This is a genomic window from Streptomyces spirodelae, from assembly GCF_017676385.1.
GTDB lineage: Bacteria > Actinomycetota > Actinomycetes > Streptomycetales > Streptomycetaceae > Streptomyces > Streptomyces spirodelae.
In genome coordinates this window covers 1-57,671 of record NZ_JAFFZN010000034.1, presented here as the reverse complement: position 1 = coordinate 57,671, position 57,671 = coordinate 1, and the positions used below count along the sequence as shown (strand labels likewise).

General features: G+C 71.3%; 50 protein-coding genes and 1 pseudogene (1 of these 51 running past the window's edge). 23 read left to right on the top strand and 28 right to left on the bottom strand.

Annotated features, from left to right (window positions below; translation table 11 throughout):
- The 3 genes from JW592_RS28670 to JW592_RS28660 form a co-directional block, all read right to left on the bottom strand.
- Positions 1-368: the beginning of a DNA-3-methyladenine glycosylase family protein gene (locus JW592_RS28670; protein WP_372446591.1), read on the bottom strand. It extends 550 nt beyond the left edge of the window; the window shows 368 of its 918 coding nt (coding positions 1-368); it begins with the start codon at positions 366-368; its stop codon lies beyond the left edge, outside the window.
- 78 nt (positions 369-446) lie between these two features.
- Positions 447-1,529, bottom strand: a complete 1,083-nt coding sequence (gene manB / locus JW592_RS28665) for a mannose-1-phosphate guanylyltransferase (protein ID WP_209268153.1) — start codon at positions 1,527-1,529, stop codon at positions 447-449.
- Between the two features lie 152 nt (positions 1,530-1,681).
- On the bottom strand, positions 1,682-3,202 hold the full coding sequence (locus JW592_RS28660) for an N-acetylmuramoyl-L-alanine amidase (protein ID WP_209268152.1): 1,521 nt from the start codon (positions 3,200-3,202) through the stop codon (positions 1,682-1,684).
- 78 nt (positions 3,203-3,280) lie between these two features.
- Here JW592_RS28660 and JW592_RS28655 point away from each other — a divergent pair, with 78 nt between their 5' ends.
- From JW592_RS28655 to JW592_RS28640, 4 genes are all read left to right on the top strand, one after another.
- The gene (locus JW592_RS28655) at positions 3,281-4,036 is read left to right on the top strand and encodes a TIGR03089 family protein (RefSeq protein ID WP_209268151.1); all 756 of its coding nucleotides are present in this window, start codon (positions 3,281-3,283) and stop codon (positions 4,034-4,036) included.
- Between the two features lie 178 nt (positions 4,037-4,214).
- A complete protein-coding gene (locus tag JW592_RS28650; protein WP_209268150.1) occupies positions 4,215-5,378 on the top strand; it encodes an LCP family protein in 1,164 nt (387 codons plus the stop codon).
- A 147-nt stretch (positions 5,379-5,525) separates the two neighbouring features.
- A complete protein-coding gene (locus tag JW592_RS28645) occupies positions 5,526-7,346 on the top strand; it encodes an LCP family protein (RefSeq protein WP_209268149.1) in 1,821 nt (606 codons plus the stop codon).
- Between the two features lie 70 nt (positions 7,347-7,416).
- A complete protein-coding gene (locus JW592_RS28640; RefSeq protein WP_209268148.1) occupies positions 7,417-9,249 on the top strand; it encodes an LCP family protein in 1,833 nt (610 codons plus the stop codon).
- A 90-nt stretch (positions 9,250-9,339) separates the two neighbouring features.
- On the opposite strand, the gene JW592_RS28635 is transcribed toward JW592_RS28640, so the two are convergent.
- Positions 9,340-10,395 (bottom strand): glycosyltransferase family 2 protein, encoded by a 1,056-nt coding sequence (locus JW592_RS28635; protein WP_307805582.1) that lies wholly within the window; start codon positions 10,393-10,395, stop codon positions 9,340-9,342.
- Between the two features lie 221 nt (positions 10,396-10,616).
- On the opposite strand from JW592_RS28635, the gene JW592_RS28630 reads away from it, so the two are divergent.
- Positions 10,617-12,083 (top strand): LCP family protein, encoded by a 1,467-nt coding sequence (locus JW592_RS28630; protein WP_229377012.1) that lies wholly within the window; start codon positions 10,617-10,619, stop codon positions 12,081-12,083.
- A gap of 45 nt (positions 12,084-12,128) precedes the next feature.
- Here JW592_RS28630 and JW592_RS28625 read toward each other — a convergent pair whose 3' ends face one another.
- Positions 12,129-12,668: an acyl-CoA thioesterase gene (locus tag JW592_RS28625; RefSeq protein ID WP_209268147.1), complete on the bottom strand. Its 540-nt coding sequence runs from the start codon at positions 12,666-12,668 to the stop codon at positions 12,129-12,131.
- Between the two features lie 150 nt (positions 12,669-12,818).
- Here JW592_RS28625 and JW592_RS28620 point away from each other — a divergent pair, with 150 nt between their 5' ends.
- Positions 12,819-14,090: an LCP family protein gene (locus tag JW592_RS28620; RefSeq protein WP_209268146.1), complete on the top strand. Its 1,272-nt coding sequence runs from the start codon at positions 12,819-12,821 to the stop codon at positions 14,088-14,090.
- A 95-nt stretch (positions 14,091-14,185) separates the two neighbouring features.
- Here JW592_RS28620 and JW592_RS28615 read toward each other — a convergent pair whose 3' ends face one another.
- Positions 14,186-14,569, bottom strand: a complete 384-nt coding sequence (locus tag JW592_RS28615) for a VOC family protein (protein WP_209268145.1) — start codon at positions 14,567-14,569, stop codon at positions 14,186-14,188.
- A gap of 120 nt (positions 14,570-14,689) precedes the next feature.
- Between JW592_RS28615 and JW592_RS28610 the strand changes: the two genes are divergently transcribed.
- Positions 14,690-15,289, top strand: a complete 600-nt coding sequence (locus tag JW592_RS28610; protein WP_209268144.1) for a CGNR zinc finger domain-containing protein — start codon at positions 14,690-14,692, stop codon at positions 15,287-15,289.
- An 87-nt stretch (positions 15,290-15,376) separates the two neighbouring features.
- On the opposite strand, the gene JW592_RS28605 is transcribed toward JW592_RS28610, so the two are convergent.
- Positions 15,377-16,720 carry a UDP-glucose dehydrogenase family protein gene (locus JW592_RS28605; RefSeq protein WP_209268143.1) on the bottom strand — a complete coding sequence of 448 codons (1,344 nt, stop codon included), beginning with the start codon at positions 16,718-16,720 and terminating at the stop codon, positions 15,377-15,379.
- 195 nt (positions 16,721-16,915) lie between these two features.
- Here JW592_RS28605 and JW592_RS28600 point away from each other — a divergent pair, with 195 nt between their 5' ends.
- Positions 16,916-18,082, top strand: a complete 1,167-nt coding sequence (locus JW592_RS28600) for an acyl-CoA dehydrogenase (protein WP_267878099.1) — start codon at positions 16,916-16,918, stop codon at positions 18,080-18,082.
- 70 nt (positions 18,083-18,152) lie between these two features.
- On the opposite strand, the gene JW592_RS28595 is transcribed toward JW592_RS28600, so the two are convergent.
- The 4 genes from JW592_RS28595 to JW592_RS28580 form a co-directional block, all read right to left on the bottom strand.
- Positions 18,153-21,440, bottom strand: a complete 3,288-nt coding sequence (locus tag JW592_RS28595; RefSeq protein WP_209268142.1) for an amidohydrolase family protein — start codon at positions 21,438-21,440, stop codon at positions 18,153-18,155.
- Positions 21,441-21,566: 126 nt separating this feature from the next.
- Complete coding sequence (locus JW592_RS28590) at positions 21,567-22,787, bottom strand: dipeptidase (protein WP_209268141.1); 1,221 nt, start codon at positions 22,785-22,787, stop codon at positions 21,567-21,569.
- On the bottom strand, positions 22,784-23,332 hold the full coding sequence (gene purE, locus JW592_RS28585; protein WP_209268140.1) for a 5-(carboxyamino)imidazole ribonucleotide mutase: 549 nt from the start codon (positions 23,330-23,332) through the stop codon (positions 22,784-22,786). Before purE ends, JW592_RS28590 begins: the two co-directional genes overlap by 4 nt.
- An 80-nt stretch (positions 23,333-23,412) precedes the next feature.
- Complete coding sequence (locus JW592_RS28580) at positions 23,413-24,600, bottom strand: 5-(carboxyamino)imidazole ribonucleotide synthase (protein WP_209268174.1); 1,188 nt, start codon at positions 24,598-24,600, stop codon at positions 23,413-23,415.
- A 237-nt stretch (positions 24,601-24,837) separates the two neighbouring features.
- Here JW592_RS28580 and JW592_RS28575 point away from each other — a divergent pair, with 237 nt between their 5' ends.
- Positions 24,838-25,479 (top strand): GtrA family protein, encoded by a 642-nt coding sequence (locus JW592_RS28575; RefSeq protein WP_229377010.1) that lies wholly within the window; start codon positions 24,838-24,840, stop codon positions 25,477-25,479.
- Here JW592_RS28575 and JW592_RS28570 read toward each other — a convergent pair.
- Together JW592_RS28570 and JW592_RS28565 are read right to left on the bottom strand one after the other, a co-directional pair.
- Entirely contained in the window at positions 25,399-26,685 is a 1,287-nt protein-coding gene (locus tag JW592_RS28570; RefSeq protein ID WP_209268139.1) for a sensor histidine kinase, read from the bottom strand. The two genes, JW592_RS28575 and JW592_RS28570, sit on opposite strands and share 81 nt — an antisense overlap.
- Before the next feature lie 148 nt (positions 26,686-26,833).
- The gene (locus tag JW592_RS28565) at positions 26,834-27,514 is read right to left on the bottom strand and encodes a response regulator transcription factor (RefSeq protein WP_209268138.1); all 681 of its coding nucleotides are present in this window, start codon (positions 27,512-27,514) and stop codon (positions 26,834-26,836) included.
- 321 nt (positions 27,515-27,835) lie between these two features.
- Here JW592_RS28565 and JW592_RS28560 point away from each other — a divergent pair, with 321 nt between their 5' ends.
- Positions 27,836-29,359, top strand: a complete 1,524-nt coding sequence (locus JW592_RS28560; protein ID WP_209268137.1) for a peptide MFS transporter — start codon at positions 27,836-27,838, stop codon at positions 29,357-29,359.
- Between the two features lie 8 nt (positions 29,360-29,367).
- On the opposite strand, the gene JW592_RS28555 is transcribed toward JW592_RS28560, so the two are convergent.
- The 5 genes from JW592_RS28555 to JW592_RS28535 all read right to left on the bottom strand — a co-directional run bounded on the left by JW592_RS28555 (position 29,368) and on the right by JW592_RS28535 (position 33,758).
- Entirely contained in the window at positions 29,368-30,390 is a 1,023-nt protein-coding gene (locus JW592_RS28555; protein WP_209268136.1) for a neocarzinostatin apoprotein domain-containing protein, read from the bottom strand.
- Positions 30,387-31,412, bottom strand: coding sequence for a COG1470 family protein (locus JW592_RS28550; protein WP_209268135.1), 1,026 nt, complete (start codon positions 31,410-31,412; stop codon positions 30,387-30,389). The genes JW592_RS28555 and JW592_RS28550 overlap by 4 nt, the downstream gene beginning before the upstream one ends.
- Positions 31,413-31,415: 3 nt before the next feature.
- On the bottom strand, positions 31,416-32,192 hold the full coding sequence (locus tag JW592_RS28545; RefSeq protein WP_209268134.1) for an LPXTG cell wall anchor domain-containing protein: 777 nt from the start codon (positions 32,190-32,192) through the stop codon (positions 31,416-31,418).
- 272 nt (positions 32,193-32,464) lie between these two features.
- A complete protein-coding gene (locus JW592_RS28540; RefSeq protein WP_372446589.1) occupies positions 32,465-33,181 on the bottom strand; it encodes an ATP-binding protein in 717 nt (238 codons plus the stop codon).
- Positions 33,182-33,359: 178 nt separating this feature from the next.
- The gene (locus JW592_RS28535; RefSeq protein ID WP_209268132.1) at positions 33,360-33,758 is read right to left on the bottom strand and encodes an STAS domain-containing protein; all 399 of its coding nucleotides are present in this window, start codon (positions 33,756-33,758) and stop codon (positions 33,360-33,362) included.
- A gap of 262 nt (positions 33,759-34,020) precedes the next feature.
- Between JW592_RS28535 and JW592_RS28530 the strand changes: the two genes are divergently transcribed.
- The 3 genes and pseudogenes from JW592_RS28530 (at position 34,021) to JW592_RS28520 (ending at position 37,099) form a co-directional block, all read left to right on the top strand.
- The gene (locus tag JW592_RS28530) at positions 34,021-35,010 is read left to right on the top strand and encodes an RNA polymerase sigma factor SigF (protein WP_209268131.1); all 990 of its coding nucleotides are present in this window, start codon (positions 34,021-34,023) and stop codon (positions 35,008-35,010) included.
- A 394-nt stretch (positions 35,011-35,404) separates the two neighbouring features.
- Positions 35,405-35,767, top strand: a pseudogene (locus JW592_RS28525) (helix-turn-helix domain-containing protein); the annotation flags it as partial.
- Between the two features lie 129 nt (positions 35,768-35,896).
- On the top strand, positions 35,897-37,099 hold the full coding sequence (locus tag JW592_RS28520; protein WP_209268130.1) for a serine hydrolase domain-containing protein: 1,203 nt from the start codon (positions 35,897-35,899) through the stop codon (positions 37,097-37,099).
- Between the two features lie 4 nt (positions 37,100-37,103).
- On the opposite strand, the gene hutI is transcribed toward JW592_RS28520, so the two are convergent.
- Genes hutI through hutU form a run of 4 tightly spaced genes read right to left on the bottom strand, consistent with a single transcriptional unit; the run spans position 37,104 to position 42,631 of the window.
- Positions 37,104-38,282 carry an imidazolonepropionase gene (hutI, locus tag JW592_RS28515; protein WP_209268129.1) on the bottom strand — a complete coding sequence of 393 codons (1,179 nt, stop codon included), beginning with the start codon at positions 38,280-38,282 and terminating at the stop codon, positions 37,104-37,106.
- Positions 38,283-38,314: 32 nt separating this feature from the next.
- Positions 38,315-39,730, bottom strand: a complete 1,416-nt coding sequence (locus JW592_RS28510) for a formimidoylglutamate deiminase (protein WP_209268128.1) — start codon at positions 39,728-39,730, stop codon at positions 38,315-38,317.
- Positions 39,727-40,908 carry an allantoate amidohydrolase gene (locus JW592_RS28505; protein WP_209268171.1) on the bottom strand — a complete coding sequence of 394 codons (1,182 nt, stop codon included), beginning with the start codon at positions 40,906-40,908 and terminating at the stop codon, positions 39,727-39,729. Before JW592_RS28505 ends, JW592_RS28510 begins: the two co-directional genes overlap by 4 nt.
- 28 nt (positions 40,909-40,936) lie before the next feature.
- On the bottom strand, positions 40,937-42,631 hold the full coding sequence (gene hutU, locus JW592_RS28500) for a urocanate hydratase (RefSeq protein ID WP_209268127.1): 1,695 nt from the start codon (positions 42,629-42,631) through the stop codon (positions 40,937-40,939).
- 291 nt (positions 42,632-42,922) lie between these two features.
- On the opposite strand from hutU, the gene JW592_RS28495 reads away from it, so the two are divergent.
- Positions 42,923-43,636: a type 1 glutamine amidotransferase domain-containing protein gene (locus JW592_RS28495; protein ID WP_209268126.1), complete on the top strand. Its 714-nt coding sequence runs from the start codon at positions 42,923-42,925 to the stop codon at positions 43,634-43,636.
- 70 nt (positions 43,637-43,706) lie between these two features.
- Entirely contained in the window at positions 43,707-44,615 is a 909-nt protein-coding gene (locus JW592_RS28490; protein ID WP_209268125.1) for an aldo/keto reductase, read from the top strand.
- Between the two features lie 31 nt (positions 44,616-44,646).
- Here JW592_RS28490 and JW592_RS28485 read toward each other — a convergent pair whose 3' ends face one another.
- Complete coding sequence (locus JW592_RS28485) at positions 44,647-45,825, bottom strand: PP2C family protein-serine/threonine phosphatase (protein WP_209268124.1); 1,179 nt, start codon at positions 45,823-45,825, stop codon at positions 44,647-44,649.
- A gap of 260 nt (positions 45,826-46,085) precedes the next feature.
- Here JW592_RS28485 and JW592_RS28480 point away from each other — a divergent pair, with 260 nt between their 5' ends.
- A complete protein-coding gene (locus JW592_RS28480; protein ID WP_209268123.1) occupies positions 46,086-46,517 on the top strand; it encodes a VOC family protein in 432 nt (143 codons plus the stop codon).
- Positions 46,518-46,521: 4 nt separating this feature from the next.
- Positions 46,522-47,313, top strand: a complete 792-nt coding sequence (locus JW592_RS28475) for a TIGR03086 family metal-binding protein (protein ID WP_307805580.1) — start codon at positions 46,522-46,524, stop codon at positions 47,311-47,313.
- A gap of 13 nt (positions 47,314-47,326) precedes the next feature.
- On the opposite strand, the gene JW592_RS28470 is transcribed toward JW592_RS28475, so the two are convergent.
- Positions 47,327-48,553 (bottom strand): RNA-guided endonuclease InsQ/TnpB family protein, encoded by a 1,227-nt coding sequence (locus tag JW592_RS28470; protein WP_209268169.1) that lies wholly within the window; start codon positions 48,551-48,553, stop codon positions 47,327-47,329.
- 49 nt (positions 48,554-48,602) lie between these two features.
- On the opposite strand from JW592_RS28470, the gene JW592_RS28465 reads away from it, so the two are divergent.
- Complete coding sequence (locus JW592_RS28465) at positions 48,603-48,830, top strand: transposase (RefSeq protein ID WP_209268122.1); 228 nt, start codon at positions 48,603-48,605, stop codon at positions 48,828-48,830.
- Positions 48,831-48,863: 33 nt separating this feature from the next.
- Here the strand turns inward: JW592_RS28465 and JW592_RS28460 are convergent, their stop codons facing one another.
- The gene (locus JW592_RS28460; protein WP_307805579.1) at positions 48,864-49,646 is read right to left on the bottom strand and encodes a GNAT family N-acetyltransferase; all 783 of its coding nucleotides are present in this window, start codon (positions 49,644-49,646) and stop codon (positions 48,864-48,866) included.
- A 175-nt stretch (positions 49,647-49,821) separates the two neighbouring features.
- On the bottom strand, positions 49,822-50,673 hold the full coding sequence (locus JW592_RS28455; protein ID WP_209268121.1) for a MurR/RpiR family transcriptional regulator: 852 nt from the start codon (positions 50,671-50,673) through the stop codon (positions 49,822-49,824).
- Between the two features lie 136 nt (positions 50,674-50,809).
- Here JW592_RS28455 and JW592_RS28450 point away from each other — a divergent pair, with 136 nt between their 5' ends.
- Positions 50,810-51,232 carry a hypothetical protein gene (locus JW592_RS28450; protein WP_209268120.1) on the top strand — a complete coding sequence of 141 codons (423 nt, stop codon included), beginning with the start codon at positions 50,810-50,812 and terminating at the stop codon, positions 51,230-51,232.
- Between the two features lie 59 nt (positions 51,233-51,291).
- Here JW592_RS28450 and JW592_RS28445 read toward each other — a convergent pair whose 3' ends face one another.
- Positions 51,292-52,680: a cystathionine beta-synthase gene (locus tag JW592_RS28445; RefSeq protein WP_209268119.1), complete on the bottom strand. Its 1,389-nt coding sequence runs from the start codon at positions 52,678-52,680 to the stop codon at positions 51,292-51,294.
- Between the two features lie 384 nt (positions 52,681-53,064).
- Here JW592_RS28445 and JW592_RS28440 point away from each other — a divergent pair, with 384 nt between their 5' ends.
- The 3 genes from JW592_RS28440 to JW592_RS28430 all read left to right on the top strand — a co-directional run bounded on the left by JW592_RS28440 (position 53,065) and on the right by JW592_RS28430 (position 56,936).
- Positions 53,065-54,105 carry an SGNH/GDSL hydrolase family protein gene (locus JW592_RS28440; protein WP_209268118.1) on the top strand — a complete coding sequence of 347 codons (1,041 nt, stop codon included), beginning with the start codon at positions 53,065-53,067 and terminating at the stop codon, positions 54,103-54,105.
- A gap of 272 nt (positions 54,106-54,377) precedes the next feature.
- A complete protein-coding gene (locus tag JW592_RS28435) occupies positions 54,378-55,619 on the top strand; it encodes an acetyl-CoA C-acetyltransferase (RefSeq protein WP_209268117.1) in 1,242 nt (413 codons plus the stop codon).
- 282 nt (positions 55,620-55,901) lie between these two features.
- The gene (locus JW592_RS28430; protein WP_209268116.1) at positions 55,902-56,936 is read left to right on the top strand and encodes a hypothetical protein; all 1,035 of its coding nucleotides are present in this window, start codon (positions 55,902-55,904) and stop codon (positions 56,934-56,936) included.
- On the opposite strand, the gene JW592_RS28425 is transcribed toward JW592_RS28430, so the two are convergent.
- Positions 56,923-57,288 carry a hypothetical protein gene (locus JW592_RS28425; RefSeq protein ID WP_209268115.1) on the bottom strand — a complete coding sequence of 122 codons (366 nt, stop codon included), beginning with the start codon at positions 57,286-57,288 and terminating at the stop codon, positions 56,923-56,925. The genes JW592_RS28430 and JW592_RS28425 overlap by 14 nt on opposite strands.
- Before the next feature lie 114 nt (positions 57,289-57,402).
- Between JW592_RS28425 and JW592_RS28420 the strand changes: the two genes are divergently transcribed.
- The gene (locus JW592_RS28420) at positions 57,403-57,630 is read left to right on the top strand and encodes a DUF4287 domain-containing protein (RefSeq protein WP_209268114.1); all 228 of its coding nucleotides are present in this window, start codon (positions 57,403-57,405) and stop codon (positions 57,628-57,630) included.
- Positions 57,631-57,671: the final 41 nt, after the last annotated feature.

Sequence of the window (57,671 nt, the reverse complement as noted above, 5' to 3'; positions counted from 1 at the left end):
AGCGCCTCCACCACCCGGCCCGTGCGGATCAGCCGCAGCCCGGGATGGCGGCGGTGCGCCTCGCGGGTGAGGTCGTGGTGCGGGACGAAGGCGTGCGGGTCGTCCTCCGCGCCGAGCAGCGCCGGCAGCCCCTCCAGCAGCCACTGCGCGCCCGGCCCCCACGCCTGCGCGCACACGACGCCGTCGGTGCCGCCGCGGCGCGTCCACACCTTGAGCGTCGCCGGGCCGTCCGGGGTGCGGGTACCGCGCCAGACCGCGCCGCCCTCGGTGCGGTACGTCGGGTCGTACGGCCCCCGGCGCAGCACGCCGAGGCTGCCGTGCAGGTCGTACGGGCCCGGCGGGGTCCAGGTGCGGGTGAGTGGCGACACGGGCAGCAAGCGTACGGTCCCCCACTGACAGCCAGGCCGTCGCCGGGGGGCGACCGACAGCCAAGCCGTCGCCGGGGGCTACTGGTCCGAGGAGAAGCGCACCGCGCCGGCTGGTATGCGGGCGTCGCACCACACCCGGATGCCGCCGCGCAGTTCGTTGCCCTCCCCGATGACCGCGCCGTCGCCGATGACCGCGCCGTCCAGCACGGTGTCGGCTCCGATCCGTGCCCCGGCGCCGATCAGCGAGTCCCTGATGCGCGCTCCCGGTGCCACCACCGCGCCGTCCAGCAGTGCGCTGCCGTCGATCCGGGCACCGGCTCCGACCTGGGCCCCCGCTCCGGCGACGGTGCCGCCTGTGAGCTTGGCGTCCCCGGCCACCGCCGCGCTGTCCAGGATCAGCCGCTCCCCGCATCTGCCCGGCACGGCGGGCGAGGGCGCGCGGCCCAGTACGAGGTCGGCGGAGCCGCGTACGAACGATTCGGGGGTGCCCAGGTCGAGCCAGTAGGTGGAGTCGACCATGCCGTGCAGCTTCGCGCCCGCGGCCAGCAGTCCGGGGAAGGTCTCCCGTTCGACGGAGACCGGCCGTCCGGCGGGGATGGAGTCGATGACGGAACGGGTGAAGACGTAGGCCCCGGCGTTGATCTGGTCGGTGACGATCTCCTCGGGCGTCTGCGGTTTCTCCAGGAACGCGGTCACCCGGCCCGTGCCGTCCGTGGGGACGAGCCCGAAGGCGCGCGGGTCCGTCACCCGCGTCAGGTGCAGCGAGACGTCCGCAGCCGCCCGGGTGTGCTGGTCGACCAGTGCGCGGATGTCGAGCCCGGAGAGGATGTCGCCGTTGAAGACGAGCACCGGTTCGTCGGGGCGCGAGTAGAGGCGGGAGGCGACATTGCGGATGGCGCCGCCGGTGCCGAGCGGCTCCTCCTCCGTGACGTACTCCAGGTGGAGTCCCAGCTGGGACCCGTCCCCGAAGTACGGCTCGAAGACCTCGGCGAGATAAGAGGTGGCCATCACCACGTGGTCGACGCCCGCGGCGCGGGCCCGGGCCAGTTGGTGGCTGAGGAAGGGCACGCCTGCGGCGGGGACCATGGGCTTGGGGGTGTTCACCGTGAGCGGACGCAGCCGGGTGCCCTTGCCCCCGACCAGAAGGATCGCTTCTGTCACCTGTTGTCTCTGCTTCCTGCCGGGGTCCGCCGACCGCCCTTCAGGCGACCGGCGGACAGTGTATGCAGACACGCACGCACGCTTGGACGGCCCTGTGCGCCCGTCCCCGGCAGACGCTTCCGGCGGCTCGGTGGTTCACCCGCGAGCTGTGCTCAGCGGCCCTGCAGGTGAGCCGCGGCGGTGCGGATCTCGCCGAGCTTGCCGTAGAGGCGGGCACCGGGGCACTCGGTGACATACCCGTCCTTGTGCCCGGAGACCGTGTGGAACCGAATCTTGCGGCCCTTCTTGAACTTGCCGCCACCGGACTTCAGCCAGGTCTTGCCCGCCGGGTCGACGCCGGACAGGCCCAGCTTCCAGGCGGTGAGCCGGGCGATGGCGTCGACCGCACGCTGCGGGGGCTTCGTCTTGTTGAAGGAGCCCAGAACGGCGATGCCCGTGGTGTTGGTGTTGAAGCCGTAGGTGTGGGCTCCCCGCACCGCCTTGGCCACCCCGCCGGACCGGCCTTCGTAGATGGTGCCGCACTTGTCGATGAGGAAGTTGTAGCCGATGTCCCGCCACTTGCTGCTCTTGACGTGGTAGCGGTACATCGCGCGGATGATGGAGGGCGCCTTCGAGCACTTGTAGGTGTTCGACATCGCGGTGTGGTGCACGAAGGCGGCCTTCACCGTCTTGGTGTAGGCGTGCCCGGGCTCGCGGAGCTTCTCGTTCGCGCCCCAGCCCCTGCGGGTGACGATGCGGGGACGCGGGCCGACGGACGAGCCGCCCGTCTGGTACTCGGCCTCGGTCGCCTCCTTTGTGAGCTCGGGCAGTACGGCGCCGGTCCCGGCCTGGCCGCTCATCGCGCCGTCGCCGGTGCCGGTTTCGCTTCCGGTCTGGGGGGTGCTTCCGCTCTGGGGGTCGCTTCCGGCCTGGGAGTCGCCTCCGGTCTGCGGATCGCCTCCGGCCTGGGGCTCGCCTCCGGTCGCCGGTTCGGTCCCGGTGTCGGGTGCCGAGCCTGCTGCGGCTCCGGTGTCGGTTCCGGGGGCCTTGTCCGGGTCGGGTGCCTTGTCCGGGCCCGGGCCACGGTCCGGCTCCGCCGTCTTCGGCTCTCCGGGCGTCTGCACCGGACCGGACTGCTCGTCCGGTCCCGGATCGACCAGTTCCAGACGGAGCCCGTCGGGGAGCGACACGCTGGAGGCCGCCGACTCGGGCAGGACACGGGCCTCGACTCCGTCTGACGGGCCGACCCACAGCGGGGCCGTGGCACCCCGGGCCCGGCCGCCCTCGCCGGCGGGCCCGGCGCCACTGGGGTGGGCTTCCAGTTGCTGCCACTCCGACCAGCGGCCGGTGTCCGCATCGCGGGCGCGCACCTCGACGCGCCCCCTCAGCGGTTGGTCCGCACGGTCCCAGACGACGCCGAGGAGGGAGTACGGGCGCACAGTACGGGCGGAGACCACCCGCACGGCGGAGTCGGCCTCACCCGGCGCACGGGGCCCGGCCGAAGACTTGGGCGACTCGTCGAAGGAGAGCGATTGGGTGTGCCCCGCGACCGCGGAGGGAGAGGACGGCGCGGACCGGGAGGACGGGGCAGCCGGGGAGGGGGACAGTGCGGCTGCCGGGACAAGGGGGGCCAGCGGCAACAGCAGGGCCGCCGCACTGGCGACACCGATCGATTGAGCGAGATTCGCACGCATACCCATGATCATGGACATATGTGATTATTCCTGTCTATTGACGCACCGCCAGCTGGGCGCCCGCGTACGCTTGCGCGAATGAACGACTCCGATCGCACCCCCGCCGGCCTGCTGCGCACCGCCCTGTCCGACGACCCGTCACGTCCCCTGGTGACGTACTACGACGACGCGACGGGCGAGCGTGTCGAGCTGTCCGTCGCGACGTTCGCCAACTGGGTGGCCAAGACCGCGAACCTGCTCCAGGACGAGTTGTCGGCCGAGCCCGGCGACCGGCTCGCGCTGCTGCTGCCGGCGCACTGGCAGACGGCCGTATGGCTGCTGGCCTGCTCCTCGGTGGGTGTCGTCGCCGATCTGGGTGGCGACGCCTCCGGTGCCGACCTGGTGGTCAGCGGCCCCGACACCCTGGAGGCGGCTCGCACCTGCTCCGGCGAGCGGGTGGCGCTCAGCCTGCGGCCGATGGGCGGGCGCTTCCCGCAGCCGCCAGAGGGCTTCGTCGACTACGCGGTCGAGGTGCCTGGACAGGGCGACCAGTTCGCCCCGTATGTTCCGGTCGATCCGGAAGCACCCGCTCTGACGCTGCCCGACGGCAGCGAACTGACGGGGGCCCGGACGGTGGAGCGGGCCCGCGCGGATGCCGCGGAGCGCGGACTGCAGCCCGGCGCGCGAATGCTGTCCGCACTGCCGTACGACGGCTGGGAGGGCATCAGCGCGGGACTGCTGGCCCCGCTGGCGAGCGGCGGTTCGGTGGTGCTCGCCCCGCGGCTGGAGCGGCTGGACGCCGCCTCGCTCGACCAGCGGAAGGCGAGCGAGCGGGTCACGCACACCGCGCCGTGACGGCGGGGCACCCGGACGGCAGGAGCACACCCGAGGAGTGGGGCGGGCCGGATGAGTCAGGTGGTCCGTACAACCTTGCGAGTGGTTCGAGCGTCTGTCTTCGTAACCGGTGCACCCGTACGCCTGTACGCCCTGTACTCCGTGTGCGCCGGCGCCGCCACACGAGGGATGAACAGCCGTGACCGATCCGGGTACCACCGAAGCCGACCCCGGCGCTCCAGGCTCGACTTCCGTCCGCCCTCGCGCGCGCCGCTGGCTGCGCTGGGGGGCGCTGGGCGCCTCGGTCCTGGTGCTGGCCGTCGCCGCGACGGGCTGGTCCCTCTACCGGAAGCTGGACGGGAACATCCGTACCGACTCCGACACGGCCCAGGCGCTCGCACCGTACGAGAAGGAGCGCCCCACACCGGTGCGCGTTGCGGGCGAAGCCCGCAACATCCTCGTCCTGGGCTCGGACAACCGCGGCGACGGCAACGGTGCCTACGGCCGGGACGAGGGCAGCCAGCGCTCGGACACGGCGATCCTGTTGCACATAGCCGCCGATGGACGCAGCGCGACGGGGATGTCGATACCGCGCGACCTGATGGTGGACATCCCCGACTGCAGACGGCCGGACGGTTCGCACAGCCGAGCGCAGTTCGCCCAGTTCAACTGGGCGTTCCAGGCGGGCGGCGCGGCCTGCGCGATCCGCACCGTGGAGAAGATGACCGACATCCGTGTCGACCACCATCTGGTCGTCGACTTCCGGGGCTTCAAGAAGCTGGTGGACGCGGTGGGCGGGGTGGAGGTCTGCCTCGCCGAGCCGGTGCACGACCGGGAGGCGAAGCTCGATCTGCCCGCCGGGCGGCAGACGCTGGACGGCGAGGACGCGCTCGGATACGTCCGCGCCCGGCACGGTCTGGGCAACGGCAGCGACACACAGCGCATAGAGCGACAGCAACGGTTTCTGGGATCTCTGGTGAAGAAGGTGCGCAGCAACGGCGTGCTACTGAATCCCACCCGTGCGTATCCGGTGCTGGATGCGGCGACCTCGTCATTGACCGCGGATTCCGGTCTTGATTCTCTCTCGGAACTGTACGAACTAGTGCGCAGCGTGCGGGATATCCCCGAAGACCACATCCGTTTTCTTACGGTGCCCCGCCGCTCCTACAGACTGGACATCAATCGGGACGAGCTGGTGCAGCCGGACGCCGACGAGCTCTTCACCAAGCTGCGCGAGGACCGCCCGGTACGCGTCGGGGATTCCGAAGCCCCGAAGGAGGCCCGGAAGGCGGGCGGAAAGGAGGAGGCGGACGAGGCGTACCGCGGAACGACGGCAGACCTGGACATCTGCGCGAACGAATGACGCTGGGAATGGGCCGAATTGACCGTTTCCGGATGCACGGAATTTGTCACCGGCGTCGCTGGCCGCAGAACCTGCCGGATAGTGTGAGCGCTCCGGTCAGCCCCGGGGCGGCATCAGCAGCCGGTTCTATGGAGGACTTACGCAATCGTGGACGCGCAAGGCCGTGGGCACGCGGGAGATGTCGATCCCGCGGATCAGTGGGTGTTCAACCCGAACACCGGCAGCTATGAGCTGCGACTGAACCCCGTCGCCGACGACTCCGGTAGTCGGTACGGATCCCGCCGCACCTCGGCGCCGCGCCAGAGAAGTGCCTCCCCCGACGAGAGCGCCGGTACACCTGCCGGCCCCGGCGCCGGTGAGCGTTCCGGGGGGCGCGGCGGCGACCGTGCGCACCCCGGGGCCGGGGAGCGCCCCGGGGAGCAGGACGAGGGCCGATCCGGCTCGCGGTCGGCGCGGCGCGCCGAGGCCAGACTTCCGGCCCAGCGGCGGGCCCGCGCCTCCGAGCGCGCCGCCTCGGCCGAGGGTGCGGGCAGGGGCGGCCGGGGGCGCCGAAAGGCCAAGCGACCGCTGTCCGGCAAGCAGAAGGCACTGCGCATCGGCGGCGGCGTCGTGGGATTCGTGCTGGTGGCCGGCTGTGTGGCCGGCACCGTCTGGTACCAGAAACTCAACGGCAACATCAGCAAGGTCGATGTCGGCGAGAACAACCCCGCCGTCACCGACGGTCCGGTCAACATCCTGGTCATCGGCACCGACGCCCGTGAGGGCAAGGGCAACACCGGCTACGGCGACGCGGGCAGCGTCGGGCACGCGGACACCACGTTCCTCTTCCACGTCTCCAAGGACCGGTCCAACGCGACAGCGCTGTCCATCCCGCGGGACATGATCACCAACATCCCCCAGTGCGAGGTCCGGGAGAACGGCCGCGTCAAGAAGACCATCCCCGGGCAACAGGGCGTGCGTTTCAACACCAGCCTGGGTCAGGAGGGCCGGGACCCGGGCTGCACCTGGCGCACCGTCGAGAAGCTCACCGGGGTGCAGATCCACCACTTCATGATGGCGGACTTCAACGCCGTCAAGGAGCTGTCCACGGCCGTGGGTGGCGTCGAGGTCTGCACCCGGAAGCCGATAAACGACCCGAAGTCGCATCTGAAGCTCAAGGCGGGCAAGCACGTCGTCAAGGGCGAGCAGGCCCTGGCGTTCGTCCGGACCCGGCACGCGGTGGGCTTCGGCAGCGACCTGGACCGGATCAAGCTGCAGCAGCAGTTCCTCAGCTCCATGATCCGCAAGATGAAGTCGGGTGACACGCTCTCCAGCCCGTCCAAGCTGTTCAAGCTGAGCAACGTGGCGACGAAGGCGCTGACGGTGGACGAGGGCATCGGCAGCGTCAAGAAGCTGATGGACTTGGCGAACGACCTCAAGCGGGTGAACATCAAGAACATCACCTTCGCCACGGTCCCGGTGGTGGACAATCCGAACGACCCGGCCACCGTCCTACTCAACCGGCAGAAGGCCGACCCGCTGTTCAAGATGGTCCGCCAGGACAAGTCGCTGACCGGGAAGGACAAGAAGCGGAAAACGGCCGCGCCGAAGGCGAAGAAGGCCCCGGCCTCCCAGGTGAACGTCTCCATCCTCAACGGCGGCGGCCCCCCGCGCGCGGCTGCCGCCACGGTGGACTGGCTGCTCAACGAAGGCGTGGGCAGCGCGGCTTCCGGCGGCAACGCCCCGCAGCAGCTCTCCAAGACCCGGCTGGAGTTCGCACCGTCGGAGCAGGAAGAGGCGGCCCGGCTGGCCGACATGCTCAAGCTGCCGGCCTCGGCGCTGAAGAAGTCCGAGGGCGCGGGCCCCGGTATGAAGCTGACACTCGGCAAGGACTTCTCTGCCCCGGGCAAGCCGCTCGGCGCGCCGGACAAGACGCCCTCCGGCGTCGAGAAGGTCAAGGCCGACGACAAGAACGTGTGTGCGAAGTGACACCTACCCCTCCGGAACGTCCCGCCAGGCGTCCGGGGGCAGCACAACCTGAACATCTCGGGGAGGTCCCGTGCGGCAGAACAACACCGACGGCGGCAGGGAGGCGCAGCACAGCGCCCCCACCGCCGCCGACCGCGGCTGGGACGAAAGCCTGTACGGGAACCCGGCAGGAGAGCACCCCGCAGGAGCCGACCCGGCCGGGGAGCCCCCCGCCGGGGAGTCCCCCGCCGGAGAACGCCCCACCGCACAGCGCCCGCACTCGCAGGACCCGCACCCCGAGAGCGCCTCGGCGGCACAGCCCGGAGCCGGCGGCGGCCGAGGCCAACGCCGCGGAAGACGCGGGGGCACGGAAGGCGACGCGGCGAGGGGCTCGGCGAGCCGGAGCGCGGCGGCGGTGAGCCGGACCAAACGACCCAGCCGGGCCAGGCGGGTGCTGCGCTGGTCCGCCGCCGTCCTCTCGGTGCTGATACTCGCCGTCGCGGCCTCGGGCTACCTCTACTACCGGCACCTCAACAGCAACCTCAGCAAGGACGAGCTCAACCTCGGGGACAACAAGCTCCACCACTCCGATCCCAACGCCGCGGGCCAGACCCCGCTGAACATCCTGCTGCTGGGCTCCGACTCGCGCGCCTCCAAGGAGAACGTACGACTGGGCGGCTCCCGCGCCGACCGCGACCGGCCACCGCTGGCGGACGTGCAGATGCTGCTGCATGTCTCGGCCGACCGCAGCAACATGTCGGTCATCTCCGTACCGCGTGACACCAGGACGACGATTCCCAAGTGCACCGACCCGGACGACAAGAAGGTCTATCCGGCGACCACGGACAAGATCAACACCAGCCTGCAGCACGGCGGACCCGGGTGCACCGTCGCCACCTGGGAAGAGATGACGGGCATCCCGATCGACCACTTCATGATGATCGATTTCTCGGGTGTGGTCTCCATGGCCGACGCGGTCGGCGGCGTCCCGGTCTGCGTCAAGGAGAACGTGCACGACCCCAAGTCGAAGCTGAAGCTGAAGAAGGGCACCTCCGTCATCAAGGGCGAGCAGGCGCTCAGCTGGCTGCGGACCCGGCACGGCTTCGGTGACGGTACGGACATAGGCCGCGCCAAGGCGCAGCACATGTATATGAACGCGATGGTGCGCCAGCTCAAGTCGGGCACCAAGCTGACCGACCCGGGCAAGCTGCGGCACCTGGCGGAGGCCGCCACCAAGGCACTCACCGTCGACAAGGGCATCGGCTCCGTCAAGAAGCTCTACGACCTGGGCAACGACCTCAAGCGGGTGCCCACCAAGCGCATCACCATGGCCACCATGCCGTGGGAGTACGGGGGCGGCGGCAGCTATGTGATGCCGAAGGAGGGCGACTCCGACAAGATCTTCTCCCTCGTACGCAACGACGTGGCGCTCGACGGCAAGGACAAGAAGAAGGCCGAGGCCAGCAAGTCCGCACAGCCCACCGAGCCGTCGCAGCCGAAGGCCCGGATTCCGGTCAGCGTGATGAACGGCACCGGTACCGCGCTCCAGCGGCCGGTCACCGGCAGAGCGAGCGTCGTCGCGAGCACGCTGGTGAACAAGGGGTTCGGCCGGGCGGTGGCCAGCCAGACGCCCCAGTCACGTGCGGACACCACCATCCTCTACCCGCGCGAGGAGCAGCGCGGTGACGCGCTGGCCGTCGCCAAGGCGCTGGGCATTCCCGAGCGGCTGGTCAAGCACTCCGCCGGCGCGCAGCAGGTCACCCTCATCGTCGGCGCCGACTGGCGGGAGGGTCCTGCCTACCCCAAGAGCGAGGGCGGCGAGAGCGGCAGGAAGGACGAGCAGAAGGCGCCGGACAGTGCGGACGCGCTGCGCGGCGACGACAAGAAGGCGTGCATGGACGTCAATCCGAACTACACCTGGTGAGGCGAGCGGCACTTGGTGAGGCACTGACGCACAGCCATGGGTAAGGGGCGCCCTCCCTTGGAGAGCGCCCCTTACCCATGGCGGACGCGGCTACCGGGTCGCGAGTACCGGCTCGCGGCGGCTGGCGATGACCTTGCGTGCCAGCTTCTTCGGGCTGGTCAGAAAGCCCCAGCCCCAGGACATGTGCATGGTGGCGAGCGCGACGGGAATCTGCGCGCGTGCCTTCAGCGGCAGCCCCCGGCCCGCCGGGAGCGATCCGGCGACGATGGCCGCCAGATAGCCGCCGGGCACCGCCAGCGCCCACGGCGTGACGGCGGCGCCCACCACCAGACCAGCCGCGATGGCGCACACGGCGACCGGCGGGGCGAGGTAGCGCAGATTGATGGAGCCGGCGTGGTAGCGGGCCACGACGTGCCGCCAGCGGCCGTAGTTGCGGTACTGCTTGGCCAGGGCGCGCACGCTGGGCCGGGGCCGGTAGGAGACCCGCAGCTCGGGTGAGAACCAGATCAGGCCGCCCGCCTCGCGGATACGGAAGTTCAGCTCCCAGTCCTGGGCGCGGATGAACTCCTCGTTGTAGCCGCCCTGCTGCTCAAGCACCTCCCGGCGGAAGACACCCAGGTAGACCGTCTCGGCCTCCCCCGCGGTGCCACCGGTGTGGAAGGCGGCGTTGCCCACGCCGATCTTCGAGGTCATCGCCGCTGCGACGGCCTGCTCCCAGGCGTTCTCGCCCTCCGCGTGCATGATGCCGCCGACATTGGCGGCGCCGGTCTCCTCGAGCAGCCGTACGGCTGTGGCGATGTAGTCGGCGGAGAGCATGCCGTGTCCGTCGACCCGCACCACCACCGGGTGCCGGGACGCCTTGATCGCGGCGTTCAGTCCGGCCGGGGTGCGGCCCGTGGGATTGGGCACCGTGTGCACGCGGGGGTCCTCGGCGGCCAGCTCGGCGGCGATCTCGTCCGTGCGGTCCGTCGAGGGCCCCAGCGCGATGACCACTTCCAGCTCGCCCTCGTAGCGCTGCTCGAGGATGTGCCGCACAGAGCTGCGCAGGTGCCGTTCCTCGTTGAGGACCGGCATGATCACGGAGACGGGGGGCTGGGCTGCGTCCGGGGTGGAGTCCGGGGAAGGACGTCGGTTCTCGCGAGTCACGGCGCTCACGTTACCGCGATCGGGGGAACGGTCCGTACGCCCGCGCGCCTTCCGTACCCTCCTGTGCCGGGCCCGGGCCGGGCCGACGGGTACGCGCGAGCACGGGACGGCGTGTACGCACGATCCGGAGATCGTACCGGCATACAGTGTGGGAACTCTTAGTCACTTTATTGTCACCCTCGGTTCGGACTCTGTTCGTCCTCTGCGGAAGGCGGCCACTCTTGCCTCGACGCGCCTCCTCCCTCCACGAAGGCCCGCGCAAAGGGCCGCGCAACGGCCCCCGCCGGGCCCGCCAGGGCCCGCGCTGGGGTCTGCGGATCGCCACCGGCTCCTCCGTGCTGCTGCTGGTCGCCGGCGGCGTCGGGCACGCGATGGTGACGGGGCTGAGCTCGGACGTACGCAGGGTCGACCCGTTCGACGGCCTGGACACCGACAGCCGCCCCAAGGTCGACAACGGCGTCAACTTCCTGGTCGTCGGCACCGACCGCAGAGACGGCCTCTCGGCGACCCAGAAAGAGCGGTACAACCTGGGCGGCTCGGCCTGCGACTGCACGGACACCATCCTGCTGGTGCACCTCTCCGGCGACCGGCACCGCGCCACCGTCGTCAGCCTCCCGCGGGACACCTACACCCGGCTGCCGCCGCACAAGAACCGCGCGACCGGCAAGCAGGTGCCCTCCCGGCCCGCCAAGCTCAACGCCGCCTACACCGCGGGCGGCGCTCCGCTGACCGTACGGGCCGTGGAGAAGCTGACGGACGTGCACGTCGACCACTATCTGGAGGTCGACTTCACCAGCTTCATGAGCACCGTCGACGTGCTGGGCGGTGTCCCGGTCTGTACGACCAAGCGGCTCAAGGACAGCTACTCCGGACTCGACCTGCCCAAGGGCACCACCAAACTGAACGGCGGACAGGCGCTGCAGTACGTACGGGCGCGGCACCTGGACGGCGGCTCGGACCTGAGCCGGATGAAGCGCCAGCAGCGCTTCCTCGCCTCGGTCATCTCCCGGGCCACCGACAGCGGGGTGCTGATGAACCCGGTCCGGTTCAACAAGGTGGCCACCACCCTGCTGGAGTCCGTACGCGCCGACGAGGACTTCGGCACCGAGCAGATGATGGCTCTGGGGCAGGCGATGCGGGGCTTCAAACCCGAGTCCTCGGAGTTCGCCTCCGTGCCCCTGGCCGACGCCGACCACCGGGTGCCGGAGCTGGGCTCGACCGTCCTGTGGGACGAGCGCAAGGCGGCCAAGCTGTTCACGGCACTGCGCGAGGACCGGCCGCTCTCCGGGCCGAGCACCGCTCAGCGGGGCGGCCCTCCGAGGGTCGAGGTCGCCCCGCGCACCATCCAGGTCGAGGTCACCAACGCCACCGGCCGCCGAGGGCTCGGCGCCAAGATCGACCGCGGGCTGCGCGGTACGGGCTTCGCCACCACGGGCACCGCCACCAACGCCCGGCCGGTCCGGCCCGGCCGTACGACCATCACCTACGACCCGCGCTGGAACCGCTCCGCCAGGTCGCTGGCCGCGGCGCTGCCCGGCGCCGAACTGGTCGAGGCCGAGCGCAGGGGAGCCCGCATGCGGGTCACCGTCGACGACCCGCACCAGCGCGTGCGCCGCGTACGCCCCCCGGAGGTGGACAGCGCCCCGGGCGAGGCCCCGATGCGAGGGGACGAGGTCGAGTGCGACTGAGGCCGACGTAATGGGCGTACCCGGCGTGGTCCGGCCTGGGGCGGCTCAGCCCGCGGGGCGGCTCGCGCGGAGTTCCTTGATGGCGCGGCGCCGGGCCAGGCGGTGGGTCCGGCGGATCTGGGCCTCCTGGTAGCGCCGCCGGTCCTGGTCCGTCTCGGGTATCACCGGGGGTACGGAACGGGGCTTGCCGTTCTCGTCGACCGCCGCGAACACCAGGTAGGCCGAGCCGACCTGGGTGGCGGGCGTGGACTCGTTCCAGCGCTCTGCCATGACGCGTACGCCGACCTCCAGGGAGGTCCGGCCCGTCCAGTTGCACTGTGCGTGTACGTGGACGAGGTCACCGACGCGGACAGGTGAGAGGAACGCCATCTCGTCCATGGACGCGGTGACCGCGGGCCCTTCGGAGTGGCGCCCGGCGACAGCGCCGGCGGCGTCGTCCACCAGCTTCATGATCACACCGCCGTGGACGGTTCCGAGGAGGTTCGTGTCGGCCGCCGTCATGATGTGCGAGAGCGTAGTGCGCGACGCCGAGGTCGGCTTTCCGGGAAGGTCGTCCCCTGCCGACGTAGGGCCCTGATCAGTCATGACACCACCATAAGCGGACGGCCTCGACATCGTGTCGGCGCGGAGCAAGCCTCGCGGACCGCAGCATTTTGCATCAGAACTGCTACAGCCTGACCCCGAAGTGGTACCCGCCCTGTGTTCCGCCACCCGGATGCAGGCACACTGCGGTGCATGAATGAGTGGCCCGACGGTTGGACCAACACTTCGCGGGGCCGGGAGGGTCGTGGTCGCGGCGCGCCCCGTCCCGACCCCACACGTGTCATGCCCCACACATCGGCGCCCGGGGTTCCCCCGCAGACCCGCGGCCCGGGAGGGTCCGGACACGGTCCGGGCGGTGGCGGGTACGACGTCGGCCACGGTCAGCCGCAAGCCGGTTACGACTCCGGCTACAGCGAGGGCCAGGTCTACGGTGGCGGCCGGAGCGGCGGGCGCGACGACTACGGTGACCGTCCCAGACCCGACTGGCGACGCCGGACCAAGTGGACGCTGATCACGCTGGTCGTCGTCGTGCTGGTGTGGTCGGTCGGTACCTACTTCTGGGCCGACTCCAAGCTGCGCCGCGAGGTGGATCTCAGCATCGTCGAGGACCGTCCCGAGGGCGGCGACGGCACCAACTACCTCATCGTCGGTTCCGACAGCCGCGAGGGCATGAGCAAGGAGGAGCGACAGAAGCTCCACACCGGCGGGCCCACCGACAAGGGCCGCACCGACTCGATCATGATTCTGCACGTCGGCAGCAACGGGAACACCATGATCTCGCTGCCGCGTGACTCGGACGTCGAGATCCCCTCCTTCACCGGGTCCGAGTCCGGCAAGCACTACCCGGCGCAGGGCAAGCACACGAAGATAAACGCCACCTACTCCATGGACGGCCCCGAGCTTCTGGTCCGTACGGTCGAGCACAACACCGGGCTGCGGATCGACCACTACGCGGAGATCGGCTTCGGCGGCTTCGCGAAGATCGTGGACGCGGTCGGCGGTGTGGAGATGGACATCCCGCGCGACATCAAGGACGACAAGTCCGGCGCCGACTTCAAGAAGGGCAAGCAGACCCTCAACGGCCAGGAGGCGCTCGCCTTCGTCCGGACCCGTTACGCGCTGCCCGGCAGCGACCTGGACCGCACCAAGAACCAGCAGAAGTTCCTCTCCGCGCTGGCGAACCAGACCGCGACCCCGAGCACGGTCCTCAACCCGTTCAAGCTCTACCCGACGATGGGCGCCGGCCTGGACACCCTGAAGGTCGACAAGGACATGAGCCTGTGGAACGTCGCCTCGATGTTCTGGGCGATGAAGGGCGTCTCGGGCGGCGACGGCAAGTCGATGAACATGCCGATCGCGGGGCCGGCGCCCGGCGGGAACCTCCAGTGGGACAAGGCCAAGGTCAAAAAGCTCGTCAGCCAGCTCAACAACGACGAGAAGGTGACGGTGACCTCCGACCGCTGAGGCGTCACACACGAGGCACGAACGCATGAGGCCAGGCCCTGGGTGCGGGGCCTGGCCTCATGCGTGCGTGCGAGGTTCAGCAGGGTTGGCGGCGTTCAGCGCTCGCACAGACACAGGCAGAAGGGGTGCCCTGCCGGGTCGAGGTAGACGCGGAAGTCCCGCGCGCCGTCCCCGTCGTCCTGGACGAGCCGGGCGCCCAGCGCCAGCGCCTCCTGCTCGGCTTCCTCGATCCGCGACGGCGGCACGTCCAGGTCGAGGTGGAACTGCTGGGAGTGCGCCTCGCTCGGCCACTGCGGCGGGACGAATCCGGGCGCCCGCTGGAACGCCAGTCGCCTGCGGCCGTCCTCGTCGAGCACCTCCGTCCACTGGCTGTCGCTGTCCGGGTCCACCTTCCAGCCGAGCAGCTGCGCGTAGAACTCCGCCAGCCGCCCGGGGTCGGGACAGTCCAGTACCACTACGCCCATCGTGGGGATGGCCATCGTGTGTCCTCTCTCGGTTGTTCGCCGTCGAACCACCACGGCCGACGTTACCGGTAGATAGGTTTTAGCGGTAACGCCCGGGTTACCTCATGATGGCCCAGAACCGGTAACGTCACAAGAGTGGGAGACAGACAGGCGCCGGAACCACTCCTTTTGGTGCAGGAGTTGGCGAACACGCTGGACATCGAGACCGGTGCGGACGAGCTGGCAGGACCCGAGGGCCTGGCCCGGTTCGTCAGCACGCATGGGTTGACGCGATTCGGCCTCGGCAAACCCGACCTGGAGGGGCTGAGGGAGCTCCGCGAAGCCCTGCGTGCCGCCTGTCTGGCGCATACCAGTGCCGGAGCCCACGCCGACGCCGCCGCACGCACCGGCGCCGCGCACACCGGCGCCGCAGCCGTGGCGGCGCAGACCGCCGAGACGCTGGAGCGGCACCTGGGCGCTGCGCCCCTCGTCCTGCGGATCGGCGAGCGGGGTGAGGCCGCGCTGGAGGCCGCGCCCGGCCTGACGGGCCTGCCCGCTTTCACCGCCCACCTCGCCGCCCGGATCGCCACCGCGGCGAGCGACGGCACCTGGCAGCGCCTGAAGGCGTGCGAGACGCACGACTGCCAGTGGGTCTACTACGACCGCAGCCCGGCCGGACGCAGCCGCTGGTGCACCATGGCCGTCTGCGGAAGCCGCGCGAAGATGCGCGCCTACCGCGCGCGGCGCGCTCGATAGCCCGAAACCGCAGGGCGTCTCGCGCGGGCCCGCACACAGCGGCCTGCCATCAGGCCCGAGGCGGGCGGGAGCACCCCGCGGCCGGGGTCACAGTGTGGGGCGGCCCAGGGCGCGGAAGGTCCAGCCGGACTTGCGCCACAGCGTCGGGTCCAGCGTGTTGCGGCCGTCGAGAATGTGCCGGGCGGCGACGACGTCGCCCAGCTTCGCCGGGTCGAGCTCCTTGAACTCGGACCACTCGGTCAGGTGCAGCACCACATCGGCCCCCCGGGCGGCGTCCAGGGCGCTGTCCGCGTAGCCCAGCGTGGGGAAGACTGCGCGCGCGTTCCCCATGCCCTTCGGGTCGTACACCGTCACCTGGGCGCCCTGGAGATGGAGCTGGCCCGCGACGTTGAGTGCGGGCGAGTCCCGTACGTCGTCGGAGTCGGGCTTGAAGGTGGCGCCCAGGACGGCGATGCGCTTGCCCAGCAGCGCGCCGCCCAGCGCGTCCCGGGCCAGCTCGACCATCTGGGCGCGGCGGCGCATGTTGATGGAGTCGACCTCACGCAGGAAAGTGAGCGCCTCGGAGGCGCCCAGTTCGCCGGCGCGGGCCATGAAGGCGCGGATGTCCTTGGGCAGGCAGCCGCCGCCGAAGCCGATTCCGGCGCGGAGGAACTTGTGCCCGATGCGGTCGTCATGGCCGATGGCCTCGGCGAGCTTGACGACGTCGCCCCCGGCGGCCTCGCAGACCTCGGCCATGGCGTTGATGAAGGAGATCTTCGTGGCGAGGAAGGAGTTCGCCGAGGTCTTCACCAGCTCGGCCGTCGCGAAGTCGGTGACCAGGAACGGGGTGCCCTCGGAGAGGGGCCGTGCGTAGACCTCGCGCAGCAGTTCCTCGCCGCGCGGCCCGTCGGTCCCGACGACGATGCGGTCGGGGTGCAGGGTGTCCTTGACGGCGAAGCTCTCCCGCAGGAACTCCGGGTTCCACGCCAGCTCGGCCTCCTTGCCCGCGGGGGCCAGCTCGGCGATCAGGGCCGCGAGCCGCTCAGCGCTGCCGACCGGCACGGTGGACTTTCCGACGACCAGCGCGGGCCCGTGCAGGTGCGGCGCCAGCGACTCGACAGCACGCTGCACGTAGCTCATGTCGGCAGCGAACTCGCCGTGCTTCTGCGGGGTGTTGACGCACAGGAAGTGGACGTCACCGAAGGCGCCGATCTCCTCCCAGGAGTCGGTGAAGCGCAGCCGCCCCGTGGAGCCCTCGACACCGGCGACGTGTGCCCGCAGCAGCTCCTCCAGGCCGGGCTCGAACATGGGCGCCTGCCCCTGCTCCAGCTTGCGCATCTTCTCCGGCACGACATCGAGCCCCAGCACCTCGAAGCCCAGCTCGGCCATGGCGGCCGCGTGGGTGGCGCCGAGGTAGCCGAGGCCAATCACGGTGATCTTGGGCGAGGCCATGCGGGTAGCTCCTTGTGACGGCAGAACGCTGTCCGCGAGCATAACGGGGCGTCTCCTGTCGTGAACCTCACGTACCCCCAGGGAGGCATCCGCCACTAAAATCGGTGTTACTTAACGGTAATTAGCAGGCCAGGCAACCGGCGATCCACCACAGCACCCCAGGCATTCCGCATGCTCTCAAAGGAGTGAGACACCTTGGCGTCTGATTTCGACCTCTACCGGCCGTCCGAGGAGCACGAGATGCTCCGCGACTCGGTGCGCGCGCTCGCCGAGGCGAAGATCGCGCCGTACGCCGCCGAGGTGGACGAGGAGGCACGGTTCCCGCAGGAGGCGCTGGACGCGCTGGTGGCCAACGATCTGCACGCGGTGCACGTGCCGGAGGCGTACGGGGGCGCGGGCGCCGACGCGCTGGCCACCGTCATCGTCATCGAGGAGGTCGCCCGGGTGTGCGGCTCCTCCTCGCTCATCCCGGCCGTCAACAAGCTCGGCTCGCTCCCGGTGATCCTCTCCGCCTCGGAGGAGCTGAAGAAGCGGTATCTGACACCGCTCGCCAAGGGCGACGGGATGTTCTCGTACTGCCTGAGCGAGCCGGACGCCGGTTCGGACGCGGGCGGGATGAAGACCAAGGCCGTACGCGACGGGGACCACTGGGTGCTCAACGGCGTCAAGCGGTGGATCACCAACGCCGGCGTCTCCGACTACTACACGGTGATGGCCGTCACCGACCCGGACAAGCGCACCAAGGGCATCTCCGCCTTCGTGGTGGAGAAGGACGACGAGGGAGTCTCCTTCGGCGCCCCGGAGAAGAAGCTGGGCATCAAGGGCTCGCCCACCCGCGAGGTCTACCTGGACAACGTGCGCATCCCGGCCGACCGGATGATCGGCGCCGAGGGCACCGGCTTCGCCACCGCGATGAAGACCCTGGACCACACCCGTATCACCATCGCCGCGCAGGCCCTCGGTATCGCGCAGGGCGCCCTGGACTACGCGAAGGGGTATGTGCAGGAGCGCAAGCAGTTCGGCAAGCCGATCGGCGACTTCCAGGGCGTGCAGTTCATGCTCGCCGACATGGCCATGAAGATCGAGGCGGCCCGGCAGCTGACCTACGCGGCCGCCGCGCGCTCCGAGCGGGTGTCCGAGGGCAGCGAGAAGGAGGACCTGACCTTCTTCGGCGCAGCCGCCAAGTGCTACGCCTCGGACGCCGCCATGGAGATCACCACGGACGCCGTCCAGCTGCTCGGCGGCTACGGCTACACGCGGGACTACCCGGTCGAGCGGATGATGCGGGACGCGAAGATCACGCAGATCTACGAGGGCACCAACCAGGTGCAGCGCATCGTGATGGCGCGGAACCTGCCGTAGGAGAGCGTACGGAGAACGGCGATGAGGGGCCGGCGTCCTGGGACGCCGGCCCCTCACGTGTGCCGGTGACTCAGTGCCCCATGTCGCAGCAGCCGTCCCGGCGCAGCTGGCGGCTCACCTGCCGCCAGTGTGCTTCCTGTCCGCTCTCCTGGGCGCGCAGCCGCGTGTCGCTGCTGTAGGCGTCGATCAGGTCCTTCTGCTCATACGGGACGCCACCGCGGACCACCGTCACCGTGCGCACCAGTGAGTCGAAGTCGGTCAGCGGGTCGCCGTCCACCAGGGTGAGGTCGGCCAGCTTGCCCTCCTCCACGGTGCCCAGTTCGCGCTCGGCGCCGAACGCCCTGGCGGGCAGCACGGTGACCGTACGCAGCGCCTCGTGCGGCTTGAGCCCCGCGCGGTGCAGGGCCCGGAGCGCCAGGTGGAGGTGGAGGCCGATCGGCACCAGGGGCTGGTCGGTGCCGAGCGCCACGAGGCCGCCCGCCGCCAGAACGCGGCGGTAGACGGCCGTCTCCACATCGAGCGTGGCCAGCTGGTCCTCGGTGGGCGGGGTGGCCGCCGACTGGCGTACGGCCTGCACGTCCCACGGCGGCAGCAGCCGGGTCACCCGCTCGTCCTCGGCCAGCTCCGGGTGTGCGCCCAGCAGCGGGAGCGCGGTGAAGGGCGTGGCGACGAGGTGGAAGTCGCCCGGCGTCGAGTAGATGCCGGCGAGGTCCTCGTAGGCGTGCCCGGTCGCGGTCGTGGCGTGGCCGAACTCCAGCCGCTGGGTGGCCTGGAGGTGCGTCGTCAGGTCCTGGCCGATCTGTACGCCCGGGGTGCACAGGTGGCTGCCGGAGCGGACGCCGAGCTCTTCGTGCGCGTACTGCGCCGCTTGGCGCATCGCAGTGGCGGGCGCGCGTACATACGTCTTGACGAAGTCCCAGTCGAGTGCGCCGCCGCGCTCCAGGGAGCGGCGCAGCCCCGCTTCCGTACGGTGCGCCCTGCCCATGCTGTAGGCGACGCGTGCGCCGTCCAGCAGTTCGCCGGTGGCCAGCAGTCTGGGGCCGGCGAGCTGTCCGGCCGCCACCGCCTCGCGCAGTCTGGCCTGTTCGTAGGCGAAGCCGCCGAAGGAGACCGCCGTGGTGATGCCGTAGGCGAGCTGGGTGACCGTCTGCCTGCCGCCGTACGTGGTCTGCCAGGGGTGCGTATGGGTGTCCCACAGGCCCGGCAGGACGGTCAGCCCGGAGGCGTCCAGTCGGCGCTCGGCGCGGCGCCCTGAGCGGTGCGGGGCGATCTCGGCGATCCGGCCGTCCCGCAGCACCAGATCGACGTCCTCGCGTACGCCCTCCCCTGTGCCGTCCCACAGCCGTCCTGCGTGCACCACGGTCTGCTTGGGCGCGGGCCGCCGCCAGGACATCCCCAGCCGGACGGTGCGCGCCTTCCCCGGCTTTCCGTCCTCCACCCGGCGCAGCCGCAGTCTGCCCGCCGACAGGTACAGCAGGGCGGAGGAGTCGCCGGACCAGGACGGGTGGTCGGCGCTCTCGTCGGAGAGCCGGCGCGCCTTGCCCGCCGGGCTGCCGTCACCGCCCACGGGCAGCACCCACAGGGCCGACTCGGACACGGCGGCCATCCACTTCCCGTCGGGCGACCAGACCGGCCCTGAGGCGTAGCGGTCGGCGAGCGAGGCGTGCGGTGCGAGCGGGTACAGCGCTTCCGCGCCGCTGTCCGTCTCCAGGACCCGGATGAGGTTGTAGCCCTCGCGGAAGCGGTAGTTGAGCCGGTTGCGGTCGCACAGCGCGAGATGGCGGCCGTCCGGTGACCAGGTGGGCGGGCCCGGAAGGCCGCCCCCGCCCAGCGGCCCGGCCAGGGTGCGTTCCCGGCCGCTGTCCAGGTCCTTGACGAGCAGGTTGCCCGCCATGTCCAGGCACGCCAGCTTGTCGCCGTCCGGGGAGAGCACGCCGAAGACGCGGCCGCCCCCTGCGAGTTCCTTCTCCTGGCCGGAGTCGAGTTCTCTGCGGCGTACGGCCAGCAGGCCGTCGCGGTCGTCGCTGTAGAGCAGCGCTTCGCCGTCCCGGGTGAAGGAGGGCGCGCAGATGTAGCGGGACTCGGACGCCTGGACGAGCTTGCGGGGCCGCCCCCGGCCGTCGGTACGGGCCAGCCACAGCGCGTTGAGTGCGACATAGGCGACGTGCTCGCCGTCCGGGGAGAGGACGGGCTGCTGCACACCGCGCACGGGGTGGCTGCCCGGTGACTCGAAACCGTAGTCCTTGACGCGGTAGCGGGGGCGCCGGGTGGCCAGTTCGGCGGTGAAGGGGATGCGCTCGTGGGACTCCGGCCGGGCCGGACGCAGCAGTCGGAAGGTGCCGGAGACGGTCAGCAGCAGCGTCTCGCGGTCGGTCCAGCGGGGCGGCACCGGCGCCAGATCGCCCTCGATCCGTACGGGCTTCCCCTCGACGACCAGCGTGCAGGACGCCTTGGGCGCCGCGGTGGTGCGCAGGTAGGCGACCTTCCCTGAGGGCGAGACGGCGGGCGTCATCAGCGACACGCCCTCGGTGCTGTCCTCGTGCTCGGTACGGACGTCGCCGGAGCCGTCCGCGGCGACCGACACCAGGGTGCGCGCATCGAGCTGGGGGCCGCGCTCCCCCTCGGTCACGGTGCCGCGTACGCACAGCACGCGCTCGCCGTCCGGTGACCAGGCCGGGTCGAAGTCCTCCCAGTCGCCGTCCTGGAGCGGACCGCCCTGTCCCTTGCGGCCGGTGAGGCGGGTGAGTTCGCCACTGCGCACGTCCAGCACCCAGATGCGGTACGGGCTGCCCTTGACCGGGTCGCCTTCGCGTTCGGAGGCGAACGCGATCCGGGTGCCGTCCGGTGACCAGGCCGGGCCGCGGTCGTCCCAGGGCCCGTCGGTGCGCTGCTCCAGCCCTGAGCCGTCCGGGCGGAGGGTCCAGATGTGGAAGCCGCCGCCGTGGTAGGCGCAGACGGCGACCGTCTTGCCGTCGGGGGCGAGCACCGGGCGGGTCGGTTCCAGCACGGGGACGGTGAGCGGCCGCGCCTTGCCACCCGAACGGGGGATGGACCAGAGGGTGTTCTGCATCTCCGCGATCACTCGGTCGGCGCCGGGCACCAGGGTGGCAGCGCCGTTCGTGGCGGCGGAGAAGGTGACGGTACGGGCCTTGGTTCCGGCCTGGGCGAGGTCGGTGGCCTGAGCAGGTGCGGCGGCGGCCGGTGCGGTGAGGGCTGTGCCTCCCACAGCGAGTGCGCCGCCCGCGGCGGCCGATGCCTGGAGGAGCCGGCGACGGGCGAGGGCGCTGGGAACATCACCAGGTGAGGAGGTGACGTTTTCCGAGGTGGTGTGCGAGCCGGACGATTCCGAGGTGGCCAATGGTCCTCCCTGGACACGAGGGACGGGCCCGCTGATGCTCGCGGGCCCCGGGGGCGTGGTCAAGACCGCTCGCCGCTCCGGGGCCCGCCGCCTCGGGCCCGCTCCCCAGGGGGAATTGACGCCGGGTCAGCCGTCCAGCTGCCCGATCGTGGCGATCGAGGGCCCGCGCTGCGTCTGCAGCGTGCGGGCCACCTCCTCCGCCTCACGCAGCACCCGCAGCGCGTTGGACCACGTCAGCTTCGCCAGGTCGGCCTCGGACCAGTTGCGGTCCAGCAGTTCGGCCACCAGGTGCGGGTAGCCGGAGACATCCTCCAGCTGGGCGGGGGTGAAGGCGGTGCCGTCGTAGTCGCCGCCGATGCCGATGTGGTCGACGCCGGCGACCTCGCGCATGTGGTCGAGGTGGTCGGCGACCGTCGCGGCGTCCGGGACAGGGCGCGGGTTGGCCTTCTCGAACTCGCGCTGCACCTTGCGGCCTTCGTCGCTGAGGTCCAGGTGGTCCAGGCCGTGCGCACGCATGTTCTCGTCCGCGGCCCGGGTCCAGGCCACCGCCTCGGGAAGGATGAACTTCGGTACGAAGGTCGCCATCGCCACCCCGCCGTTGGCCGGGAGCTGGGCGAGCACGTCGTCGGGGATGTTGCGCGGGTGGTCGCACACGGCGCGCGCCGAGGAGTGCGAGAAGATCACGGGCGCCTCGGTGACCCGCAGCGCGTCCCGCATCGTCTCGGCCGCCACATGGGAGAGGTCCACCAGCATGCCCAGCCGGTTCATCTCGCGGACGACCTCCTCGCCGAAGCGGCTCAGCCCGCCCGCGCGCGGCTCGTCGGTGGCCGAGTCGGCCCAGTCCAGCGAGTTGTTGTGGGTGAGCGTCAGATAGCGCACCCCGAGCTGGTGGAGCGCGCGCAGCGCGGCCAGCGAGTTGTTGATGGAGTGCCCGCCCTCGGCGCCCATCAGCGAGGCGATACGGCGCTGGGCGTGTGCGGCCTCCACGTCCTGAGCCGTGAAGGCCAGCTGGAGGTCGTCGGGGTAGCGCGCGGCCAGCAGCCGAACGGCGTCGATCTGCTCCAGGGTGGCGCTCACCGCGTCGTCGCCGGTCAGCTCGCCGGGCACGTAGACGGACCAGAACTGCGCGCCGACACCGCCCGCGCGCAGCCGTGCCAGGTCGGTGTGGAGCTTCTCGCGCTGGTCGTCGGCGATGTCGAGCTTGTCGAGGTCGTAGCGCGCCTGCTCGCGCAGCGCCCACGGCAGGTCGTTGTGGCCGTCCACCACGGGGTGCTCGGCCAGCAGCGCCCGGGCGCGCTCCAGGCTGGGGCTGTCCGGGCGCCGCTCGGAACCTTCGGTGTGTGTCACCGGTTGCCTCCCGTCCGGCTGCCGAAGCCGAAGCCGGTCTCGCCCGCGGCCCTGGCACGCAGCCGCTTGCCCTTCTCGGTGGCCTGCGCGTTCAGCTCCTGCTGGAAGTCGCGCATCTTCTCGCGCAGCTCCTCGTCGTGCGCGGCGAGCATCCGGGCGGCGAGCAGCCCGGCGTTGCGCGCGCCGCCGACCGAGACGGTGGCGACCGGGACACCGGCCGGCATCTGCACGATGGACAGCAGCGAGTCCATGCCGTCCAGGTACTTCAGCGGCACCGGCACGCCGATGACGGGCAGCGGGGTCACCGAGGCCAGCATGCCCGGCAGATGTGCCGCGCCCCCCGCACCCGCGATGATCGCCCTCAGCCCGCGGTCGGCGGCGTCCTCGCCATAGGCGATCATCTCGCGGGGCATCCGGTGCGCGGAGACGACGTCGACCTCGTAGGCCACCTCGAACTCGTCCAGCGCCTTGGCCGCCTCCTCCATGACGGGCCAGTCCGAGTCGGACCCCATGACGATCCCCACGAGAGGGCTGGCTGTACTCATACGGCTCCTAGGCTGCTAGGTGGCGAATCCGGGCTCGGCTGTCGGTGCTGAGGGTCCCGCCGGTGCTGTCGGTCGCGCGCTCACTCCACGACGGTGCCGCGCAGGTAGCCGGCGGCGTGCGCGGCGCGCTCCCGCAGGTCGGCGAGGTCGTCCCCGTACACGTTGACGTGCCCCACCTTGCGGCCGGGCTTCACGTCCTTGCCGTACATATGGATCTTCAGCTGCGGGTCACGTGCCATGCAGTGCAGATACGGGGCGTACATGTCCGGGTAGTCGCCGCCCAGCACATTGGCCATCACGGTCCAGGGCGCCCGGCAGCGCGGGTCGCCCAGCGGCAGGTCGAGGACGGCCCGCAGGTGGTTGACGAACTGCGAGGTGACGGCACCGTCCTGGGTCCAGTGCCCGGAGTTGTGCGGCCGCATGGCCAGCTCGTTGACGAGCAGCCGGCCGTCCTCCGTCTCGAACATCTCGACGGCCAGGTGGCCCACGACGCCCAGCTCGTTCGCGATGCGCAGCGCGGTCTCCTGAGCGCGTACGGCGGCGTCCTCGGCCAGTCCGGGCGCCGGGGCGATCACCGTGTCGCAGACCCCGTCGACCTGGATGGACTCCACCACGGGGTAGGCCACCGCCTGCCCGTGCGGGGAGCGTACGACGTTCGCCGCCAGCTCCCGCGCGAAATCGACCTTCTCCTCGGCGAGCACGGGGACGCCCGCCTTGAAGGGCTCGGCCGCTGCCGGGTCGCCGACGCCGCGCACCACCCATACGCCCTTGCCGTCGTAGCCGCCGCGCACCGTCTTGAGCACGACGGGAAAGCCGTCGCCCTCCGCAGCGAACGCGGCCACGTCCTCGGGCGAGCTGACGATGCGGTTGCGCGGCGCGGGGATGCCGAGCTCGGTCAGGCGGGCGCGCATCACGCCCTTGTCCTGCGCGTGGACGAGCGCCTCCGGGCCGGGGCGGACGGGGACGCCGTCCGCCTCCAGGGCGCGGAGGTGCTCGGTGGGGACGTGCTCGTGGTCGAAAGTGATCACGTCGCAGCCCTCCGCGAAGCGCCGCAGTGTGTCCAGATCTCGGTAGTCACCGACGACAACGTCGTTGACCACCTGCGCCGCGGAGTCCTGCGCCGTATCCGAGAGAAGCTTGAATCTGATGCCGAGCGGAATGCCCGCCTCGTGGGTCATACGAGCGAGCTGACCGCCACCGACCATGCCGACTACCGGGAATGTCACGGTTCCAGGGTACGGGGCGCAGCGGAGCGCCCCGCCCGCCAGGTCTGCCTTGGGCCGCTCCCGCTGCGCTCGGCACCGGTCGATCCCGGTATGGACCTGTCTACAACGGGGGCCGGAACGGGCTGTGCGAAACGACGGGTGAAACAAGCCACCCCGGCGCTCGCCGACCCCGGGCAACCGTGCCCGCCCCTGCTGCGTCAATCGACCTACAGAGCGAATGTCCGGCTGGTTAGCATGGGTCAGCCTTCGCCGCCGACCGAAACGGGGCTCAGTATCGCTATGGGTAACTGGCGCACGATGCGCCCGGGACTGGAACGGCTCGTGCGCGAACTGGCCAAGTTCGGCGCCGTCGGTGCGCTGGGCTTTCTGGTGAACGTCGCGATCTTCAACCTGTGCATCCACACGTTCCAGCTCGCCCCCATCCGCTCCGGGGTCATCTCGCAGGTCGTCGCGATCGGCACCAACTATCTGGGCAACCGCTACTGGACCTACCGGCACACCGACAAGAACCGGATTCACCGCGAGACGGTCCTCTTCTTCCTCTTCAGCGGCGTCGGCCTGGTGCTGGAGAACGGCATCCTCGCCCTCTCGCACTACGGCTTCGGCTACACCTCGACGCTCGCCGACAACATCGCCAAGAACGTCATCGGCCTCGCCATCGGCACCGCCTTCCGCTTCTGGGCGTACCGCTCCTGGGTCTTCAAGGTGACCGCCGGGCCCGGCTCACGGGCCGCTACGGACGGTGGCGAGGCAGCCGAGCAGTCCCGTGCGGGGCACCCGAGCCCGGGCGCCCCGGACACCGGTGACGCCGGTGTCCGGATCGCCGTGGACCCGACGGGCTCAGCCGGCAGCGGACCCCGCGATGTCGGCGGCCTCACGGCTGAGGAACAGCGCGAAGACCGGCGGGAGCTGCTGAAGTAGCTCCAGGCGCCCGCCGTCCGCCTCCGCGAGGTCGCGCGCGACGGCCAGCCCGAGCCCGGTCGAGTTGTGGCCGCTGACCGTCCGCTCGAAGACGCGGGAGCCCAGCGACTCCTCCACCCCGGGGCCCTCGTCCGTGACCTCGACCACCACCTGGTTGCCGGTGACCCGGGTGCGCAGCGCCACGGTGCCGTCGCCGTGCATCAGCGAGTTCTCGATCAGCGTCGCCAGCACCTGCGCCACCGCGCCCGGGGTGCCCACGGCGCGCAGGCCGGTCTTGCCGGAGCGCACGAGGGCCCGGCCCGCGCTGCGGTAGGCGGGCTTCCACTCCTCGATCTGCTGTTTGACGACCTCGTCCAGGTCGAAACTGACGGCCGAGCCGGTACGCGGGTCGCGGGAGTTGGTCAGCAGCCGCTGCACCACGTCGGTGAGCCGCTCGACCTGGGCGAGCGCGATGGTCGCCTCCTCCTTGACGACGGCGCGGTCGCCCGGCTCGTCGCCCTCGGCCATCGTGATGATCTCCTCCAGCCGCATGGAGAGCGCTGTCAGCGGGGTGCGCAGCTGGTGCGAGGCGTCGGCAGCCAGCCGCCGCTCGGCGGTGAGCATCCGGCCGATACGGTCGGCGCTGGCGTCCAGTACGTCCGCGACCCGGTCCAGTTCAGGAACCCCGTAGCGGCGGTGCCGCGGGCGCGGGTCGCCGGAACCGAGGCGTTCGGCCGTCTCGGCCAGGTCGGTGAGCGGGGCCGCCACCCGGTGCGCCTGGCGTACGGCGAGCACCGCGGCGGCGATCACCGCGAGCAGCGCGACCGCGAGGATGATCAGCAGGGTGCGGCCGACCTCGGCGCGCACCTCGGACCTGGATGCCTGGACGGTGACGTGCTCGCCGTGCGCGCCGGTCTGCTCGGCCTCGACGACGTCGCCCGAGGGCCGCTCACCGACCTCGATGGGCGACCGCCCCGGCACCTCGATGCGGATGTAGCGGACGTGGCGGTCCTTGGATGTGGTGACGCCGATGGACTCCTTGGTCACCCGCTCGCCGGCCACCAGTCGGCTCTCGACGGTGGAGACCAGGCGGACCGCCTCGGAGCGGACATTCTCCTTGGTGCTGTTCTCGATCGTGCGCGATTCGACGATCACGAGCGAGATGCCGAAGACCGCCACCACCACGAGGACGACGGCGAGGATGGAGAAAATGAGCCGACGGCGCACGTGCTGGCTTCTTTCCTAGGGGGCTGTGCAGCGGGAGGGGATACGCGCCCGGGGGCGCGGGGAACTGCGCGACCAGCCACGACGAAGCCGCAGCCCGCGCACTTCGGAAAGGCGCACCCCCTCACCGGCGCCGGCGGGACGGAAAGGCTCAGCTCTTTTCGAAGCGGAAGCCCACGCCGCGCACCGTAGCGATGTACCTGGGATTGGCCGCGTCGTCGCCGAGCTTCTTCCGCAGCCAGGAGATGTGCATGTCCAGCGTCTTGGTCGACGACCACCAGGTGGTGTCCCACACCTCCCGCATCAGCTGGTCCCGGGTGACGACCCGGCCCGCGTCCCGCACCAGCACCCGCAGCAGGTCGAACTCCTTGGCGGTCAGCTGCAGCTCCTCGTCGCCCATCCAGGCGCGGTGCGACTCGACGTCGATCCGCACCCCGTGGGTGGCCGGGGGCTGGGCCGGCTCGGCGGGCGTACCGCGGCGCAGCAGAGCGCGGACGCGCGCCAGCAGCTCGGCGAGCCGGAAGGGCTTGGTGACGTAGTCGTCGGCGCCCGCGTCGAGGCCGACGACGGTGTCCACCTCGTCGGCGCGCGCGGTCAGGACGAGGACGGGGAAGGCGTGGCCCTCGTTGCGGAGTCTGCGGCACACCTCCAGGCCGTCCATGCCGGGCAGCCCCAGATCGAGCACGACCAGGTCGATGCCCTCGCGCAGCCCCGCGTCGAGCGCGCCGGGGCCGTCCTCGCGCACCTCGACCTCGTATCCCTCCCGGCGCAGGGCGCGGGCCAGCGGCTCCGAGATCGACGCGTCATCCTCGGCGAGCAGTACACGGGTCATGCACCGATGGTAGTCCGCGTGGCCGAGCGTAAGGGCCGTCCCGGTGTGCTCCCACCCCCGCACTGTCGATCTCCAGGTGAGATGGACACGACACCATCGAATACGCTGTCGGGTTGCACCGTTCACCTGTGATGTATCTCGCAACCTCTTCCATGAGGCCGTGCGCGGTGACTTATGGTGAATGCACTTATGTAGTGAACGTCGAGGACTCCTGACGCCACAGCACCACGGCCGGGGGTCCTTTTCCGTGTACGGGTCCCGCCTGCGCGCAGCGCCGCTGGGCAGCGCGGCGCCCGCAGCGCAATGGCAAGGAACACCGATATGGCGCCCAGCCTGACGAAGGACGACCCCGGCACAACCGGCGGCAGGACCTTCTTCGGCCACCCACGAGGACTGGCCACGCTCTTCATGACGGAGATGTGGGAGCGCTTCAGCTTCTACGGCCTCCGCGCTCTGCTCGTCGTCTACCTGGTGGCCGGTGGGCCCGACGCGGGTGAGGGCGGCGCACACCAGGGCGGCGGCCTGGCCATGACCCTGGCCACGGCGACGGCGATCTACTCCGTCTACAACGCCATGGTCTACCTGCTGACCATGCCGGGCGGCTGGTTCGGCGACCGGCTCTGGGGCCCCCGCAAGACCGTCACCGTCGGCGCGGGCATCATCATGATCGGCCACCTCACCCTGGCGATGCCGGGCGAGGCATCGTTCTTCATCGGCCTCGCCTGTGTGGCCACCGGCTCCGGGCTGCTGAAGGCCAACATCTCCAAGATGGTCGGCGATCTGTACAACGGGCCCGACGACCCGCGCCGCGACGGCGGCTTCACGGTCTTCTACATGGGCATCAACGCCGGCTCGTTCCTCGCCCCGTTCGCCATCGGCACCGTCGGCCAGACCGTCAACTGGCACCTGGGCTTCGGCATGGCCGCCGTCGGTATGGGCCTGGGCCTGATCCAGTTCCTGGTCGGCTCCCGCCATCTGGACCCCAAGAGCAGCCAGGTGCCCGCGCCGCTGACGGCGCAGGAGAAGTCGGCAGTGCTGCGCAAGGCGCTGCTGTGGCTCACCGTCGCCGTCGTGTTCTACGGCGTCGTGGTCGCCACCGGCACCTTCACTCTCAACTGGGCGATGATCCCGCTCACCGTCCTTGGCCTGCTCATCCCGCTCGGCATGCTGGTGCGGATCAAGCGCGACAAGGACCTCACCCGGGCCGAGCAGGGCCGGATGACCGGGTACATCTGGTTCTTCGCCGCCGCCGCGATCTTCTGGATGATCTACGACCAGGGTGCCTCGACCGTGCAGGCGTTCGGTGACGCCAAGACCACCTCCCAGGTGCTGGGCTGGCACTTCCCCTCGACCTGGTTCCAGTCGATCAACCCGCTGTTCATCATCCTGCTCGCCCCGGTCTTCGCCTCCCTGTGGCTGGCCCTCAACCGGCGCGGCAAGGAGCCGACGACCACTGCGAAGTTCGCCTTCTCGCTGGTCGTGATGGGCCTGTCGTTCTTCGTCTTCGTCATCCCGATGGGCATGGCCTCCGGCGGTACGAAGGTGAGCCCGATGTGGCTGGTCCTCATCTTCCTGCTGCACACCGTCGCTGAGCTGTGCCTCTCGCCGGTGGGCCTGTCGGTGACCACCAAGCTGGCCCCCGCCAAGTACGCGAGCCAGCTGATGGGTGTCTGGTTCCTCGCCGTGACAGCGGGCGACAGCATCACGGGGCTGCTGTCCATCGGCGGCGTCGACCTGAGCACCACCGGGGTCGTCGCCATGGAAGCCACCCTCTCGGCACTGGCCGGCTTCGCGATCTACATGTACCGCCGGCAGATCACCGCGACGATGACCGAGGTGAAGTAAGAGCCCTCTTACCCCCGCGACCCCTTTCCGCCGCGACGGCGGGAAGGGGGATCGCCCTCGCGGCGGGGAGGAAGGTCGCCCTCGCGGCGGGAAGAGGCCCGTACGACCAGGGTCATACCCAGGCGGAAGACCGCCAGCGGGACCACCACGCACAGCAGTACCCAGAAGAGGGTCACCCCCCAGGGACGGCCCACGTTCCACGGCTGCTCGGTCAGCACGCGTCGGCCGAGCTTGGCCGCGACGGTGTACTGACCGTGCGCGCCCGCGGCCAGCTCCACGGTCAGCTCCACCCGCGCCTTCTCGCCCGGGTCGATCGTGCCCCGCCACTGCTGGCGCTCCCACTCGGGCGCGAGGACGCCGTGCGAGGCCCCGACCTCGAAGACCGGGTCCCGGGCGCGGTCGGCCCCCAGGTTGCCGACCGTCAGCACCAGCTTCCGCTGCTGAGGGGCGCCGAACCAGTTGAGCAGCCCGCTGTCGCCCTCCAGCCGCGCCGCCAGGACGCTGAGCCGTCCGCCCGTACGCTTCTCGGGCAGCGGTTCCACCGGGTGGCCCGCGACCCGGAACGCCGCTTCGGCCGCCGCGAACGGGCCGGTCACCGTGGCGGCCCGGACGACGCACGGGCACGCCTCGGGCGGCTCGGCCACGGGGAGCCTCTTGCGGAAGCGGCCGTTGCCGTCCGTTGTGACTGCCCGCCCTTCCGCGTTGGCGCAGGCATTGGTGCCGCCGATCGCGTTCTGGCCGCACAGCAGCAGGGTGAGCAGGGTGTCCGGCCGCCACCCGGTGCCCCGAACCGTGACGGTCGCCCCGGCCCCGGCCTCGCCCCGGGAGAGCGTGACCTTCGGGCGCGCCTTCGCGGAGGCCGGTGTCGTCGCGGCCGGTGCCGTTGCCGCGGCCGGTGCCTGCCCAGGCGCGGCCGGCGCCTGCGGGGGTGCGGCCGGTGCCTGCGGGGGTGCGGCCCCGGTGAGGGCGCAGGCCAGCAGGGCGACCACCAGACATACGGTGCGCCGGATACGCGTCGGGATCGTCCTCATTCCGCGGCTCCCGTGGTCGGCGCCTGACGTCGGGTTCGAGGCTGCCGCGGGCCCGCGCCGGCGGCCGGGGTGCGGCGTCTGCGGCGGACGTACCAGGCGACGCCGCCGCCGGCGAGGACGAGGAGCACACCGAGGGCCCACTTCCAGGGCACGGCCGTGTAGGAGACGGCGGCCGTGTCACGGGCTCCGGCTTCGGCCGTCACCGTGAGGCGGACATCCGCCACGTCCACAGCGGGCGGACGCGGCCACCGCTCGTGGCGGGTGACGCGTCGGCCGGGGAGCAGTTCCACGGGCAGGGCACGGGCCGGTTGCCGTACCAGCGGACCAAACAGCCCGTCGGCGCGTACGGCGAGCCGGGGCCGCAGCACGACGTTCCCCCGGTTGACCAGGGTGTAGCCGATCGTCGCCGCGCCGTCCCCGGCCTCCCGCACGGTGACGTCCTCCACGCTCAGGGCCGCCAGGGTCGGCCCGCTCACCCGCAGATACATCCGGACCCCCACCTTCCGCTCGCCGTCGTCGACGACGAGCGCGGCGGGATGGTCCCCCGGCACGGCACTGTCCGGGACGGTCACGCTCAGCGGCACCTCGGCCCGGGTACGGGGCGGCACCTCGACGGTCTTCTCGGCGAGCGCCGTCCAGGTCCCCGCACCCCGGCTGTCGCCCTCCTTGCGTACGGCGAACCCTCCGCCACCGGCGTTGTCCGCGTCGGCTCCGCGCAGCCGGAAGGTGCGGGGCTCGTCACCCTCGTTGGTGAGCGCGAGGGAGTCGTGCAGCACGGTGCCCGGCTCGCCCTCCAGATAGAAGAACGAGCGCGCCTCCGTGCCGCCCGCTCCGGGCCGGGTGCGGGCGGGCGGGGCGGGCGCCGCGGTCCAGTCCGGGTGCGCCTCAGCGAGACTTCTGACCGCTTCGGCGGGTCTCCCTGACACCGCGTCCGCGCGGCCGACGCCGCCCGGCAGACAGAGGGCGAGCACACCGAGCACGACGAGGACGCGGACGTGAGGGGGAGCCTTACGGCCCGCCACGGGCTAGTGCCGGACCGCGGCCCTGCGCCGCGTCACCCACAGCGTTCCGCCGATTCCCGCCAGCAGCACGGTGCCGCCGAGGGTGCCGAGGGCCACAGCGGAGTCGGTCGGGCCGGTCTTGGGCAGCTCGCCGCCGCCGCTGGACGATGTCTGGCCACCGCTCGCCGCGCCGCCGGAGGTGCCGCCACCGCTGGCCGCGCCGCCCGACGCTTCGCCTCCGGAATCCCCGCTGCCGCCCGAACCACCGCTGCCGCCCGCGGCCTTCACGTCCAGGGTGAGGGAGGGCTTGGGGTTGTTCTTCGGGTTGCAGGTGGTGGTCGTGCCCAGGGCCTTGATGGTCAGGGTGCCGGCCGTGAAGGTGACCTTGCCGCTCTTCTTCGGCGTGTAGGTCCCGCTCAAGTCGGGGATCTTGATCGGGGTGTTGGCCGGAATGGCCTTGTCGTTGCCGGGGCCGCTCACCGGTACGTCACCGGTCTCGGCGCCGCCGAGTTTGATCTTGGCGCTGGGCTTCATGGCGCCCTTGCCCAGCTCCACGGGGCTGGAGGAGACGCCCTTCTCGAAGGACATCGTGAGCTTGTAACCGCTGCCGCTCTCGCTGGCCTTGATGTCGATGGGCGACACGGCGCTCTTGTCCCCGATCGGGGTCTTGCACTGGTAGTCGACGTCGACCGTGGTGGCGCTCGCGGTGGGAGCCGACAGCAGTACGGCCGATCCGGCGAGGGCTGTTGCCGCCACCGTGGCGGCGGCCGTGCGGGTGTGGCGTTTCTTGCTGTGGGACACGGGGGTTCCCCCTTCATCCGGACGCGCAAGTTACTGACGACACATCAGATTCGCGCCGACAGTAGCCCCAGGCCCTTGGAGAGGGAAGAGCCTCCGCGCCGTGAGTACAGGGTCGCCCCAAAGGGGCACGGGGAACGGCGCTCCCCTGGGGGCACCTCCCGGCCGGAGGCTGGGGGACTCCGGCCGGGAGGTGCCCCCAAGCCACAGCTCACGCGCGGCCTGCAACGCACGATCAGGAGCACCCTCCCCGGCAAGCGCCCCCGCCGAAGGCGTCAGTGCGGAGCGGCCAGCTCCGCCCACACCGTCTTGCCCGGACCCTCCGGATTGCGTACGACACCCCAGTCCAGGCACAGCCGCTGGACGATGAACATCCCGTGCCCGCCCGGCCGTCCCGCCCGGTGCGGGGTCCGCGGCGACGGGGAACCCGCGCCCAGGTCGACGATCTCCAGGCGCAGCACCTTCGCGTTGGCACCGACCCGCAGCTCCTCGGGGCCGTTGGCGTGCAGACACGCGTTGGTGACCAGCTCCGATACGACGAGCAGCACGTCCTCGGCGGCCGCACGCTGGTCGGCCGTGGCGGCGGGCAGCCAGCCCCAGTCCTGGAGGGCTCGGCGGGTGAAATCCCGAGCGCGTGGCACGGCGCCGCTGGCGCCGACCAGCCGCAGCCTGCGGACCTGCCGCATCGGCTGCCCGCCCTGGCGTGCGGCTCCCCCGGCAGCAGAGGCCGCACTCTCCGCGGCGGTCCCCATGGCGCCACTCCCCCCTTCGGCTCCGGGTGCGGGCGTGGAAGCGCTCCCGGAAGCGTCGGCCTTCCCTGGAGCGCCCTCGGAACCGGAGATCCCGAGGGTCGGCCCACGCTCCGTGCCCGCATCGGCACGCACCCGCGCGTCGGCACCACCGGCCGCGCCGCACCCCGGGCCCGCGGTCGCCGGAGTGCCCTCGGGCTCCGGACCGCGGTCGCCCGCCGGTTGCGGCCGGGTGGTGCTCATCAGTGGTTCACCTCACCGATCACCGGATACGTTTCGCCGTCCCGCGCCGCCCCGTACCGTGCGGAACCTTGACGCGCTGTACACGAATGTCTGACAGATTCGAAGGACTCCTGCCCGGACGCACCGTGAGAACACTTACGGATTCAGCCGGACCTGTGTGATGCGCGTAACGCCCTGATTACGCGTCGGGCCGGTGTTCCGGGCCCGAGGGGTGCTCCAGCGCCGATCCGAGGTCCTCGTGCACGGTGAAGACCGCGCTCGCACCGGTGATCTCGAAGACGCGCGCCACTACGGGGAGCATCCCCGCCAGATGGACACCGCCGCCGGCCTCCTCCGCCTTCAGGCGGGCGCCGAGCAGCACGTTCAACCCCGTCGAGTCGCAGAACTCGAGCCGCGAGCAGTCCACGACGAGGCGGCTGTAGCCTTCCTCGACGCTGCGCTCCAGCGGCTCGCGCAACAGCTCCGCGGTGTGGTGATCGAGCTCACCCTCGGGGGTCACGACGGCACTGATTCCCTCGTGCCGCACCTCGACCGTCAGCCGGCCCTGGCTCGTGCTGCCGGGCATCCCGCGGTCCATGCACACCCCTTCTGTTTCGCGTGAGGGCCTTCACTGCTTCCCCCGTCGAGCGGTTCGCAACCCTACGCCTTCGGCGGCCTCACCGGTAGCCGAACATTGGACAGATTGGTCACAAAAGGACAAAGGGAGCTTGCTCTTGCTGTGCAGGAGCAGGTAGGTCTAGTAGGGATACCGAACCGACGTCGGCTCTGGAGGCGCCGCACCCCGTAGTGCACGTCACGGCTTCGGCAGCCATATGCCGAGAAAACCATGGAGGACAGCCATGTCACCCCGGCTCGACAACGGGATATCCGACCCCGCGCATACGCAGGTCGCGACCGTTCCCGCCGTTCCGGAGCAACACAGCACGGACCGGCTGCCGGATTCCCAGTCCCTGACCCCCGAAACCCTCACCGACCCGGCGAGCGCCGAACAGATCGCGGAGGCGGTGGAAGCCGACCTCTTCGACCAGCTCCAGCTCCCTGAGATCCCACCCTATGACGAGGTCGGTCCGCTGGACGCGCGGGCCCTCTCCAAGACGCTGTTCGAGCGGCTGGAGAACCTCGAAGAGGGCACCCACGAGTACGCGTACGTCCGCAACACCCTGGTAGAACTCAATCTCGCCCTGGTGAAGTTCGCGGCCTCCCGGTTCCGCTCGCGCAGCGAGCCCATGGAGGACATCGTCCAGGTCGGCACCATCGGCCTCATCAAGGCGATCGACCGCTTCGAGCTGAACCGCGGCGTCGAGTTCCCCACCTTCGCGATGCCGACCATCGTCGGCGAGATCAAACGCTTCTTCCGCGACACCTCCTGGTCCGTGCGGGTACCCCGACGCCTCCAGGAGCTGCGACTCGACCTGGCCAAGGCGGGCGACGAACTCGCCCAGAAGCTGGACCGGGCGCCGACCCCCGAGGAGCTGGCCAAGCGGCTGAACATCTCCAGCGAGGAAGTCATCGAGGGCATGGCGGCGAGCAACGCCTACACCGCCAGCTCGCTGGACGCGCAGCCCGAGGAGGACGACACCGAGGGTGCGCTGGCCGACCGCATCGGCTACGAGGACCACGGACTCGAAGGCATCGAGTACGTCGAGTCGTTGAAGCCGCTGATAGCCGAACTCCCCCCACGGGACCGCAGAATCCTCTCGCTGCGCTTCGTGGCGAACATGACCCAGTCGGAGATCGGTGAGGAGCTCGGCATCTCGCAGATGCATGTCTCCCGCCTCCTCTCCCGCACCCTGGGCAAGCTCCGCAAGGGGCTGATGATCGAGGAGTGACGCGGGGTGCCGCCCAGCGCGGTGCGGCGACTCCGCGTGCCGAGGGCCCGGCCGGACAACGACAGTCCGGCCGGGCCCTCGGCCTGTCCGGTCACTCCGGGCCGCCCCGGCGCTCCGGGCCGCCCGCGCCGTCCGGCCTGTCCGGGCCGTCCGCAGTGGTGACTGCACGCGTCGACCAGCCGCTGACTACCGCCCCCGGACGACCCGGAGGTGCAGCCTCCACCCCTGGTTCGACATCCGAGTTGGAACCTGTACGGGATTCGCCGCGGCCTGCGGCTGCCTACCGTCCTGGAGGTACCGAGAGAAGTCCGCGACCGACCGGGGGAACGAGACCGTGCGCAGCACCATGGACACCCACCAGGAGCGACGCCCGTACGCGCCGACGGCCGGGGCCCCGGCCGTCGACCACCGCCGCGCACTGTTCGCCACCGTGCAGAGCTTCATCTGGGCACACCTGGGCGACCCCGGCCTGTGCCCGGACGCCATCGCCGCCGCTCACCACATCTCCACCCGCAGCCTGCACCGCCTCTTCCAGAGCCAGGGCTGCACGGTCAGCTCCTGGATTCGCCGCCAGCGCCTCAACCGCGCCCGCCGCGACCTGGCCGACCCGAAGCTGGCCCACCATCCCATCCAGGCCATCGCCGCCACCTGGGGCTTCACCCGCCCCGCCGACTTCACCCGCGCCTTCCGCGCCGCCTACGGCATCCCCCCGCATCACTTCCGCACCACCGCGCTGGGCCGCTCCCGTCGCCCCTAGGGGCGAACCCCTGCACGGTACGCGTCCCAAGCAGGGGCGGGATCGCCCCCGAGGCCGATCCGGGAGCCGTCAGCAGCCGCAAAGGTGATCTTCGAACAGCCGCAGATCCCCGGCGTTACGGAGTGAGTTGTGCAGACGCGTATACGGAACACCCTGGTGGCGGCCCTGTTGGCCGCCGGACTCGGCACAACCGCGGGCGTGGCGCCCGCCGTCGCCCAAGCCCCCGGAGCGCAGCCGGTGGCGGCGCGGCAACACCCGGACGGCCTCGACACCGCAAAGCTCCAGGAGGCGCTGCGCGGACTCCCCGACAAGGACACCACCGCCGCGCTGGCCCGGGTGGGCGGAAGGGAGAACTGGCACGGCAGCGCCGGTGTACGGAACCTGCGCACCGGGCACAGGGCGCTGGAGCACGGCCGGTTCCGGGCGGGCTCCACCACCAAGGTCGTCACCGCGGCTCTGGTGCTCAAGCTCGCTTCCCTGGGCCGTATCGACCTCGACGGCACCGTGCAGCACTATCTGCCCGGCCTGCTGACGGACGAGTTCGAACCGATCACCGTACGCCAGTTGCTCACCTTCACCAGCGGCCTCAAACCGGGCCGCGGCCTCGGCCCGGTGAACGGGGAAGGGTACGAGAACCGCTTCAAGACCCTCACGCCTCAGGAGGTCGTGGCCTCCTCCGTCGCCAAGGGACCCTACAAGGGCGAGGGGGAAGGCCCGGGCAGGAAACAGCGCTACGCCAACATCGACTACACGGTCCTGGGCCTGCTCGTCGAGAAGGTCACGCACGACTCCTACGAGCACCAGGCCCGGCTCCATGTGCTGCGTCCGGCCGGAATGCGGCACACCTCCTTCCCCGGCGGCCCCGACCCGCGTATCCACGGTCCGCACAACCGCGGCTATCAGAGGCTCGCGGACGGCAGGGTGGTGGACGCGACCGAGTGGAACATGTCGGACCGCTGGGCGGCGGGAGACATGATCTCCACCACCGCCGACCTGGAGCGGCTGCTCTTCTCGCTGTTCAGAGGGAAGATCGTGCCCCAACCGCTGCTGGACCGCGAGATGTTCACCGTGCCGGACATCGAGGGTGCCACCATGAGCGCCGGGCTCCAGCGGTTCGACGCGGGGAACGGTCTCGTCCTGTGGGTCAAGTCCGGGGCGCGTCCCGGTTACAACACCCTGATCGCCGGCACCCGCGATCTGTCCCGCACCCTCGTCTACTCCGTCAACTCGACGGACGCCAAGGGCCCGACCATGAACCCGGTCGGAGAGCGGCTCGTCAGGGCCGCCTTCTCCCTCCCCGCCGAACCCGGTCGGCGGGGAGGATCGTCCTGAGTCCTCACACCTCGCGCACGCCGCGCTGCCAGACGGCCGAGACCAGGGGGACGCCCGGGCGGTAGGAGAGGTGTACATGAGAGGGGGCGTCCAGCAGGACGAGGTCGGCGCGGGAGCCGACGGTCAGCCGGCCGATGTCGGTACGGCGCAGCGCCTGGGCACCGCCCGCCGTCGCGGACCACAGCGCCTCGTCCGGCGTCATCCCCATCTCCCGTACGGCGATGGCGATGCAGAACGGCATCGAGGAGGTGTACGAGGAGCCGGGGTTGCAGTCGGTGGACAGCGCCACCGTGACGCCCGCCTCCAGGAGGCGACGGGCGCCCGGGTAGACGGCGCGCGTGGAGAACTCGCAGCCGGGCAGCAGGGTGGCCACCGTGGCGCTGTTCGCCAGTGCGTCGACGTCCACGTCCGTCAGGTGCGTGCAGTGGTCGGCCGAGGCCGCGCCCACCTCCACCGCCAGTTGGACACCGGGGCCGTGGGTGAGCTGGTTGGCGTGGACCCGTGGGGTGAGGCCCTTGGCCTTGCCCGCGGTGAGGATGGTGCGCGACTGGTCCTCGTCGAAGGCGCCCTCCTCGCAGAAGACATCGACCCAGCGGGCGTACGGGGCGCACTCCTCAAGCATCTCGCCCGCGACCAGCGCGGTGTACCCGTCGGGGTCCTCCGCCCACTCCGGCGGGACGATATGGGCGCCGAGGTAGGTGATCTCCTCCAGGCCCGACTCCGCGGCCACCCGGAGCGCGCGTGCCTCGTGCTCGGGCGAGAGTCCGTACCCCGACTTGGTCTCGACGGTGGTGGTGCCCTGCGCCAGCATCTCGCGCACATGCGCCTTCAGCGTGGCCGCCAGCTGCGCGTCCCCCGCCTCGCGGGTGGCGCGGACGGTGGTGCGGATGCCACCGGCCGTGTAGACGCGTCCGGACATCCGGGCGTTGAACTCCTGGGTGCGGTCGCCCGCGTAGAGCAGGTGGGAGTGGCTGTCGACGAACCCGGGGATCGCGGCCCTGCCGCCCGCGTCGTACAGCTCGTCGGCCGCGGGCACCTTGTCGCCCGGGCCCACCCACGCCACCTTGCCGTCCTCGATGACCAGGGCGGCGTTCTCGATGATGCCCAGCGGGCCGCCGTCGCCCTGCGCCGGGTCGTTGGTGACGAGGGTGGCGAGGTTGGTGAGGGAGAGGGTTCGGGGCATGGCTGGGGTGTCCTCGGGTCGGGGGTCTGCTGTCAGGGGCGGAGGGCTGCGATCGACTCAGCGAGTGCCTTGGGTACGGAATCGAGAAGGGTGTGGGAGCCGTCCCGCACCACATGCCGTCCGGCCACCACCGTGTGGCGGACGTCGGCTGCGGTGGCGGCGAACACGGCCGTCTCCGCGCCCAGTCGCACCACGGGCCCGGCCGTGCGCACCGAGTCCAGCGCGACGGTGACGAAGTCGGCCAGCGCCCCCGTCTCCAGGCGGCTCGCCTCGGGCCAGCCGAGCGCGGCGTGTCCACCCTCGGTGGCGGCCCGCAGCAGCTGCCCGGCGGTCCAGTGGCCCCGGGCGCGGCTGGCCAGGCGCTCGTTGAGCTCCAGGGCGCGGGCTTCCTCGAACAGGTCGATGACGGCGTGGCTGTCGCTGCCCAGGGAGAGTCCGGCACCCGCGCTGTCGAGCGCGGGTGCCGGTCCGATGCCGTCGGCCAGGTCGCGTTCCGTGGTCGGGCACATGCACACGCCCGTGCCCGAGCCGCCCACCGTCCGGATGTCGTCCGACGTCAGATGGGTGGCGTGTACGGCGGTGGTGCGGGGGCCGAGTACGCCGTGCTCGGCCAGCAGCGCGGTCGGCGTGAGACCGTGCGCGTTCCAGCACGCCTCGTTCTCGGCCGTCTGCTCGGACAGATGGACGTGCAGCGGCGCCCTCCGCCGCTCGGCCCACTCGGCGACGGTGTGCAACTCCCGTGCGGGCACTGCCCGTACGGAGTGCACGGCGGCGCCGACCCGCGCGTGGTCGCCGTCCGGGCTGAAGGCGTCGGCGCGTTCGGCCCACGCCTCGGCGCTGCCGTCGCTGAAGCGCAGCTGCGGCCGGGTGGGCGGCTCGCCGCGGCCCTTCGGGCCGATACCGGAGGCGAGGTAGGCGGTGTCCAGCAGGGTGATACGGATGCCCGCGTCGGCCGCGGCCGCGACCAGCGCGTGGCTCATGGCGTTGGGGTCGTCGTAGCGTTCGCCGCCCGGAGCGTGGTGCAGATAGTGGAACTCGCCCACACAGGTGATCCCGGCCAGCGCCATCTCCGCGTACACAGCGCGGGCCAGCGCGTAGTAGCTGTCCGGGGTGAGCAGCGACGCCGTCCGGTACATGGTGTCGCGCCACGTCCAGAAGGTGCCGGAACCGACCTGGACGGTGCCGCGCAGCGCCCGGTGGAAGGCGTGCGAGTGAGCGTTGGCCAGGCCGGGCAGTGTCAGCCCGCGCAGCGTGACAGCGCCGGGCGGCGGGGTCTGGACGCCGGTACGGATGGCGCCGAGCCGCCCCTGTGCGGTCACCTCCAGGACGACGTGCTGTTCGACGGTGCCGTTGAGCCACGCGTTCTCGCACCAGTAGACCTTCTCGGCAGGTACGCCACCGGGCTCCGGCCCTGTCGCGTTGGGGTTCGTCCTGGTCCTCGTGGTCACACCAGACCCTCCAGTACGTCGGCGAGCGCGCTGACGCCCGCCACACAGTCGTCCTCCTCGGCGAACTCGGCGGGCGAGTGCGAGACACCGGTCGGGTTGCGGACATACAGCATGGCTGTGGGAACCGAAGCGGACAAAATACCCGCGTCGTGTCCTGCGCCGGTGGGCAGCACCGGCACATCGCCGCCCAGCAGCCCGACCAGCCGGTCCCGCAGTACGTGGTCGAACTCCACGAGCGGCGTCCGGGACTCCCGCGTCACCTCGACCGCCACCCCGTCACGCCCGCCGCGCTCCCCCGCGGCGCGCTCGATCTCGCCGACCACGGCCGCCAGCGTCTCCGCGTCCGGAGCCCGCGAGTCGAGCCACCCGCTGACCTGGGAGGGCACGGCGTTCACCCCGTTCGGCTCCACCGTCACCTTGCCGAAGGTCGCCAGCGCGCCCGCCAGCCGCGCCTTCTTGCGGGCGGCCAGCACGGTGTTGGCGTAGGTGAGCATCGGGTCCCTGCGGTCCTCCAGCCGGGTGGTGCCGGCGTGGTTGGCCTCCCCTCGGAAGTCGAACCGCCAGCGCCCGTGCGGCCAGATCGCGGAGGCGACGGCGACCGGGTGCGGCGTCTCGGCCAGCGCGCGGCCCTGCTCGATGTGGAGCTCCACGAACGCGCCGATGCGGGCGAGGCGCTCGGGGTCGGGGCCCAGCGCCTCGGGGCTGTACCCCGCCGCCTCCATCGCCTGCGGCAGCGTCACCCCGTCGGCGTCCCGCAGCGCGTGCGCGCCCTCCCGGGTGAGGGTGCCGGTCAGCAGCCGCGAGCCCACACAGGCGAGCCCGAAGCGGGCGCCCTCCTCGTCGGCGAAGTTGACGATCGCGAAGGGGCAGGTGAACTCGGTGCCCCGGCTGCGGAGTTCGTCGTAGGCGGCGAGCGCCGAGATCACACCGAGGGGGCCGTCGAAGGCGCCGCCCTCGGGGACGGAGTCGAGGTGGGAGCCGGTCACCAGCGCGTCCCCGGCGCTTTTGTCGCCGGCCCACGCCCATTGGTTGCCGTTCCGGTCGACCTCGTACGCCAGCCCGCGGGTCCTTGCCTGGTGCCGGAACCACTCCCGGCACTCGATGTCGGGCCCCGACCACGCGTACCGGCGGTAGCCCCCGCCGGGTGCCTTGCCGAGAGGGAGGAGCTCTTTCCACATGGCGTGGAAGGACGGGCTCGGGACGCCCTCAGGCACGCTGCTCTCCCTCCCGCATGGGAATGCGGACTCCGCGGTCGGCGGCGACCGCCTCCGCCTCGGGGTACCCCGCGTCCACGTGGCGGATCACTCCGGTGCCGGGGTCGTTGGTGAGGACCCGCGAGAGCTTCTCCCCCGCCAACGCCGTCCCGTCGGCGACCGTGACCTGCCCCGCGTGCAGGGAGCGCCCCATGCCGACCCCTCCGCCGTGGTGGAGGGAGACCCAGGACGCGCCGGAGGCGACGTTGAGCATGGCGTTGAGCAGCGGCCAGTCCGCGATGGCGTCGGAGCCGTCGCGCATGGCCTCGGTCTCGCGGTAGGGCGAGGCGACGGACCCGCAGTCGAGGTGGTCGCGGCCCAGCACCAGCGGGGCGGCGAGCTCGCCGGAGGCCACCATGTCGTTGAAGCGCTCACCGGCAGCGGCCCGCTCCCCGTAGCCGAGCCAGCAGATGCGCGCGGGCAGGCCCTGGTAGTGCACGCGTTCACCGGCGAGTTTCAGCCAGCGCGCCAGCGACTCGTTCTCCGGGAACAGGTCCAGCAGGGCGCGGTCGGTCGCGGCGATGTCGGCGGGGTCGCCGGACAGCGCCGCCCAGCGGAAGGGGCCCTTGCCCTCGCAGAAGAGGGGGCGGATGTAGGCGGGGACGAAGCCGGGGAAGTCGAACGCGCGCGCGTACCCGGCGAGCTGTGCTTCGCCGCGGATGGAGTTGCCGTAGTCGAAGACCTCGGCCCCGGCGTCCTGGAAGCCGACCATGGCCTCGACGTGTGCGGCCATCGACTCGCGTGCCCGCCGGGTGAAGTCGGCGGGCTTCTCGGCGGCGTAGGCGGCCATGTCCGCGAAGTCGACACCGACGGGCAGGTACGAGAGCGGGTCGTGTGCGGAGGTCTGGTCGGTGACGATGTCGATGGGCGCGCCCTCGGCGAGCAGCTGGGGCAGCACTTCCGCTGCGTTGCCGAGCAGTCCGATGGACAGCGGGCGGCGCGCGTCCCTGGCCTCGACGGCGAGCCGCAGCGCCTCGGCCGTGCTCTCGGCCCGCACGTCCAGATACCCGTGTTCGATACGGCGTGCGATACGCGAGGGGTCGCACTCCACCACGATGGCCACGCCGTCGTTCATGGTGACGGCGAGCGGCTGGGCGCCGCCCATTCCGCCGAGCCCGGCGGTCAGGGTGATGGTCCCGGCCAGGGACCCGCCGCTGTGTCCGTGCTGAGAAGCGAGCTTGGCGGCGACCGCCGCGAACGTCTCGTAGGTGCCCTGGAGGATGCCCTGGGTGCCGATGTAGATCCACGAACCGGCGGTCATCTGGCCGTACATGGTCAGGCCGAGCTGCTCCAGGCGCCGGAACTCCTCCCAGTTGGCCCAGTCGCCGACCAGGTTGGAGTTGGCGATCAGCACGCGCGGGGCCCACTCGTGGGTGGTCATCACCCCGACGGGACGGCCGGACTGGACGAGCATCGTCTCGTCGCCGCGCAGTGTGCGCAGGGTGCGGATCATCGCGTCGAACGACGCCCAGTCGCGGGCCGCCTTTCCGGTGCCGCCGTAGACGACGAGCTTGTCGGGGTGCTCGGCGACCTCGGGGTCGAGGTTGTTCTGCAGCATCCGCAGCGCGGCCTCCTGCTGCCATCCGAGCGCGCTCAGCTCGCTGCCGCGCGGTGCCCTGACCGGGCGCGGTCCTGCGGTGCTGGTCATATGGCCCTGCCTCCTCGACTCGTGCCGCACGCGTGCGCCGGTGGCGGTGTCATGCCCCGGTGGCGGCGTACGCGCGGGACGGGGGTCGCGTAACGGATCTATTCACTAACCATACGCGCTGAATAGTTCTAGTCAACGGGGGCTTCCACCCTGCCTCCGGCCTCCCCCGGCCCGTCGCGGGCTGCGGCGCCCAGGGGACGAGGCGGGCTCGCCCGGTGACGTCAGCCGCCGTGGCGGCCCGGCGCGGCCTACCGTCGACGGGTAGCCCTCCCCGCAGCCCCGGAGAACGACATGTCGCAGATCCTTTTCGTGCTGACCGGCGCCCGCCACTGGACACTGGCCGACGGCACCGAACACCCCACCGGCTTCTGGGCCGACGAGGCCGTAGCCCCCTACGAGATGTTCAAGACGGCCGGCCACCAGGTGGTGGTCGCCACCCCCGGCGGCGTCGTCCCCGGCGTCGACGAGGCCAGCCTGTCGGCGGACGCGAACGGCGGACAGGAAGGCGCCGACCGGGTGGCCGCAGGGCTGGAGTCCTTCACCGAGCTGGGCCAGCCGCTGAGCATCGAGGACGTACGCATCGACAGCGGCGGCGGCCCGGCCGGATTCGACGCCGTCTTCTACCCCGGAGGCCACGGCCCCATGGAGGATCTGGCCACCGACTCCGACTCCGGAACCCTGCTGGTACGGACGCTGGCCTCGGGCAGGCCGCTCGGCGTGGTCTGCCACGGTCCCGCGGCGCTGCTGGCCGCCCACACCCAGGAGGGCGCCAGCGCGGTGTACGGGTACCGGCTGACAGGTTTCACCAACGCCGAGGAGGAGCAGACGGGACTGGCCAACAAGGCCAAATGGCTGCTCCAGGACCGGCTGGTCGAGGCCGGTGTGCACTTCGAGGCGGGCGAGCCCTGGGCCCCGAACGTGGTGGTGGACCGCAACCTGGTCACCGGGCAGAACCCGGCCTCGGCGGGCCCTGTGGCCGCCGAGATCATCAAAATGCTCGGCTGAGGCAGCGCCGGCCAGCCCGGCCGGTTCAAGCGAGCCACCGGTACCGACCGTCACAACGAAGGGAAGAGCAATGTCCGACTCGTCAGCGGCCTCCGCGGCGGCTCCGCTGGGCTCGGCGGGACGGCCCGCCGAGGCATCCGGCAGCTTCGCGCTCGGCGGCCGGCTGCCCGTCCACCGGCTCGGCTACGGGGCCATGCAGCTGACCGGGCCCGGCGTCTGGGGTGAACCACGGGACCCGGACGAGGCCGTACGGGTGCTGCGGCGCGCCGTCGAACTGGGCGTGAACTTCATCGACACAGCCGACTCCTACGGCCCCTTCGTCTCCGAGCGCCTCATCCGCAAGGCCCTGCACCCCTACCCCGACGACCTGGTGATCGCCACCAAGGGCGGGCTGACCCGCGCCGGGCCCGACGACTGGCGCCCGGTGGGCCATCCCGCGTATCTGCGCCAGCAGTGCGAGCTGAGCCTGCGCCACCTGGGGCTGGAGCGTATCGACCTCTACCAGCTGCACCGTATCGACGAGAAGGTGCCGGTCGCCGACCAGCTCGGCGAGCTGTCGCTGCTGCAGCAAGAGGGCAAAATCCGGTTCATCGGGCTGTCCGAGGTGTCGGTGGCCCAGCTGGAGGAGGCCGCCAAGCTGGTGGACGTGGCCTCCGTGCAGAACCTCTACAACCTCTCCGACCGCAGCGCCGAGCCGGTGCTGGACTACGCCGAGGAGCGCGGCCTCGCCTTCATCCCGTGGTTCCCCATCGCGACAGGCGAACTGGCGAAGCCGGGCGGGCCGTTGGAGAGGGTGGCACAGGAGCACGGCGCCCGCCCCTCCCAACTGGCCCTCGCCTGGCTGCTGCGCCGCTCCCCTGTGATGCTGCCGATCCCGGGTACCTCCCGGCTCTCGCACCTGGAGGAGAACACCCACGCGGCGCGGATCGAGCTCACCGACCAGGAGTACGAGGACCTGTCGGCCGCGGTTCGAATCTGAACCCGCCGCCCCGCGGTGGGCTGCGCCGCCGTCAGTGTTCGGCGGTGTCCTGGCGGCCGTGCCAGTCGACGCACATCACAAGGGCGTCGTCCTGGAGCGGCGCCTTGCGGCGGTAGGTGGCGAGTTCGCGGAGGACCGCTACGGGCACCTGCCCTGCGGGCAGCAGCCGGTGCCCCGACAGCGAGCGGACCAGCGCCCGCTCGCCGTACCTCTCGCCGCCGCTGCCCGGCGTCCCGTAGACACCGTCGCTGCCGATCAGCAGCCGGTCCCCCGGCCGCACGGCGAAGTGCTCCTCCGCGTACACCGTGTCCTCGAACATGCCCAGCGGCAGCTGGTGGTCGAAGGACAGTTCCTCGACGGAGCGGCCGCGCACCCGCCACAGCTTCGGCGAGCCCGCGTCCACGACCTCCACCCGGCCGGTGGCCAGCTCGAACCGCAACAGCAGCACCGACACATAGGCGGAGCCCCGGTACTGCGCGTAGACCGCCTGGTCGGCGAGGGTCGCCTGGCCGGCGAGGTCCAGCCCGGCACGGCGCGCGTTGCGCAGCGCGTTGGCGGAGAGGTTGGTCAGCAGCGCGGCCTCTATCCCCTCGCCCATACCGTTGGTGACGGTGAGCGTCAGATACCGCTCGGACGCCTCCCAGTCGAAGCTGTCGCCGTGGATCGCGTAAGCGGGCTCCAGATGGGCCCCGACCTCGAACTCCTCGCGGACACAGGCGCGGCCGGGCAGCAGCTGCCACTGCATCTCGGCGGCGAGCGTCAGCCGCGAGGCGCGGCGGGCCAGCATGAACTGGTCCGTGTCCCGCTCGGCGACCAGGATCTCGTGGCCGAGTGCCTCGCACAGCCGCCGCAGCGCCGGCAGCAGACCGTTCGGGTCGGCAGTGGTGGGCAGGCCGACCGACAGCGTGCCCAGCCGGTCACCGCGGATCGTGAGGGGCAGATGGACGACGATCCCGCCACCGGGCTGCTGGGTGACGAACGGCTCCTGCGACCCGAACGCACGCCCCTGCGGACTGTCGTGGACGGACACCGGCTCGGTCGTGGCCGCGTGGCCGTCCACCAGCTGCAGCGACTTCACCGCGTAGTCGACCATCCGGAGCTCGACCAGGTCGGCGCCGTACTGATTCCGCAGCTCGTCGATGACCACCCGGGCGAGCGCGTGCGGGGGCGCTTCGCGCAACGCCTGTTGAACAGCGGCGAATCCGTCCACGATCGGTCCTGGTTCTGTGCGGGGCTGAGGATGACCCCGCGGGCAGGGATCGCACTGGTTCAGCCGGTCCGGAAGAGTCCCGCGAACGACCGTATCGCAGACCAGATGGGGACCGGCCGCATCCGCTTCACCCTCCCGGGGGTGACGTGCGCCGCCCGTCCCGGGGCACCTCGCGATGAGTTTTCCGGCCCGGCCCGGTCCATATCCATGAGCGCCGGAGCGGTGTGCCCGGTGTCCGACGGTTACAGGAGGCAGATGTCATGACGGAAGCGACCGGTCCCCGAGTGGGCGGCATCGTGCTGGGCAGTACGGACCCCGAGCGGCTGTGGGAGTGGTACCGCACCGCCTTCGCCCCCCGGGCGGCGGCGGCAGCGGGCCCGGAGGACGGCGAGGGCCCGGCGCACGTCCTGGAGCTGAGCGGCACGTACGTCATCTTCGAGAGCAGGGACGATGTGGGCCGCAAGTCGGTCGAGCCGGGAAGAATTCTGATCAACTTCGAGGTGACGGACATCCATGGCATGGCACGGCGGCTGACCGAGCGGCTCAATCCGCACTGGGTGCGCCCGGTGGAGGCGGTGGACGAGGACGTCCTGCTGGGCACCGTGGAGGACCCCGACGGCAACTATGTGCAGCTCTTCGAGGTGACGGGGAAATCCGCCGACCAGACGGCCGCCGACAGCTCCGCCGCCTGACCCCGTGTTCCGCGAGGGGGAGAGCGGGGGCGCACGGGACGGCGGTACGAAGGGCGCTGGTGCGCGCGGGGACGGCGGTACGAAGGGCGCTGGTGCGCGCGGGGACAGCGGTACGAAGGGCGCTGGTGCGGGCGGGGACAGCGGTACACGGGACAGCGGCTCCGCGGGCGCCGGCACGCGCGACAGCGGCTCCGAGGACGCCGGGGCACGGGCGGCGGAGCTGTTGCGGCACGCGGTGGGTTACGCGCTGGGCACGGCTCAGCCCGTCACCCCTGCGCTGCTGCACCGGCCCACCCCGTGCACGGAGTGGGATCTGGGCGGGCTGATGGCGCATCTGGACGACTCGCTGGCGGCCCTGCACGAGGGCTTCGCGCAGGGCACCGTCGCGCTGCACCCGCCCCCAGTGCCGGAGGCCGCCGGGGGCCGCCGGGGGCCGGACCCGGCGGCGGCCTTCAGGCGACGGGCGGCGCGGCTGCTGGGCGCCTGGGCCGCGGCCCGGCAGAGCCGCCGCCCGATCGTGGTGGCCGACGCGCCGCTGACGGCGACGGCTCTGGCGCTGACGGGCGCCGTCGAGCTGGCGGTGCACGGCTGGGACATCGCGCGGGCCACCGGGCGCGCCGACCGCGCCATTCCCGCCCCGCTGGCGGCCCGGCTGCTGCCCGTCGCCCGCCAGCTGGTGCCGCACGAGGGGGCGCGGCGTCCGCTGTTCGCGCCGCGGGTCCCGGTGGCGCCGAACGCGCCACCGGGAGACCGGCTGCTGGGGTTCCTCGGCCGCGATCCGGCTCAGGACCGTTGACATCCTCGCCCACCTAAAGGGGGGCGATTCCCCTCTGCCGCGCCGTTGTCGTGTGCGGCTCCGGGTGGGTTCCTGTTTCTTCGCGCGGTGCCGGGAGGAGCCCCGGTCTTACCCGCGCTCGGCAGGCTGTCACGGCCAGTCCGGCCGCCTTGGCGACGTTGACCGCCGCGTTGATGTCCCGGTCCAGGACGGCCCCGCACTCGGCGCACGTCCACTGCCGGACGTGCAGGGGCTTGGGGCCGTCCTTGGTCCCGCAGGCCGAGCAGACCTGCGAGGTGGGCTCGAAGCGGCCGATACGTACGAAGGTGCGCCCGTACCGGGTGGCCTTGTATTCGAGCATGGTCACGAACTGCGACCATCCGGCATCGTGTACGGACTTGGCCAGGTGCGTACGGGCGAGTCCCTTGACCGCCAGGTCTTCCACCGCGATCGCTTGGTTCTCACGGATCAGCTGGGTGGAGAGCTGGTGGTGGAACTCACGGCGCGCGTCAGCCACCCGCGCGTGAGCACGAGCGACCGTCAGCCGGGCCTTGTTCCTGTTGTTCGATCCCCTGGCCTTGCGGCTGAGGTTCCGCTGCGCCTTCTTCAGGCGCTTCTCAGCCCGGCGCAGGAAGCGCGGACTGTCGATCTTCCGGCCGTCGGACAGGACGGCGAAGTGCCCCAGTCCCAGGTCTATGCCGACCTCGGGCGTGACGGGCGCAAGGACGTCTTCCGGGCCGGTCTCCACCACGAACGAGGCGAAGTACCTCTCGGCACTGTCCTTGATCACGGTCACCGTAGTGGGGACGGAGGGCAGCATGCGCGACCACTTCACGGTCACGTCGCCGACCTTGGGAAGCCGCAGCTTCCCGCCGGGGGTGATCTCCCATCCGGCATTCGCGGTGAACCGGATCGCCTGCCGAGTGTCCTTGCGGCTCTTGAAACGCGGCGGTCCCATCTTGGGGCGCTTGCCCTTGAGGCCGTCGAAGAAGTTCCGGTAAGCCGTGTCCAGGTCCCGAAGGGACTGCTGGAGGATCACCGAGGAGACCTCGGCCAACCATGCCCGCTCGGGCGTCTTCTTCGATGCCGTGAGCCGCTTGGACAGCTCGCCCGAGGTGACGAACGGCAGCCCGGCGGCACGGGCGTCCTCACGGACGCAAAGCGCGTCGTTGAAGACCACCCGTGCACACCCGAACGCCCTGGCCAGCGCTGAGCGCTGAGGACCGTTCGGGTACAGACGGAACCCGTACCCGAGCTGCACAGTGATCACCATACATACTGGTTCATATCACCACACTGGAATCTGAATCATGATACACCTACTCGTGTTACCACCCGCCGAAGGTCCAGCTCTCCAAGCTGGTCAACTCCATCGCGTCTCCGCCCGGCTGCTGCGCAAGGAGTACGACGCGCACGTGCGCCGGTACCTGTGGGGCGGCCACTTCTGGTCCGGCTCCTACTGCGCCGCAAGCTGCGGCGGAGCACCCTTGACCGTCGTACAGCAGTACATCGACAACCAGAAACGCCCCGTGGGCTGAGGTGAACACAGCAGACCCGCGCTCACGTGCGGGTCACAGCAGCCCTGCGACGGCCTCACCCCCGGCGCAAGGGCATCGGGGCCGGTAGACGCACTCCGTCAGGATGGTGTGCGCTTTCCAACCCAGCGTCTCGTACAGCGCCCGGCCCTGCGGGGTGGCGCCGAGAATGCCGAGGGTCGCGCCGTCGGCCACCGCGCTGTCGGCGAGGGTGCGCATCACCAGACCGCCCAGGCCGCGGCGGCGGTGCGCCTCCTCGGTCCGGATACGGTCCATGACGGCGTTGCGGCCCAGTACGGAGGCCTGCCCCGCTGCGGCGGTCTCGCCGCTCGCGTCGTGCACCCACACCCGGATGACGCCGTCGCGGGTCTCGACGGTGCGCGTATAGCCGTCCGGCGGCACCGGGTCGGTGGTCTCCAGGCCGACGCTCATGAGGTGGCCGGTCTCCGCGTGGTCCACCTCCCAGCCGGGCGGCAGCCAGGCCGCCACCCGGTCGGGCTCGGCGAAGACCATCAGCCAGGTGGAAGGGACCGTCACCGCCGCGGCGGCCGCACGGACCGTCGCCTCGTCGGCGTGCAGCAGAACGTGCCGCCCGACCAGGCGTTCGCTGCGGATGTCCATGTAGAGCCCCCACGGTCGCTCCACCGGTGCGGGAGTGCCTCGGGAGGCGGCCCAGCCCGCCACCCAGTCGGTGACGAGCTCACGGTCGAGCTCGGGTTCGAACCCGGCGTCGAGTCCGGCGTCGAGTTCGGGGGCGAGTTCGGGGGCGACGGCAGGGCGCATCGGGCCTGCCGGGCCCGGGAGAGGGGAGTCGTCCAATCAGGGTCTCCAAAGTGCTCGGGTGGCTCACGGCCGCGCACAGTACGGCAGAACCCCCTGGGGAGCACCTGATTTGACGCCGTCTCCCGGCGCCACAGCGGCCCGGCACACCACAGCGCCCGGCACCGGCAGGGTCGCGCACCGGGCGGACAGGGCTCACCCGCTCACTCGATGCTCACTCCGCGAACAGGCCGCGCTCGCTCGCCCGCGCGTCGAACTCCTCCAGCCGCGCCTGCGCGTCGGGCAGCCCGTCGCACATCGCCTCCAGCAGCACCCGGCCCAGCAGCATGGGCGCGCAGGCGGTGTCGAAGGCCAGACCCGTGCCGACGGCCGCGGGCAGCAGCAGGTCACCGGGGTGGGCGACCGGCGCGAAGGCGCTGTCGGCGACGGTGACGATCGACAGCCCCGCCGCGCGCGCACTGTCCAGCGCCTCCACCGTCTCGCGCGGATGCCGGGGCAGCGCGAAGCACATCAGCGCTTCGGCACCGGCACGTACACAGCCGTCGAGACGGTCCTGGAGCATGGAGCCGCCCTCGGTGAGCAGCCGGACATCCGGGTGCACCTTGGCGGCGAAGTAGGCGAAGCCGCTCGCCTGTGCGGCGGCGGCGCGCAGCCCGAGCACCGGGAGCGGACGGGAGGCGGCCAGCAGCGCCCCGGCGCGCTCGACCTGCGCCGGGTCCTCCAGCAGCGCGGCCAGGTGCCGCAGGTTCTCGATCTCGGCGTGGACGGCCTGCTGGTACTCGTTGAGCCCACCGGCGCCCGCACTCTCAGCGGCGGACTCGGGCCCCTCGGGCGGCTCGGTCTCCCGCAGGTGGCGGCGGAGCGCCGGATAGCCGTCGAACCCGAGCGCCACGGCGAAGCGCGTCACGGAGGGCTGGCTGACGCCGGCCAGCTCGGCGAGCTCCACGCTGGAGAGGAACGGCGCGTCACCCGCCCTGCGGACCATGCAGTGCGCGATGCGGCGCTGCGTGGGGGTCAGCCGGTGCCCCTCGAAGAGCTCCAGCAACCGCGCGCTCGCGCTGCTCATCCCGCACCTCTCATTCAGCCCGCTCCTCCCCTGCATAACCCTATGCAGGACGGCGCGCCCCGGCAAGGCGGGCCACCGGCAGAAGGTGGTGCCAGCACCACTGTGGCGGCCCTTGCGGCGCCGTAATGTGACGGGCATGAGCGCACCCGACCCTGAGCTGAAGAAGGAACTCGACGCGACGCTGCAGACGCGCCGGGAGCTGGGCCCCGAGTACGAGAACGAGCTGCTCGACTCCTTCCTGGAAAAGGTGGAGCAGCGGCTCGACAACGTCGTCGACAAGCGGGTGCGGCGCCAGCTGGCCGAGCAGCAGATGGTGGCCGCGCGGGGCGGCAGCGTGCGGCCGCAGCCCACGCCGCACACCGACCCGGACGGGCTCGGCGCCCGGCTGGGCCTCGCGGTGGCCTCCCTGGTGCTGGCCATCCCCCTGACCGCGATAGCCGTGGCCAACGCGGGCCTGACCGGCCTGGTCACCTGCTGGGCGGGCATCGTCGCAGTCAACGGCTTCCAGGCCAGCCGGTCCTGGTTCTCCCGCGTCGGCCACGACCACGACCGCCGGTAGGGCCCGCGCGGCTGCGCGGGCATGACGGCGGTCGAGGCCGTGCCGGCCCACCGGCGTGGCTAGCGGCCCTCGTTGGCCAGGAAGGCCAGCAGGTCCTGGCGGCTGACCACGCCGCTCGGCTTGCCCTCGTCGAGGACGATCGCCGCGTCGGCCCCCTCCAGCACGGCCATCAGGTCGGCGACGCTCTCCCCCGCGCCCACGTGCGGCAGCGGTGCGCTCATGTGCTTGTCCAGCGCGTCGTCCAGGGAGGCCCGCTGGGCGAACAGCGCGTCCAGCAGCTCCCGTTCGACGACGGAGCCGATCACCTCGGCCGCCATCACGTCCGGGTGCCCGGCGCCGCGCTTGACGACGGGCATCTGGGAGACGCCGTACTCGCGCAGCACCTCGATGGCCTCGCCCACCTTCTCCTCCGGGTGCATATGGACGAGGGAGGGGATCGGACCCTCCTTGAAGCGCAGTACCTCACCGACCCTGGCGCCGGTGGTGCCGCCCTCCTCCAGGAAGCCGTAGTCGTTCATCCACTCGTCGTTGAAGATCTTGCTCAGGTAGCCGCGCCCGCCGTCCGGCAGCAGGACGACGACCACATCGTCGGGTCCGAGCCGCTTGGCCACCTCGAGCGCACCGACCACGGCCATTCCGCAGGAGCCGCCGACCAGCAGCCCCTCCTCCTTGGCCAGCCGCCGCGTCATCTGGAAGGAATCCTTGTCGGAGACGGCCACGATCTCGTCGGTGATGTCCCGGTCGTAGGCGTCAGGCCAGAAGTCCTCGCCCACGCCCTCGACCAGATACGGCCGTCCCGAACCCCCCGAGTAGACCGAGCCCTCCGGGTCGGCGCCCACGATCCGCACCCGGCCGCCGCTGACCTCCTTGAGGTAGCGGCCGGTGCCGCTGATGGTGCCGCCGGTGCCGATTCCCGCCACGAAGTGGGTGATCCGGCCGTCGGTCTGCTCCCACAGCTCGGGGCCCGTCGTTTCGTAGTGCGAGCGGGGGTTGTTGGGGTTGCTGTACTGGTCCGGCTTCCAGGCGCCCGGGGTTTCGCGGACAAGCCTGTCGGAAACGTTGTAGTAAGAGTCGGGATGTTCGGGATCGACGGCCGTTGGGCAGACCACGACCTCGGCTCCGTAGGCCCGCAGCACATTGATCTTGTCCATGGAGACCTTGTCGGGGCAGACGAAGAGGCACCGGTACCCCTTCTGCTGCGCCACGATGGCCAGTCCGACGCCGGTGTTGCCCGAGGTGGGCTCGACGATCACCCCACCTGGCTGCAGCTCGCCGGACTGCTCTGCCGCCTCGATCATGCGCAGCGCGATCCGGTCCTTCACAGAACCGCCTGGATTGAAGTACTCGACCTTGGCAAGGACGGTGGCCTGGATGCCGTCCGTGACACTGTTGAGCTTGAGCAGCGGGGTGTTGCCGACAAGCTCGATCATCGACTCGTGATACTGCACCGTGGTCTCCGCGCGTAGTCGTGGTCGCAGGGCCGCGGGGTCGCGGGCCCGTGCCGACAGCCTATGGGGCAACACGTACACACCTGAGACGCGTTGCAGGCAGGGCCACACGGGGCAACACAGTCTTGGAGGTCGTGAGCCCCGGCGCACGGGCGCAAGGCGCCCCGGCGCACAACGGACCGGTGCACATCGGACCCGCACCCGGGGCCGAGCGAGGGAACGGAAACCGAAATTGGACCTGATACGGGGACAGGGCCCGACAAAACCGGCAGAACACTACGCGGTTCGGTGCAGACCTCAGGCACGGACAGCAGTACCACGAAGCCATGAGCCCATGAGCGCGACAGCCGGTGGGACCGAGAACTCGGGAGGCGGAAGAGCACAATGCCGATGTCGAAGGCGTCGAGCGCGAGAGTAGCCCGGCGAATCGCGACCGCAGCCGCCTATGGAGGCGGCGGACTCGGCCTGGTCGGTGGGGCGGCTGTCGGGCTGCTCTTCACCGAGCTCCAACTGGCGAAACGTCATATCGGCGGCTCCGAGGACGAGCCGCCCAAGGCCGACGGTCTCTACGGCAGCGCCTTCGGCAGGCTCTACCCGGGGCAGCCGCTGCGCCTGGCCTTCCTCGGCGACTCCACGGCCGCCGGCCAGGGCGTGCACCGCCCTCGGCAGACCCCCGGCGCGCTGCTGGCCTCAGCGCTCGCCGCCATCGCTGAACGCCCCGTCGAACTGCGCAACGTGGCGCTCTCCGGCGCCATGTCCGACGATCTGGAACGGCAGATCACGCTGCTGCTGAGCGAACGGGAGCTTTCCCAGGCCCCGGATGTGTGCGTGATCATGGTCGGCGCCAACGACGTCACCCACCGGATGCCTCCGGCCCGCTCGGTGCGCTACCTCTCGGACGCGGTGGCGCGGCTGCGCACGGCCGGCTGCGAAGTGGTGGTCGGCACCTGCCCCGACCTGGGCAGCGTCGAGCCCGTCGGACAGCCGCTGCGCTGGATCGCGCGGCGGCTGTCGCGTCAGCTGGCCGCCGCGCAGACCATCGCCGTGGTCGAGGAGGGCGCCCGCACGGTCTCGCTGGGCGACCTGCTGGGACCCGAGTTCTCCGCCAACCCGCGCGAGCTGTTCGGACCCGACAACTACCACCCCTCCGCCGAGGGGTATGCCACGGCCGCGATGGCCATACTGCCCACGCTGTGCGCTGCACTGGGCTTGTGGCCGACCGAGGACGAGCGGCCGGACGCCAGGCGACGCGAGGGCATCCTGCCGGTCGCCCGCGCGGCGGCGGAGGCCGCCGCCGAGGGCGGCACCGAGGTCGCGGGCATGCGGGGCCCATGGGCGCTGCTCAAGCATCGCCGCCGGCGCCGGCTGCCCCCGCCCGAGGAGGTCCAGCCCAAACCCCCAGAGGGCGTCACCGAGAACCGCTGATCGGCTGCGAGGGGTTGCCTCCGCCGCGACGGGGGCGCCCCCTCTCTCCCTCTTCGGCGCGCCCTCTCGCCAACCATCGCGCGCGGCCCCGATGGCGCGGGCCCGTCATTGCGCGCCGGCCGTCCGGTCCGCAGCAGCGCTCTCTTGACCCATGACTGGAAAAAGCAAACGCTTAGAAGAGGCCCGCATCACACCGCCGGGCCCGTGACCAGCACCCTACGGGCGGGTAGCTTCCGCTGCGTAACCACCCGCCGACTCCCCCAGGAGCCCTGATGCCCGAAGCAGTGATCGTCTCCGCAGCCCGCTCGCCCATCGGCCGTGCCTTCAAGGGCTCCCTCAAGGACATGCGCCCGGACGACCTGACGGCCGAGATCGTCAAGGCGGCGCTCGCCAAGGTTCCGCAGCTGGACCCGGCCGACATCGACGACCTGATGCTGGGCTGCGGCCTCCCCGGGGGCGAACAGGGCCACAACCTCGGCCGGGTGGTCGCCGTCCAGCTCGGCATGGACCACCTGCCCGGCTGCACCATCACCCGCTACTGCTCCTCGTCCCTGCAGACGACCCGGATGGCGATGCACGCCATCAAGGCGGGCGAGGGCGATGTGTTCATCTCGGCGGGCGTCGAGACGGTCTCCCGCTCGGTGAAGGGCTCCTCCGACGGGCTGCCCGACACCCACAACCCGCTCTTCGCCGAGGCCGAGGCCCGCACCGCGGCCCGCGCCGAGCACGGCACCTCCAAGCCGGAGGCCGGGGGAGAGGGGTGGACCGACCCGCGCGAGGAGGGGAAGGTCCCGGACGTCTACATCGCCATGGGCCAGACGGCCGAGAACCTTGCACGCCACAAGGGCATCACGCGGCGTGAGATGGACGAGTTCGGCGTACGGTCCCAGAACCTCGCAGAGAAGGCCATCGCCGACGGCTTCTGGGAGCGCGAGATCACCCCCGTCACCACCCCGGACGGGACGGTGGTCAGCAAGGACGACGGCCCGCGCCCCGGGGTGACCCTGGAGGGAGTGGAAGGGCTGAAGCCGGTCTTCCGCCCCGACGGCATGGTCACCGCGGGTAACTGCTGCCCGCTCAACGACGGTGCGGCCGCGCTGGTCATCATGTCCGACACCAAGGCCCGTGAGCTGGGCCTGACCCCGCTGGCCCGGATCGTCTCAACCGGCCTCTCGGCGCTCTCCCCCGAGATCATGGGCTACGGCCCCGTCGAGGCGAGCAAGCAGGCACTGGCCCGCGCCGGCATGTCGATCTCGGACATCGACCTGGTGGAGATCAACGAGGCGTTCGCGGCCCAGGTGATCCCCTCCTACCAGGACCTCGGAATCGACCTGGAGAAGCTCAACGTCAACGGCGGTGCCATCGCGGTGGGCCACCCGTTCGGGATGACCGGAGCGCGGATCACCACCACGCTGCTCAACTCGCTCCAGTGGCACGACAAGCAGTTCGGCCTGGAAACGATGTGTGTCGGAGGGGGTCAGGGGATGGCCATGGTGCTGGAGCGCCTCAGCTAGCCCACTGTTACCTCTGTGCCGGGTATACAACGGCGAGACCGAAGCGCCCCCAGGATGTGATATACACCCTGGGGGCGTGGCATTCCTGCTGGTCACAGCGGTGCGCAAGAGGCAGGCTCCGGGTTTCCCCTGTCCAGTTCGGCGGGATTTGCACTACGGTCGGAGAACCTTGAACAACCTTCCCGGCGACGCTGTTGTAGGAATACAGCGCTGTAGGTGAAGACAAGGGCAATGACCGGGGGGACCGCGTCAGGGACCGAACCGGAACCGGGAGTCAAGTCAGTGAGCGCCATATCCCTCATCCTGCTGTGCGCGGCGGCCGCGGCCACCGCGTTGGGCGGTGCGGCACTGCACACGGCGCGCGGCCTGCGCCGCCAGCTGGCGGCGCTGCGTGCCCAGCTGGAGACGGCACCGACTGCCGAGCGGGCCGCCGAGATCCCGCGGGCCCGCACCGCGGCCGGGGACCGCGGGTCCGGCACCGCAGAGGCGGCACCCGGCGCCTTCTCCGAGGAGATCAGGACCGCGGTCGCCGCCGCGCTGGCCGACGAGCGCGAGCGCGAGCTGGCCGAGGCCCGCGCCTTCTGGGCCGCGCAGGAGGCGCGTGACGCCTCACCCGGGACGGGTTCGCTGCTGGCGGGCCACGGCACGGAGTACGAGGTCGCCTCCGACGGTCTGGGTGACGAGCTCACCGACGATCTCGATTCGCTGCTGGAGAGGGACACCGGCGGCCTGTTCATCCCGCGCCAGCCGGGCCCCGGGGACGCGGACATCGAGATCGAGGTGGACGTGGCCCCGTACGGCCGCGCGGACCACGAGCGCGGCACCGCCGAGGACCTCGGCGTCGGCCCCGGAGCGGAAGAAGCGCAGAGCCCGTCCGACGAGGAGGGCACCGCCGGGCCTGAGCACCCGGGACTCGCGGCGGCGCGCCGCCGCCACCCGTCCCAGCCGGACTACAACCTCAACGGCGAGCCGGTCTCCCCCGGCGCCACGCCGTCGCCCGCGACCCCCACCGTCACCTACCACGAGCGCACAGTCGAGCGGCTGGCCGAACTCGCCGACGCGAGGATGCCGCTGGCCGATGTGCGCCCCGGTCCGCTGGGCACGCTGGACGTCTACGTCTTCGAGGACGGTACGACGGTGTGCCTGTCACCGGGGCACCGCGCCACGAGTGAGGCGCTGGCCGACGGCGTACGTCGGGGCCAGGCCCCCGTGCTGATGGGGGGCTCCGGAATCGCCGGCTCCTACACCCTCACCTTCGGCTTCCCCGACGGCAGAACCGCCTACCTGCTGGCCGACCGCGTCATCACGCCCCTGTAGCACCGCGCGGGGAGGCTCCACGGGAGGACAGCGGGGAGCTCTCCAGCAGCCGCAGGGCTTCCCGCAGGGCGGATTCGGCCGGCGCTGCGGGCGCCGTCTCCAGCGCCGCGACCACATCGTGACCCGCCACGGCGAGTTGATCTCCGACGGAGAAGAGTCCGGCGTCGGGCATCACCCGGGACATCCCCCCTTCGGGGAATTCGACACGCTGGGCCAGCAGCGCCAACTCCCTGGCGAGCGCGAGACCTTCGGCGGCGGCACCCCGCCGCAGGGTGCTCTGCGGGAGGGCACGCAGCCGGTCGGCGAGCCGTTCCACGGCGTCGGTCAGGGGGCGGGTGTCGACACAGGGCACACCCCCACCTTATGCGCCCACGCGCCGGCGCAGCGCCCCCGCACTGTTGCCAACGCCCGAACCCTCAGGCAACGTGTCGTCAAGGACTCATTGCAGAAGCGTCCGGAGGCGCCGATGTCCCAAGTCTTCTCCGAAGAGACCCACCGGAACATGCTGTCCCGCATTCCTCAGTGCACTGGTCGTGAAGTCTCCGAATGGCTCCGCGCGGTCGATGAGGGCCCGTCCCTGCTCCGCTTCGAGGAGAAGGTGAGCTGGCTCCGCGGTGAACACAATCTCGCCTACGGGCACGCCAAAGCGATCATCCACGAGCACGATCTGCGCCGTGCGGCGCGCCACCGCTAGGGCTCTTCCTGAGGGCTTGTTCGGCTGAGGCGCTTGCTCGC

Bases quoted from the DNA above. Each gene is read 5' to 3' on its own strand.
- JW592_RS28660 (WP_209268152.1), bottom strand. From the start codon at position 3,202: ATGCGTGCGAATCTCGCTCAATCGATCGGTGTCGCCAGTGCGGCGGCC.
- JW592_RS28655 (WP_209268151.1), top strand. From the start codon at position 3,281: ATGAACGACTCCGATCGCACCCCCGCCGGCCTGCTGCGCACCGCCCTG.
- JW592_RS28625 (WP_209268147.1), bottom strand. From the start codon at position 12,668: ATGACTGATCAGGGCCCTACGTCGGCAGGGGACGACCTTCCCGGAAAG.
- JW592_RS28620 (WP_209268146.1), top strand. From the start codon at position 12,819: ATGAATGAGTGGCCCGACGGTTGGACCAACACTTCGCGGGGCCGGGAG.
- JW592_RS28615 (WP_209268145.1), bottom strand. From the start codon at position 14,569: ATGGCCATCCCCACGATGGGCGTAGTGGTACTGGACTGTCCCGACCCC.
- JW592_RS28605 (WP_209268143.1), bottom strand. From the start codon at position 16,720: ATGGCCTCGCCCAAGATCACCGTGATTGGCCTCGGCTACCTCGGCGCC.
- purE (WP_209268140.1), bottom strand. From the start codon at position 23,332: ATGAGTACAGCCAGCCCTCTCGTGGGGATCGTCATGGGGTCCGACTCG.
- JW592_RS28575 (WP_229377010.1), top strand. From the start codon at position 24,838: ATGGGTAACTGGCGCACGATGCGCCCGGGACTGGAACGGCTCGTGCGC.
- JW592_RS28565 (WP_209268138.1), bottom strand. From the start codon at position 27,514: ATGACCCGTGTACTGCTCGCCGAGGATGACGCGTCGATCTCGGAGCCG.
- JW592_RS28560 (WP_209268137.1), top strand. From the start codon at position 27,836: ATGGCGCCCAGCCTGACGAAGGACGACCCCGGCACAACCGGCGGCAGG.
- JW592_RS28555 (WP_209268136.1), bottom strand. From the start codon at position 30,390: ATGAGGACGATCCCGACGCGTATCCGGCGCACCGTATGTCTGGTGGTC.
- JW592_RS28540 (WP_372446589.1), bottom strand. From the start codon at position 33,181: ATGAGCACCACCCGGCCGCAACCGGCGGGCGACCGCGGTCCGGAGCCC.
- JW592_RS28535 (WP_209268132.1), bottom strand. From the start codon at position 33,758: ATGGACCGCGGGATGCCCGGCAGCACGAGCCAGGGCCGGCTGACGGTC.
- JW592_RS28530 (WP_209268131.1), top strand. From the start codon at position 34,021: ATGTCACCCCGGCTCGACAACGGGATATCCGACCCCGCGCATACGCAG.
- hutI (WP_209268129.1), bottom strand. From the start codon at position 38,282: ATGCCCCGAACCCTCTCCCTCACCAACCTCGCCACCCTCGTCACCAAC.
- JW592_RS28505 (WP_209268171.1), bottom strand. From the start codon at position 40,908: ATGTGGAAAGAGCTCCTCCCTCTCGGCAAGGCACCCGGCGGGGGCTAC.
- hutU (WP_209268127.1), bottom strand. From the start codon at position 42,631: ATGACCAGCACCGCAGGACCGCGCCCGGTCAGGGCACCGCGCGGCAGC.
- JW592_RS28495 (WP_209268126.1), top strand. From the start codon at position 42,923: ATGTCGCAGATCCTTTTCGTGCTGACCGGCGCCCGCCACTGGACACTG.
- JW592_RS28490 (WP_209268125.1), top strand. From the start codon at position 43,707: ATGTCCGACTCGTCAGCGGCCTCCGCGGCGGCTCCGCTGGGCTCGGCG.
- JW592_RS28480 (WP_209268123.1), top strand. From the start codon at position 46,086: ATGACGGAAGCGACCGGTCCCCGAGTGGGCGGCATCGTGCTGGGCAGT.
- JW592_RS28465 (WP_209268122.1), top strand. From the start codon at position 48,603: ATGATACACCTACTCGTGTTACCACCCGCCGAAGGTCCAGCTCTCCAA.
- JW592_RS28455 (WP_209268121.1), bottom strand. From the start codon at position 50,673: ATGAGCAGCGCGAGCGCGCGGTTGCTGGAGCTCTTCGAGGGGCACCGG.
- JW592_RS28450 (WP_209268120.1), top strand. From the start codon at position 50,810: ATGAGCGCACCCGACCCTGAGCTGAAGAAGGAACTCGACGCGACGCTG.
- JW592_RS28440 (WP_209268118.1), top strand. From the start codon at position 53,065: ATGCCGATGTCGAAGGCGTCGAGCGCGAGAGTAGCCCGGCGAATCGCG.
- JW592_RS28435 (WP_209268117.1), top strand. From the start codon at position 54,378: ATGCCCGAAGCAGTGATCGTCTCCGCAGCCCGCTCGCCCATCGGCCGT.
- JW592_RS28420 (WP_209268114.1), top strand. From the start codon at position 57,403: ATGTCCCAAGTCTTCTCCGAAGAGACCCACCGGAACATGCTGTCCCGC.